59 protein-coding genes (1 of these 59 only partly in view) are annotated in these 57671 nt (G+C 44.9%); 21 read left to right on the top strand and 38 right to left on the bottom strand.

Annotated features, from left to right (window positions below; translation table 11 throughout):
* Positions 1-322 precede the first annotated feature (322 nt).
* The 3 genes from AC1MEO_RS19755 to AC1MEO_RS19745 all read right to left on the bottom strand — a co-directional run bounded on the left by AC1MEO_RS19755 (position 323) and on the right by AC1MEO_RS19745 (position 3294).
* Complete coding sequence (locus AC1MEO_RS19755; protein ID WP_394120700.1) at positions 323-985, bottom strand: class I SAM-dependent methyltransferase; 663 nt, start codon at positions 983-985, stop codon at positions 323-325.
* Between the two features lie 28 nt (positions 986-1013).
* Positions 1014-2465, bottom strand: coding sequence for a UDP-N-acetylmuramoyl-L-alanyl-D-glutamate--2,6-diaminopimelate ligase (locus tag AC1MEO_RS19750; RefSeq protein ID WP_298830014.1), 1452 nt, complete (start codon positions 2463-2465; stop codon positions 1014-1016).
* Positions 2466-2685: 220 nt separating this feature from the next.
* Positions 2686-3294: a YdhK family protein gene (locus AC1MEO_RS19745; protein WP_149456944.1), complete on the bottom strand. Its 609-nt coding sequence runs from the start codon at positions 3292-3294 to the stop codon at positions 2686-2688.
* A 215-nt stretch (positions 3295-3509) separates the two neighbouring features.
* On the opposite strand from AC1MEO_RS19745, the gene AC1MEO_RS19740 reads away from it, so the two are divergent.
* The 3 genes from AC1MEO_RS19740 (at position 3510) to AC1MEO_RS19730 (ending at position 6580) form a co-directional block, all read left to right on the top strand.
* Entirely contained in the window at positions 3510-4418 is a 909-nt protein-coding gene (locus AC1MEO_RS19740; protein ID WP_298830016.1) for a F510_1955 family glycosylhydrolase, read from the top strand.
* A 106-nt stretch (positions 4419-4524) separates the two neighbouring features.
* On the top strand, positions 4525-5913 hold the full coding sequence (locus AC1MEO_RS19735) for a sensor histidine kinase (RefSeq protein ID WP_394120695.1): 1389 nt from the start codon (positions 4525-4527) through the stop codon (positions 5911-5913).
* The gene (locus AC1MEO_RS19730; protein WP_298830179.1) at positions 5906-6580 is read left to right on the top strand and encodes a response regulator transcription factor; all 675 of its coding nucleotides are present in this window, start codon (positions 5906-5908) and stop codon (positions 6578-6580) included. Before AC1MEO_RS19735 ends, AC1MEO_RS19730 begins: the two co-directional genes overlap by 8 nt.
* 64 nt (positions 6581-6644) lie before the next feature.
* Here AC1MEO_RS19730 and AC1MEO_RS19725 read toward each other — a convergent pair whose 3' ends face one another.
* Positions 6645-6977, bottom strand: a complete 333-nt coding sequence (locus AC1MEO_RS19725; RefSeq protein ID WP_149457027.1) for a four-helix bundle copper-binding protein — start codon at positions 6975-6977, stop codon at positions 6645-6647.
* A 535-nt stretch (positions 6978-7512) separates the two neighbouring features.
* On the opposite strand from AC1MEO_RS19725, the gene AC1MEO_RS19720 reads away from it, so the two are divergent.
* The 4 genes from AC1MEO_RS19720 to spoIIP all read left to right on the top strand — a co-directional run bounded on the left by AC1MEO_RS19720 (position 7513) and on the right by spoIIP (position 13224).
* Positions 7513-9606, top strand: a complete 2094-nt coding sequence (locus AC1MEO_RS19720; RefSeq protein ID WP_298830029.1) for a heavy metal translocating P-type ATPase — start codon at positions 7513-7515, stop codon at positions 9604-9606.
* Positions 9607-9681: 75 nt separating this feature from the next.
* Entirely contained in the window at positions 9682-10014 is a 333-nt protein-coding gene (locus AC1MEO_RS19715; protein ID WP_298830031.1) for a hypothetical protein, read from the top strand.
* 615 nt (positions 10015-10629) lie between these two features.
* Positions 10630-12069 (top strand): murein hydrolase activator EnvC family protein, encoded by a 1440-nt coding sequence (locus AC1MEO_RS19710; RefSeq protein WP_298830033.1) that lies wholly within the window; start codon positions 10630-10632, stop codon positions 12067-12069.
* A 123-nt stretch (positions 12070-12192) separates the two neighbouring features.
* Positions 12193-13224, top strand: a complete 1032-nt coding sequence (spoIIP, locus tag AC1MEO_RS19705) for a stage II sporulation protein P (protein ID WP_480336242.1) — start codon at positions 12193-12195, stop codon at positions 13222-13224.
* Between the two features lie 144 nt (positions 13225-13368).
* Here spoIIP and AC1MEO_RS19700 read toward each other — a convergent pair whose 3' ends face one another.
* On the bottom strand, positions 13369-13959 hold the full coding sequence (locus tag AC1MEO_RS19700; RefSeq protein ID WP_480336240.1) for a YdhK family protein: 591 nt from the start codon (positions 13957-13959) through the stop codon (positions 13369-13371).
* Between the two features lie 240 nt (positions 13960-14199).
* Here AC1MEO_RS19700 and AC1MEO_RS19695 point away from each other — a divergent pair, with 240 nt between their 5' ends.
* From AC1MEO_RS19695 to AC1MEO_RS19685, 3 genes are read left to right on the top strand one after another with little or no spacing between them, the layout of a single operon-like run.
* On the top strand, positions 14200-15108 hold the full coding sequence (locus tag AC1MEO_RS19695) for a F510_1955 family glycosylhydrolase (protein WP_480336238.1): 909 nt from the start codon (positions 14200-14202) through the stop codon (positions 15106-15108).
* 42 nt (positions 15109-15150) lie between these two features.
* Positions 15151-16560: a sensor histidine kinase gene (locus AC1MEO_RS19690; RefSeq protein ID WP_480336236.1), complete on the top strand. Its 1410-nt coding sequence runs from the start codon at positions 15151-15153 to the stop codon at positions 16558-16560.
* Complete coding sequence (locus AC1MEO_RS19685) at positions 16532-17212, top strand: response regulator transcription factor (RefSeq protein ID WP_203341268.1); 681 nt, start codon at positions 16532-16534, stop codon at positions 17210-17212. Before AC1MEO_RS19690 ends, AC1MEO_RS19685 begins: the two co-directional genes overlap by 29 nt.
* Before the next feature lie 56 nt (positions 17213-17268).
* On the opposite strand, the gene AC1MEO_RS19680 is transcribed toward AC1MEO_RS19685, so the two are convergent.
* Positions 17269-17601 (bottom strand): four-helix bundle copper-binding protein, encoded by a 333-nt coding sequence (locus tag AC1MEO_RS19680; RefSeq protein WP_203341267.1) that lies wholly within the window; start codon positions 17599-17601, stop codon positions 17269-17271.
* A gap of 342 nt (positions 17602-17943) precedes the next feature.
* Between AC1MEO_RS19680 and copZ the strand changes: the two genes are divergently transcribed.
* The 6 genes from copZ to AC1MEO_RS19650 all read left to right on the top strand — a co-directional run bounded on the left by copZ (position 17944) and on the right by AC1MEO_RS19650 (position 24851).
* On the top strand, positions 17944-18147 hold the full coding sequence (gene copZ / locus AC1MEO_RS19675) for a copper chaperone CopZ (protein ID WP_094942858.1): 204 nt from the start codon (positions 17944-17946) through the stop codon (positions 18145-18147).
* 133 nt (positions 18148-18280) lie between these two features.
* On the top strand, positions 18281-20410 hold the full coding sequence (locus AC1MEO_RS19670; RefSeq protein WP_203341266.1) for a copper-translocating P-type ATPase: 2130 nt from the start codon (positions 18281-18283) through the stop codon (positions 20408-20410).
* 595 nt (positions 20411-21005) lie between these two features.
* Positions 21006-22097, top strand: coding sequence for a glycerol dehydrogenase (locus tag AC1MEO_RS19665; RefSeq protein ID WP_149456953.1), 1092 nt, complete (start codon positions 21006-21008; stop codon positions 22095-22097).
* Positions 22098-22314: 217 nt separating this feature from the next.
* Positions 22315-23058, top strand: a complete 744-nt coding sequence (locus tag AC1MEO_RS19660) for a Fic family protein (protein WP_480336234.1) — start codon at positions 22315-22317, stop codon at positions 23056-23058.
* A 117-nt stretch (positions 23059-23175) separates the two neighbouring features.
* Entirely contained in the window at positions 23176-24303 is a 1128-nt protein-coding gene (gene xerS, locus AC1MEO_RS19655) for a tyrosine recombinase XerS (protein ID WP_480336233.1), read from the top strand.
* 452 nt (positions 24304-24755) lie between these two features.
* Positions 24756-24851 carry an IS3 family transposase gene (locus tag AC1MEO_RS19650; RefSeq protein WP_480336252.1) on the top strand — a complete coding sequence of 32 codons (96 nt, stop codon included), beginning with the start codon at positions 24756-24758 and terminating at the stop codon, positions 24849-24851.
* A 227-nt stretch (positions 24852-25078) separates the two neighbouring features.
* On the opposite strand, the gene AC1MEO_RS19645 is transcribed toward AC1MEO_RS19650, so the two are convergent.
* On the bottom strand, positions 25079-25783 hold the full coding sequence (locus AC1MEO_RS19645; protein WP_203341272.1) for a Crp/Fnr family transcriptional regulator: 705 nt from the start codon (positions 25781-25783) through the stop codon (positions 25079-25081).
* A 14-nt stretch (positions 25784-25797) separates the two neighbouring features.
* Positions 25798-26019 carry a heavy-metal-associated domain-containing protein gene (locus tag AC1MEO_RS19640; RefSeq protein WP_203341273.1) on the bottom strand — a complete coding sequence of 74 codons (222 nt, stop codon included), beginning with the start codon at positions 26017-26019 and terminating at the stop codon, positions 25798-25800.
* 460 nt (positions 26020-26479) lie between these two features.
* Between AC1MEO_RS19640 and AC1MEO_RS19635 the strand changes: the two genes are divergently transcribed.
* From AC1MEO_RS19635 to AC1MEO_RS19625, 3 genes are read left to right on the top strand one after another with little or no spacing between them, the layout of a single operon-like run.
* A complete protein-coding gene (locus AC1MEO_RS19635; RefSeq protein ID WP_112233091.1) occupies positions 26480-26623 on the top strand; it encodes a cytochrome c oxidase subunit 2A in 144 nt (47 codons plus the stop codon).
* 42 nt (positions 26624-26665) lie between these two features.
* Entirely contained in the window at positions 26666-27133 is a 468-nt protein-coding gene (locus AC1MEO_RS19630; protein ID WP_112233092.1) for a cytochrome c oxidase subunit II, read from the top strand.
* Positions 27134-27153: 20 nt separating this feature from the next.
* Positions 27154-28851: a cbb3-type cytochrome c oxidase subunit I gene (locus AC1MEO_RS19625; RefSeq protein WP_112233093.1), complete on the top strand. Its 1698-nt coding sequence runs from the start codon at positions 27154-27156 to the stop codon at positions 28849-28851.
* 86 nt (positions 28852-28937) lie between these two features.
* On the opposite strand, the gene AC1MEO_RS19620 is transcribed toward AC1MEO_RS19625, so the two are convergent.
* From AC1MEO_RS19620 to AC1MEO_RS19610, 3 genes are all read right to left on the bottom strand, one after another.
* Complete coding sequence (locus tag AC1MEO_RS19620; protein WP_480336232.1) at positions 28938-30422, bottom strand: DASS family sodium-coupled anion symporter; 1485 nt, start codon at positions 30420-30422, stop codon at positions 28938-28940.
* A 200-nt stretch (positions 30423-30622) separates the two neighbouring features.
* The gene (locus AC1MEO_RS19615) at positions 30623-31123 is read right to left on the bottom strand and encodes a Dps family protein (protein WP_225218478.1); all 501 of its coding nucleotides are present in this window, start codon (positions 31121-31123) and stop codon (positions 30623-30625) included.
* A 115-nt stretch (positions 31124-31238) separates the two neighbouring features.
* Positions 31239-33137, bottom strand: coding sequence for a heavy metal translocating P-type ATPase (locus tag AC1MEO_RS19610; RefSeq protein ID WP_191715295.1), 1899 nt, complete (start codon positions 33135-33137; stop codon positions 31239-31241).
* 249 nt (positions 33138-33386) lie between these two features.
* Here AC1MEO_RS19610 and AC1MEO_RS19605 point away from each other — a divergent pair, with 249 nt between their 5' ends.
* A complete protein-coding gene (locus AC1MEO_RS19605; RefSeq protein ID WP_191715296.1) occupies positions 33387-33596 on the top strand; it encodes a heavy-metal-associated domain-containing protein in 210 nt (69 codons plus the stop codon).
* 312 nt (positions 33597-33908) lie between these two features.
* Here AC1MEO_RS19605 and AC1MEO_RS19600 read toward each other — a convergent pair whose 3' ends face one another.
* From AC1MEO_RS19600 to AC1MEO_RS19485, 24 genes are all read right to left on the bottom strand, one after another.
* A complete protein-coding gene (locus tag AC1MEO_RS19600; protein WP_203341276.1) occupies positions 33909-34271 on the bottom strand; it encodes a YolD-like family protein in 363 nt (120 codons plus the stop codon).
* 312 nt (positions 34272-34583) lie between these two features.
* Positions 34584-34925 carry a hypothetical protein gene (locus tag AC1MEO_RS19595; protein ID WP_480336230.1) on the bottom strand — a complete coding sequence of 114 codons (342 nt, stop codon included), beginning with the start codon at positions 34923-34925 and terminating at the stop codon, positions 34584-34586.
* A gap of 251 nt (positions 34926-35176) precedes the next feature.
* Complete coding sequence (locus AC1MEO_RS19590) at positions 35177-35899, bottom strand: hypothetical protein (protein WP_480336228.1); 723 nt, start codon at positions 35897-35899, stop codon at positions 35177-35179.
* Positions 35900-35907: 8 nt separating this feature from the next.
* Entirely contained in the window at positions 35908-37335 is a 1428-nt protein-coding gene (locus tag AC1MEO_RS19585) for an ArdC-like ssDNA-binding domain-containing protein (protein WP_480336226.1), read from the bottom strand.
* Positions 37336-37343: 8 nt separating this feature from the next.
* Positions 37344-38291, bottom strand: a complete 948-nt coding sequence (locus tag AC1MEO_RS19580) for a DUF3991 domain-containing protein (protein ID WP_480336225.1) — start codon at positions 38289-38291, stop codon at positions 37344-37346.
* Between the two features lie 33 nt (positions 38292-38324).
* Complete coding sequence (locus AC1MEO_RS19575) at positions 38325-38606, bottom strand: hypothetical protein (RefSeq protein ID WP_480336224.1); 282 nt, start codon at positions 38604-38606, stop codon at positions 38325-38327.
* Between the two features lie 18 nt (positions 38607-38624).
* The gene (locus AC1MEO_RS19570; RefSeq protein ID WP_480336223.1) at positions 38625-39080 is read right to left on the bottom strand and encodes a hypothetical protein; all 456 of its coding nucleotides are present in this window, start codon (positions 39078-39080) and stop codon (positions 38625-38627) included.
* Positions 39081-39095: 15 nt separating this feature from the next.
* The gene (mobP2, locus tag AC1MEO_RS19565; protein WP_480336222.1) at positions 39096-40238 is read right to left on the bottom strand and encodes a MobP2 family relaxase; all 1143 of its coding nucleotides are present in this window, start codon (positions 40236-40238) and stop codon (positions 39096-39098) included.
* Positions 40228-40482, bottom strand: coding sequence for a hypothetical protein (locus tag AC1MEO_RS19560; protein ID WP_191715305.1), 255 nt, complete (start codon positions 40480-40482; stop codon positions 40228-40230). Before AC1MEO_RS19560 ends, mobP2 begins: the two co-directional genes overlap by 11 nt.
* A gap of 219 nt (positions 40483-40701) precedes the next feature.
* On the bottom strand, positions 40702-41547 hold the full coding sequence (locus AC1MEO_RS19555; RefSeq protein ID WP_480336220.1) for a hypothetical protein: 846 nt from the start codon (positions 41545-41547) through the stop codon (positions 40702-40704).
* Positions 41548-42189 carry a hypothetical protein gene (locus tag AC1MEO_RS19550; RefSeq protein ID WP_480336218.1) on the bottom strand — a complete coding sequence of 214 codons (642 nt, stop codon included), beginning with the start codon at positions 42187-42189 and terminating at the stop codon, positions 41548-41550.
* Between the two features lie 3 nt (positions 42190-42192).
* Positions 42193-43314, bottom strand: a complete 1122-nt coding sequence (locus tag AC1MEO_RS19545) for a lysozyme family protein (RefSeq protein ID WP_480336216.1) — start codon at positions 43312-43314, stop codon at positions 42193-42195.
* A gap of 1 nt (position 43315) precedes the next feature.
* Positions 43316-45274, bottom strand: a complete 1959-nt coding sequence (locus AC1MEO_RS19540) for a VirB4 family type IV secretion system protein (RefSeq protein WP_480336214.1) — start codon at positions 45272-45274, stop codon at positions 43316-43318.
* A gap of 11 nt (positions 45275-45285) precedes the next feature.
* Positions 45286-45915, bottom strand: coding sequence for a hypothetical protein (locus AC1MEO_RS19535; RefSeq protein ID WP_480336212.1), 630 nt, complete (start codon positions 45913-45915; stop codon positions 45286-45288).
* Positions 45916-45917: 2 nt separating this feature from the next.
* The gene (locus AC1MEO_RS19530; RefSeq protein ID WP_149456981.1) at positions 45918-46211 is read right to left on the bottom strand and encodes a DUF5592 family protein; all 294 of its coding nucleotides are present in this window, start codon (positions 46209-46211) and stop codon (positions 45918-45920) included.
* A gap of 55 nt (positions 46212-46266) precedes the next feature.
* Positions 46267-48612 carry a pLS20_p028 family conjugation system transmembrane protein gene (locus AC1MEO_RS19525; RefSeq protein WP_480336211.1) on the bottom strand — a complete coding sequence of 782 codons (2346 nt, stop codon included), beginning with the start codon at positions 48610-48612 and terminating at the stop codon, positions 46267-46269.
* Between the two features lie 31 nt (positions 48613-48643).
* On the bottom strand, positions 48644-49042 hold the full coding sequence (locus AC1MEO_RS19520) for a hypothetical protein (protein WP_480336209.1): 399 nt from the start codon (positions 49040-49042) through the stop codon (positions 48644-48646).
* 43 nt (positions 49043-49085) lie between these two features.
* Complete coding sequence (locus tag AC1MEO_RS19515) at positions 49086-49520, bottom strand: hypothetical protein (RefSeq protein WP_480336208.1); 435 nt, start codon at positions 49518-49520, stop codon at positions 49086-49088.
* Positions 49517-49753, bottom strand: a complete 237-nt coding sequence (locus AC1MEO_RS19510; RefSeq protein ID WP_480336206.1) for a hypothetical protein — start codon at positions 49751-49753, stop codon at positions 49517-49519. Before AC1MEO_RS19510 ends, AC1MEO_RS19515 begins: the two co-directional genes overlap by 4 nt.
* Complete coding sequence (locus tag AC1MEO_RS19505; protein ID WP_480336205.1) at positions 49750-52275, bottom strand: VirD4-like conjugal transfer protein, CD1115 family; 2526 nt, start codon at positions 52273-52275, stop codon at positions 49750-49752. Before AC1MEO_RS19505 ends, AC1MEO_RS19510 begins: the two co-directional genes overlap by 4 nt.
* A gap of 15 nt (positions 52276-52290) precedes the next feature.
* Entirely contained in the window at positions 52291-53412 is a 1122-nt protein-coding gene (locus tag AC1MEO_RS19500) for a hypothetical protein (protein WP_480336203.1), read from the bottom strand.
* A 72-nt stretch (positions 53413-53484) separates the two neighbouring features.
* A complete protein-coding gene (locus AC1MEO_RS19495; protein WP_203341297.1) occupies positions 53485-53712 on the bottom strand; it encodes a hypothetical protein in 228 nt (75 codons plus the stop codon).
* A gap of 33 nt (positions 53713-53745) precedes the next feature.
* Positions 53746-53931, bottom strand: coding sequence for a hypothetical protein (locus tag AC1MEO_RS19490; RefSeq protein WP_203341298.1), 186 nt, complete (start codon positions 53929-53931; stop codon positions 53746-53748).
* A gap of 294 nt (positions 53932-54225) precedes the next feature.
* Positions 54226-54717 (bottom strand): helix-turn-helix domain-containing protein, encoded by a 492-nt coding sequence (locus AC1MEO_RS19485; RefSeq protein ID WP_203341299.1) that lies wholly within the window; start codon positions 54715-54717, stop codon positions 54226-54228.
* A gap of 437 nt (positions 54718-55154) precedes the next feature.
* On the opposite strand from AC1MEO_RS19485, the gene AC1MEO_RS19480 reads away from it, so the two are divergent.
* Positions 55155-55379 (top strand): helix-turn-helix domain-containing protein, encoded by a 225-nt coding sequence (locus tag AC1MEO_RS19480; protein WP_203341300.1) that lies wholly within the window; start codon positions 55155-55157, stop codon positions 55377-55379.
* Positions 55380-55386: 7 nt separating this feature from the next.
* Here AC1MEO_RS19480 and AC1MEO_RS19475 read toward each other — a convergent pair whose 3' ends face one another.
* The 3 genes from AC1MEO_RS19475 to AC1MEO_RS19465 form a co-directional block, all read right to left on the bottom strand.
* The gene (locus AC1MEO_RS19475) at positions 55387-55659 is read right to left on the bottom strand and encodes a hypothetical protein (RefSeq protein ID WP_149456992.1); all 273 of its coding nucleotides are present in this window, start codon (positions 55657-55659) and stop codon (positions 55387-55389) included.
* Positions 55660-56422: 763 nt separating this feature from the next.
* Entirely contained in the window at positions 56423-56884 is a 462-nt protein-coding gene (locus AC1MEO_RS19470) for a hypothetical protein (protein WP_191715318.1), read from the bottom strand.
* On the bottom strand, positions 56877-57671 hold the 3' portion of the coding sequence (locus AC1MEO_RS19465) for a ParA family protein (protein WP_149456994.1). Its footprint extends 15 nt past the window's final position; only the last 795 of its 810 coding nucleotides appear in the window; the start codon falls outside the window, past its right edge — the gene reads right to left on this strand; it ends in the stop codon at positions 56877-56879. The genes AC1MEO_RS19470 and AC1MEO_RS19465 overlap by 8 nt, the downstream gene beginning before the upstream one ends.

Genomic DNA, 57671 nt, shown 5'->3' with positions numbered 1-57671 from the left:
TTGTTGAAGCATATATCTTTATGAAGTTCATGTAAGTAACCGGTTCTGAATGCTAATGAGTTAACGGTATTCAACACTGAAAGCTGAGAAAAGAAGAAAATTTACAGAACATAATATTGGTTTTTCAACTTCTTCAATAAAGTTTTTAGAGTTTAACAGTAATCTCATACGCAAAACGGTAAAGGAAAAACTATTAGTAAGACTAACTTTAGTATCTAATTTTTCAACTTTTATAAACTGTTTATTCAGGTAATTAGAAACTACAATTACACTACTTTACATGTTATTCAATTAAAAGAAAGTTCGCAAATATCGCAACAATTCACGGTTTAAAAGCTCTGTATGTCCTCAACGTTCCAAGAATGGTTGAAAATTGCCCTGTTTCTTCAATTGCCGCAAATTCGGTTTCTTTCAACAAATCCGGAATGATGCCTTTGACATGTGGTGAAGTGGTTTTAAATCCATCCAAGATTTGGACAGGAAGAAAGGCAGCGCGCATCATCCCATTTTGCGGTTTCTCAAAATCAAGAAGATGGAACTGGCCGCCCGATTTGAGTACCCGACGAACTTCTTCAAACGTTTCCTTCTTCTTCTCCAGTGTCAGATGGTGGATGAACAAACTGGTAAAGACATGATGAAACAGGTTAGTCGAAAAGGGGAGCTGATCCGAAAAACCTTCCTCAAAAAGGATTGAATTAGCCCGGTTTTCTTTCATTTTACTATTCGCGATGGCTAGGATTTCCGGATCGGCATCGACACCAATCACTTGTATACCCGGTTGGGATTGCTGAAGTAAAAGGGCAAGCGTCCCAGTGCCGCAAGCCAAATCCATTACTTGTTCACCAGGTTGAAGGGAAGCTTGGTTGACCAGCTTCATTTTCATCTTTTTTTCTTGCATGCCCCATTCAATTAACGGATCATAGAAGCGAGTCAGCCAATGATATTTGAGTGCCGGTATATAGGCTTTCTTTTGGGGGATCTTCATGGAAGTCGCCTCCTCTTTTTAGGTGGGTTTATTCGAATTCGATTACCAAATCAACCGTTTCTCGGTCAGTGGTTGTCGGCAATTGGTAGGATTGCTGATATTTCTCATGTCCTTTGCCGGTGATCACAATCCAATCACCTTCTCTGCTTTCATCGATCGCTTTCTGAATGGCGAGTGTACGGTCTGGAATGATGTTTCCTTTAAGATTGCCGTAGCCCTCATTTAATTGATTTAAGGCTTTCACCATAGTGCTTTGAGAAACCGTATTCAGGTCATCCAACGTCAAAATGTACTGGTCACTCAATTCAGCGGCTAAAGACACCATGGCGCTTCGCTTGCTGGGGTCTCGATCACCTCGAAAGCCGAAAATATGGATGATTCTTTGGGCGCCCTGCAGTTTCGCAGTCTTCAAGCAGTAAGAAATGGCATCCGGGGTATGGGCATAGTCCACAACAACAATCGAGCCATTGGCTAGTCTGGTGATTTCAAATCGGCCTTCCACCCCCTGAAAAAGCGGAATGGAATTCAAGAGCTTTTCTTTAGGAATACCCAACAGTCTTGAAGTTCCATATGCCATTATAGTATTGTACATATTGTGTATTCCATCTATCGCGGAGTTTATTTGATACGTTTCGTTCTGTTCTTTCACAATAATAGAATTGGTCAGTGAATTGAATTGGACAACGCTTAAACTGTAATCAGCGGATTTGCCTATCACATACACCGATTTCCCATCCCTTCGCAGGATCTCCAAGAGCTTTCGCCCCCACGCATTGTCCCCATTCACCACTGCGGTTCCACGTTCTTTCAACTGATTGAACATCAATACCTTCGTCTGGAAGTACTCCTCCATGGAACCGTGATAATCCAAGTGTTCATGATGAAGATTAGTAAACAGGCCGTAATCAAATTCAATCCCTTCCAAACGGTATTGGGCTAATCCGTGAGAAGAAACTTCCATAATAATGACATCATCCTCACTGATAGATAACAGTTGATGCAGAGCTAGTGAATTTGGCGTGGTGTTGGCAGTTTTTATTTTTTTTCCATTGATTATGTTTTGGATGGTTCCGATAACGGAACAAGATATCCCGTTGCTTTCTAAAAAGTGCTGCAGCATATAGCTTGTGGTCGTTTTCCCGTTGGTTCCTGTAATGCCAATCATCACTTTCTGGTTAGATGGGTGGCCATAGAAGTTCCTCGCCATCCTGCCAAGGGTTTTGCGGCTATTTGCAACTTGGAGATAAGGGACGGATAAACCGGTGATAGCCTGTTCCCCGATGACAATTACAGCCCCTTTTTCAACTGCCTGTTCAATATACAGATGGCCATCACTTTCAAAACCTTCAATGGCGATAAATGCAAACCCTTCTTCCACTACCTTGGAGTTGTCGGCAATACCTTGGATGTCTAATTCTAAAGTTCTGGAATCTAATCGGGTGACCAGATCGAGTTCATGCAAAAGTTGACTTGTTTTCATTGATTGGGTAACCTCTCTCAAACAATTTAAATTCGATTCATTCTATATGATGGATGTTGAGAAAATGTGCAGAATTCGAACCGATAAGCTTAACAAGAAAAACTTAATTTTCTTGTAACAAAACTGAAACTCATCGAGTTTCAGTGGAAATAAAAACCTACTTCCTCATTTCAATAAAAAACCCGAGATCTTGTAGACAAGATCTCAGGCTTTATCGATTTTATTTACCTGACAATTCACTTTCGGTTACCCATTTGTGATTGGTAACCGGTTCCCCGCCAGTCGTAGGTGTGAAATCGACCATATAGACGGTTGTGTCCTCGATTGAATCAATGGTAGCCGTTGCGCCGTCCATGCCCTCCATGTGATCAGCGGCTATTGTTGCTTCATCGCCCGGTTTCAAGGTTAGGTCTCCCGGATTTTCAAGTTCCTCGTGAATCACCCATTTGTGGTTTTCAACTGGTTCCCCGCCGGTAGTCGGCGTATAGGTCAAAGCATAAGCCGTTGTATCATAAGCGCCGACAATCGTGGCTTCGGCCCCTTTCATTCCTTCCATATGATCCGTTTCAATGATGGCCTGACTTCCGACTTCATAAGTTGGATTTTCTGCCTCTGCTAGATCCTCAGGAACTTCACCTGAGCTGGAGTGGTTCATCCCTCCCATATCCATATCTTCATCAGAATCCATATTCATGTCTTCACTAGAATCCATTTCCATTTGTTCGTCGTTTTCAGCCGGATTCATTCCTTCGTCGTTACTATTGCAAGCAGCTAGCGTAAATGCAGCTAAGAGCGACATCGTTCCCATCATAAACTTCTTTTTTATCATCGTTTATCCCTCTTTCTTTTATAATCTCTTTTTACTTTACCCAATAAGTATGCAAATCCAGTGCAGGAATGATGACATTTAGTTGTATAAAGAGTTAAATAGCTAAAAAGGTTAGAAGAATCTGCACAGAAAGTCGAAACTTTTTAGGTAAACTTAAAGATAATCGATTGGAATAGGATAAAATAAATTGAGCAAGAAAGTGGAGGAAATAAAAAATGATTAAAAAGAAATTTGCGTTGATTACGGTAATGGCTGGATTCTTTATAACGGGATGCACCAATAGTGGCGATGAAGCGTTTGAAGTTCCGTTTGAGGGTGAATTGAGCCATGTTCATGGAATAGGCTACGCTGGAAATGATAATGGGCTGTATTTTGCCTCTCACAGCGGCCTAAAGATTTATCGGGAAGGTGATTGGTTTGAAACATCGGATAATTTCCATGATTACATGGGATTTAATGCAGTAGACGAAGGGTTTTATACTTCGGGACATCCAAGTGCTGATTCTGATTTGCCCAATCCACTTGGAATTCAGCGCAGTTTGGATGGAGGAAGATCCTTGGAGCGTATCGCGTTTGAAGGAGAAACCGATTATCATGCCATGGCCGTCGGATATAATAGCCATGACATTTTTCTGTTGAATCCAGCGAAAAATTCCCAATTGGAAACGGGTTTCCATAAAAGCACGGACGAAGGAAAAACTTGGGAGGCAGTGAATGCTGCAGGATTGGAGGGTGAAGTTTCTGCGTTGGCTCTTCATCCAACCGATTCCAGCTTAGTTGCCGCAGCTACTTCTACTGGGATCTATGTATCGGAAGATGGAGGAGAAAACTTTGAACTCGTGACTCAGGAAAGCGAGCGGGGGACAGCTGTTTTCTTCGATGAAGATTCGCTGTTTTTTGCAAGCTATGGTACTGGCCCGTCATTGATGAAATATACGGTGGAAACTCAAGAAGAAGAGATGCTGAATTTACCGGATCTCAAAGAAGACGGAATAGCCTTTATCTTCCGAAATCCAAATGACACCAAAGAACTTGCGTTTTATACCTTGCAAGGACAAGCCTTTTTATCAGAAGATGATACAAAGACCTGGCTTCCATTGCTTGAAGACGGAAATGTCCAATAAATACGGGGATATAGGCGAATGGAATAACCTAGTGAATCTTGTAGATTCAACTGTTTTTTAGTGGTTTGCAAATCGATTAACCAGTTTGGTCATAAAGGAGGTTGCGATGTTTAATAGACTGTCATTAAAAATTGGTTTGCTGTTTTTTGTCTTTATTGTCATCATTGAATCGATTTTGTTTCTGACTTTGTATTTCACCTTTGTGAACGACCGGGTGGATGAAGTGATGGACAATTTATTAGCCAGAGGAAATACCCATAGTGAAGTTTTGGAAGACAGTTTCGAACAAACCACATTGAACCATGTCGGTATGATGGAATCAGCATCTGATTTCATTGTGATTATTACGGATGTAGAAGGAAACCGGCTAGTGAATTCTGACTTGATTGAATCTGAAATGACCGAAGTGCTCAACCATACGGACTTTGATGAAATTCCGACAGATGGAAGAATCGTGGAAGAGCAATGGAAGGAGAAAAAGTACATTGCCACGGACAGTCCGATTACCATCAACGGAGAACACCAAGGACATGTCTTTATGTTTGCGGAAACGAGCCATATTAAACAAATCGTCGATCATTTAACAGAGCAGTTCTTAGTAATAGGGCTGGTTGCCATTTTTCTGACAATTGTTACCATTTTGGTGTTGTCCCGATTGATTACACTGCCGTTGATCCGCATGAAGGAAGCGACCGAGCAACTGAGTAAAGGAAACAACCACGTCAAACTCAATATGGAACGGAAGGACGAATTGGGCGAGTTGGCGAATGCGATTACCACTTTATCAGATGATCTGGATCGTTTAAAAACGGCGCGGAATGAGTTTTTAGCCAGTATCTCGCATGAACTGCGGACACCGCTTACCTATATCAAAGGGTATGCTGATATTGTGAGCCGATCAACCACTTCCCCGCAAGAACAAAAGGAATATATCGGTATTATCCGGGAAGAGACGACACACTTAACCGGGTTAATCCAGCAATTGTTTGAATTAGCTAAGATGGATCACAACCAGTTCTTGATAAAAAAAGAGAACTTTTCACTGGCCATGCTCTTTAACAGTGTCAGTGGCCTGGTTCGGCCGGCCTTTGATGAAAAAAACATTTCGTTGTCGGTCAGTTGCGATCAGGAAATTATCGCTGTTGTCGATCCGGAACGTTTCCAGCAAGTGTTGTTAAATGTATTGGATAACGCCAAAAAACATTCTGGAGAAGGGACCAAGGTGACTCTCCAGGGTATGCAAAATGAAGAAACAATTAGCATCAGCGTGATTGATGAAGGAGAAGGCATACCGGAAGAAGATCTGCCTTTCGTGTTCGAACGGCTGTACCGGGTGGAAAAATCAAGGTCCAGACAAAGCGGTGGAAGTGGTCTTGGATTAGCGATTGCCAAAGAAATCGTTGAATCACACGGGGGACATATTTCCATTGAAAGTGAACGAGGGAAAGGGACGACGGTCCTGATTGAATTGGAGAGGGGGAATTCTCATTTATAAAGTGCTGTTAGTGGACGATGAACAACGGATGCTGGATTTAGTTGCGTTGTACCTGAGACCACATAATTATCATTGTAAAAAAGCGCTCGGAGCATACGAAGCTCTCTCCTATTTGAAAGAAGAGGAAGTTGACATCATCTTATTGGATGTCATGATGCCCGAAATGGATGGATGGTCGCTTTGCCGAGAAATCAGGAATTTTTCAGATGTGCCAATTATTATGCTGACAGCGCGAGAGCAGCAAGAGGATGTTATCAAAGGGTTAAAACTGGGGGCGGATGACTACATTACCAAACCTTTTGATGAGGAAGAGCTACTCGCGCGCATGGAAGCTCTATTGCGGAGAAGAACCCCGGTGAAGTTCATTGAAGTAAACGGATTGCTTTGGGAAGGAGATCGGTTCGAACTTTCGTTCAAGAAGGAGCCAATCAAGTTAACCCCGAAAGAATTCGCCATGATGGGGCTCTTAATGGGAAATCCGAACAAGGTCTTTGCGAGGGAACAATTGATTGATTTAATCTGGGGATTTGATTCAAAAACAGAGGGAAGAACCATCGATTCACATGTTCGAAATGTACGAGAAAAAATTCGGCAAGCCGGGTTTCCGATTGACGAGCATTTTCTTACGGTCTGGGGTATTGGATACAAGTGGATCAATATGCCATAACTAGTTGTAACAAAACAAAGCCCCCGTACAAAAGATTCTTTTGTACGAGGGCTTTGTTAAAATCTTACGCTATATTTCTGCACGCTTCGGCACATCTGTGGCAAGCTTCCGCGCAGCGTTTGCAGTGTTCGTGATGATCTGCATGTTTATCGCATTCGTTGCCGCAAGCTTCACATATTTCTGCGCATACTTGTGCCAATTGTGAAACAAACGGCGAGTTTCTGGTGATTGCATGTTCTAAAAATGCGCAGATATCGGCGCATTCCCGGTCTAATCGAATACACTGAGCCATCATCTTGACATCTTCTTCCTGCAGACAAGCGTCAAAACAGTGATTACATTCCGCTGCACAATCGTGCAAGGCCTGAATGAGTTCTTGGTGTTGTTCGTGTGCCATTCCTAAAACCTCCATTTTTGTATTTGTGCTTCCCAGTTAAAGTTCCCGTTGTTTTTATAATTAAACGAAAATTTAGAAACTCCATACAAACTGCACAAGTTGAATTCCGTTGAGGCAGATGAGTTGGTAGATGGAATAGTTAACTCTCTAAATTTCTTTTTAATTGTAGGTTTTCCAATTGCAGCAATCGGCCTTCTTGCTCCATGGGTAGCAGGAGCTGCAATGGCGTTCAGTTCAGTATCCGTTGTTTTGAATGCCTTGCGCCTACAACGAACGAATTTACTAAAATAAGATAACCCAAACCCTGGTTCTAATGAAATTAACTGGAGTTTGGGCTATTTTTCTGTAGTTTCTCCACAGTTTCTCGAAAAAGATTGTATAAACTGAAAATCAAAGAATTGCCACAGCTGGTTTAGAGTCGTTAGCTGTAACTACCTCGAAATATCCATGCCAAGCCGGTAATTTGGCTATCAATATAGAGAAGATAAGGTTGGTTTAGAAGGATATTGATCATACGATATGAGGAGAGATATTAATGAAGAAAAATCAAAATCAACACAGTTCTCATGAACATTTAGATTCAACTGAACAGGATCATCATCATTCAGAACATCATCACGACGAACCCACGATCCAGGAAGAGAATGCGGATGGGAAATCTGGGGGCCATGACCATCACGGACATCACGGACATGGCGATATGGTGGAAGATTTCAAAAAACGGTTCTTTATTTCATTGATTCTGACGCTTCCGATTCTGGCATTATCCCCGATGATCCAGCATTTCATGGGAGTTGATTGGCGCTTTGGCAATGATATGTACCTGTTATTTGGCCTATCGACTATCGTTTTCTTTTATGGGGGATGGCCGTTTCTAACCGGTGGCATCAGCGAGTTGAAAGACAGAAACCCTGGCATGATGACCTTAATTGCTCTGGCCATTACGATTGCTTATGGTTACAGCACCATGGTGGTCTTCGGTTGGGATGGCAATCAGCTGTTCTGGGAACTGGCCACGCTGGTCGTCATCATGTTGCTCGGACATTGGATTGAAATGCGTTCGATCATGGGGGCTTCCAATGCACTTGAACAGCTGATTCAGTTGATGCCAAACGAAGCACATAAATTGGACGACAATAACCAAGTCCAGGATGTGCCGTTATCCGAAATCAAAAATAAAGATCGGTTGCTGGTTAAACCGGGTGAAAAGATTCCGGTAGATGGCTTAATTGTGGAAGGGAAATCCACAGTGGATGAATCCATGCTAACCGGAGAATCCATGCCCATCGACAAAACAGAAGGCGATGATGTCATCGGCGGTTCGGTGAACAAGGAAGGTTCCCTGACTGTGGAAGTGGAGAAAACCGGGCAAGAGTCCTACTTATCGCAAGTGATCAAGATGGTCAAAGAAGCGCAGGAATCCAAATCCAGAACACAGGACTTGACGAATCGTGCAGCCAAATGGCTGTTTTATCTGGCGATAGTGGCAGGTCTTGCAACATTCTCTGCATGGCTGCTGCTCGGTTACTCCTTGGATATTGCGGTTGAACGCATGGTGACGGTCATGGTCATTACATGTCCTCATGCATTGGGATTAGCGGCGCCGCTTGTCGTAGCAGTTTCGACTTCCATATCGGCAAAAAAAGGCTTATTGATCCGAAATCGGACCGGCTTCGAAGATGCCCGTAACTTGAATGCCGTCGTTTTTGATAAAACAGGAACGTTAACAAAAGGAGAATTCGGCGTCACAAATATTGTGCCAAACGGCGAGTACACAAAAGAAGACGTTTTAAGGTTTGCTGCTGCTATCGAACAGAATTCGGAGCACCCAATTGCGACTGGCATTGTGAATTCAGCAAAAGAAAAAGGAATCGAATTAGGAAGAGTCAGTGATTTTGAATCGATTACTGGAAAAGGCATTCAAGGGCAAGTAGATGGTCAGAAAGTTAACGTTGTCAGCCCCGGTTATATGAACAGCAACAAGCTAAGCTACAATCAGCAACAGTTCACTGAACTATCAGAAGAAGGAAAAACGGTCGTGTTTGTATTAGTGGAAGATAAACTTGCCGGAATGGTTGCCCTTGCCGATATGGTCCGTGAAACGGCCAAAGAAGCCGTTGCGACATTGAAGGAACAGGGCATTCATTCTATTATGCTGACAGGCGACAACAAGAAAGTGGCAGATTGGGTAGCAAGACAAGTGGGCATCGACGAAGTCTATGCAGAAGTATTGCCGGATGACAAAGCCAATCAAATCAAGAAAATCAAAGAAAAAGGCTGGAAAGTGGCGATGACCGGAGATGGTGTAAATGATGCACCGGCACTTGCAACAGCCGATCTCGGAATCGCTATCGGGGCTGGGACTGATGTCGCCATGGAAACGGCAGATGTGATTCTTGTTCGAAGCAATCCGAACGATGTGGTTGCATTGATGGATTTATCGAAAAAGACCTATCGGAAAATGGTGCAAAATTTATGGTGGGCCACTGGATACAATATTTTCGCGATTCCGCTGGCTGCGGGTGTCCTAGCTCCCTGGGGAATTGTGGTCAGTCCTGCGATTGGCGCCGTATTCATGAGTTTAAGCACCATCATTGTCGCCATCAATGCAAAACTTTTAAAAGCATAAAATTATTGTATGTAGGAAAGTTAGAATTTGACGGAAGTTGCATTCAAGAGACTATTTAACTTAAGGAGGGGTGAAATGAAAATTCAAATCATATGTGAGAACTGTAGCACAATTGCGGAATTTCTCCCTCGCCGCAAAGATGAAAAAGTGGGTATCCGAACAGTAAATCAGAAATTTCTCGTAGGCGTGAGCTGGAAGAACGAAGTTATTGAGAACTTTCAAGAAGATTTCATCGACAAATTGGGCAAGGCCACTTCAAACGAGGAACGAAAAGAAATCTTAGAGACCGGGATAGCAAGGAATACGTTTGCTGAAACCGTCGATTTTGAATTGAGTTTCACCTGCAGAGGATGCGGGGATCGGATTACCTTAAATGACTTTCAATTAATCGATCTTATTGGATTTTAAATGAAGTATAAGAATCGATTAAAAACACCATACAGATGAGTTATCAAGTTTTATCAAAAGTTCTTTCAGAGTCATACATTAAAGAGCATCTTCAGCTATGTATTAGCTGAAGATGCTCTTTTTCAATAAGTGGAAGCATGGACTGTATGATGCTCGCAAGCACCATTTCTGACAACGTACAGATAGCTGTGTTAAAGCAAATAACAGACGAATATAATATATGGTTATGACAATTATCAAGACAAGTGGAAGGTGCTTTTAAGAAACAGTCATAGTGGAGGTGGCTATTCTTAACCAATACAAAGTACGTACATTTACCTATTTAACTCAGTCTCGATAATTTCTCCATAAGTTTCCCTTATTATAAGAAGAGTTTTGAGACGCTATTATTTCTTGCAAATTAGATTGCAATTTTTTTAGAAAGCTAAATTGATCTATTGAAAATTGAAGCAACTTTTGAGCTGAAGTGTGATAACAAATAAATAGCAACGAGAACCTTTAAGAAAAAACTGATGAGTTACCATATATAGAGTGATGATTGTTGCCGATTAGGATAAATCTTGATTTCTAATGGGCAATAACTAAATAATGAACATCCGGAAGGGGAATATGAAGGTGAACTTGAAATCGAAATGGATGGTGACCGGTGTTTCAACTGTGTTAGCCCTCACCATGTACTTGCCAACAACGAATGCAGATACGTTAAGCGAACTTGAAAAAAAGCAGCAGGAAACGGAACAGAAAAAAAGTGAATTAGATTCTGGAATTAACGAAAAATCAAATGCAATCAGCGAAAATCAAACGAAGTTAACCGGAATTATGACGAAAATCACGGAACTGGATAATAAAATCAAAGAAACTGAATTCAAAATTACTGCAGTTCAAGAAGAAATCGATCAAACGAAAAGTGAAATTGATGAGTTGAAAAAATCAATTGAAGAACTCGAGGAGAAAATTGACGAGCGAACAGAGTTGCTTAAGGAGCGTGCCCGTGCCATTCAAATGAGTGGCGGATCGGTGGATTACATAGATGTCTTGCTTGGTGCTAATAGCTTTATTGATTTTATCGACCGGTTCTCTGCCGTGAATACATTAATTGAAGCAGATCGAGAAATTATGCTGCAACAAGCGCAAGACAAAGAACTTTTAGCTGAACAGAAAGCCGAAGTGGAAACGAAGCTCACCGCACAAAGAGAACGCCAAACGGAGCTTCAAGAGCTTCAAAATTCACTTGCCTCTCAAAAAAGCGAGCAAAATGGGCTAGTGAAAGAGCTGACAGCGGAACAGAACCGATTAGCGAGTGCAAAATCCGAATTGGAAAATCGATTTGAAGAAGAAATAGAAATCAGTGTGGATTTGGAGAAACAAATCGTGGCTGAGCAAGCCCGTCTCGCTGAATTGGCAAGGATAGCGGAAGAAGAACGACAACGGAAATTAGCCGCCGAAGAAGAACGACAGCTTCAAGCGGCGGCTGAAGCCGAAAAACAGCGCCAAGCAACCGCTAAAAAGGAAGCGGAGGAAGAACGTGCGGCGGCAGACCGCAAAGCGACAATTGCATCAAAAAATACTGACGACGCGAATGCTTCAAGTATAATAAGACCTGTCGAAAAGCCGGAATCTAGTTATACAGCCCCTGTAGCTACAACAAGCTCTCCCTTTATCAGACCGGCAGCAGGCCGGCATACATCCGGATTTGGCGGTCGGGACATCGGGGATGGGGCTGAAACGCATTTAGGGTACGACATTGCTAATGTAACGAACACACCTATCGTGGCAGCAGCAGAAGGTTTTGTATCCTATGCCGGTGTAATGGGGGGATATGGAAATGTCGTGATTGTTACTCATTCAATTAATGGACAGACTCACGCGACAGTTTACGCACATATGAATTCCATCAACGTCTCGGTCGGCCAGTCTGTTTCACAAGGGCAGCAAGTCGGAGGCATGGGGAATACGGGACGTTCTACAGGAACCCATCTGCATTTTGAAGTTCACGTAGGGCCTTGGAACGGTGCACGTTCGAATGCTGTAAATCCAGCCCAGTATATTAGGTGACCCTGTAAACAATCGGCATTTTCTACTATGCCGATTGTTTTTTCTTCTATACAATCTTAATGGAAGCGAGGTCCAATCATATTGCCAAGAACTCAAGCAAACACTAAAAAAAGCAAGAAGAAGATGTCTGCATTAACAGGTTTATACTATTTGGCACTTTTTCTCTCTACTTCTCTCCTGGTCATTGCTTTGGCGTTGATATACTTCAATATAGAAGGAAATGACCGTGAAAATTTTGAGTCGGATGATCTAAAATCTCAAGCAACATCCGATTTGACTTCATCAAATTTTAACTTTCAACTCCTTAAGCCGGCAGATGGAACCACTGGTTCTTCAAACGGCATTCTCAATTCGGAAGAGGGTACCACATTACATGCGGAGCAACTAACAAGAGATGAATTTCAACCTGCCATGAAAGATCTGTTTAAAGACAGGGATCTTTCTCCAGAGAATGTCGAAGATATATTTGGAAATATAAGTTCCTCAGATAAACTAAACACAGGGCACTCGACTTTCGGTAGAGAGGTCATTTACTTTTATCACTCGCACAGCAGAGAAGCTTTTTTACCTTATTTAAAAAAGACAGATCAACCAGAAGATGCCTATCATTCAAAAGCCAACATTACGTTGGTTGGCGAGATGTTGGGAAAATCCTTGGAACGAAGAGGCTTAGGGACAACAGTCAATTCTACTGACATCGTTCAAGAATTGGATTCAAAAGGACTAGACTATGGCAGTTCTTATGCTGTTTCGGGAGAACACGTGAAGACAGCTCAAAAAGAAAACAGTGAATTGGAGATTTTCTTGGATATACACAGGGATTCATTGCGCAAAGATTCTACCACTATCGAACTGAATGAAGAAGGTTATGCGCGGCTGTTATTTGTAGTTGGAACAGGCCACAAGGAATTCGAAAAGAATTTAGCATTCACGGAAGATTTACATCAACAGCTTGAAATTGAATATCCGGGATTGTCCAAAGGAATACTTGAAAAAGACAGCAGTCAAGGGAACGGCGTCTACAATCAGAATCTGTCTCCCAACTCAGTCATTGTTGAAATTGGGGGAGTCGATAATACGGTAGAAGAACTTCACCGTACAGTAGAAGCATTGGCCGCAGTGTTAAGCGATTATTATTGGCATGAAAAAAAGTAAATCGGATCTTGAGTTAACATATGATAATTTATCGGAAGAAGACTGTTGAGAAGAGAAATTTATTTCTAGAAAAAAGGAAGGCCAAAAGCGAAATGTTTTCGCTACTTGGTCTTCCTTTTTGAAGAGGTGATAACTTCACTCGGTTTATTTCGCTGTTAATTCCTCTTCAGTCACCCATTTGTGATTAGTGACCGGTTCACCGCCGGTCGTAGGGGTGAAATCGACCATATAGACGGTTGTGTCCTCGGCTGAATCAATCGTAGCCGTTGCGCCATCCATTCCCTCCATATGATCGGCGGCCAGCGTTGCTTCATCGCCCGGTTTCAACGGTTGGTCTTCCGGATTTTCAAGTTCTTCGTGGATGACCCATTTGTGGTTTTCTACCGGTTCACCGCCAGTGGTCGGTGTATAGGTCAAGGCATAGGCAGTCGTGTCATAGGCTCCGACAATCGTGGCTTCGGCACCTTTCATCCCTTCCATATGATCCGTTTCAATAATTGCCTGGCTTCCCACTTCATACGTCGGATTTTCAGCTTCTTTCAAATCTGCCGGCACTTCGCCTGAACCTGAATGGTCCATGTTCATGTGTCCGGAATCCTCGCTCATATTTTCTTCAGCTGCGTTGTTGTCCATATCCATCGGTTCTTCACTCGTCTCGCTACCCGGATTGCAGGCGCTTAATGTGACGGCTGCCACAAGTGACAGCATTCCCATCATCCATTTGTTTTTCGGCATGGCGTTCTCCTTCTTTCCGCGTTTGTCTGTAGTTACTCTACCCCTTAACTTTGCATATTGTGTGCAGGAATCATGACATTTTTTTGGGGGAAATTCGAAAGATCAACTTATGGCAAGTTTATGAATGGCACGAGAAGTTCTCCTTTCTATAGAAGAAACTGCACAGAAAATCGAGACTTGTTCGCTAAACTGGTGGAGGAACCTAGTTTATAAAAAAACAAGTGAGTTGGAGGAACAACCATGAAGAAACAAAGGAAGACGATTGGAGGACTGCTGTCCTTGCTTTTATTGGCAGGATGCAGCGGAGAAGCACAGGACTCTTTCGAAGTCCCATTTGAAGGGGAAATGGACCATGTCCACGGAATGGGCTATGCCGGGAATGAAGATAGGCTGTATTTCGCGTCCCATACTGGATTGAAAATCTACCGGGAAGGCGAATGGTTCGAAACAACGGATAACTTCCATGATTATATGGGCTTTAATGCGACAGATGAAGGCTTTGTGACATCAGGCCATCCGAGCGCAGACTCGGAATTGCCCAATCCACTGGGGATTCAGCGCAGCGTGGACGGCGGGAAAACGATTGAAGAAATTGCGTTTCAGGGGGAAACAGATTTCCATGCGATGGCCGTTGGCTACACTAGCCAGGATCTCTTCCTCATCAATCCGGCGTCTAATTCCCTGTTGGAAGCAGGTGTCTACAGCAACTCGGCTGAAGGCGAATCATGGCAACCGGTCCAAGCTGATGGTTTGGAAGGGGAAGTGGCCGCACTTGCCCTTCATCCGGCTGACTCAAACCTAGTCGCAGCCGCCACTTCGACAGGCATCTACTTCTCCAAGGATGCCGGAGAAACGTTCCAATCTCTTACGCCTGAAGGAGAACGAGGGACAGCGGTGCATTTTACCGAAGAAGTGCTGTATTTCGGCAGCTACGGGACAGCTGCAGCGTTGATGCAGTATACTGTTGAAAACGAAGAGCTGGAACCATTGAACATGCCGGATCTTCCGGACGACGCCATCGCCTTTATTGCTGAAAATCCGAAAGATGACCAGGAACTGGCCATCTATACGTTGCAGGGCCATGCTTACCTGTCGGAAGACGGCACACAGAATTGGAAAGCCTTGCTGCAAAACGGAAAGATCCAATAAAAAGGCCGAACAATTTGATTGCTCTATAGGAAGAGGGACGCCATGTTGAATAAACTCGCTTTGAAAATCGGCTTGTTGTTTTTTGTCTTTATCCTCGTCATCGAGACGGTCCTATTCCTGACGTTATACGTGAACTACGTGGATGAACGGGTGGAGGAAGTGATGACGAATCTGCTCGCACGGGGGAATACCCACAGTGAAGTGCTGGAAGACAGCTTTGAATCCACCACATTGAATCACGTGGCCATGATGGAATCGGCATCCGATTTCATCGTCATCATCACAGATGCGGATGGGAATGAGTTGACCCATTCCGACACGATTGAACCTGAAATGAGGGACGTGCTGCAACACACCGATTTTGGCCAGGTTCCACAAGATGGGAAAATCGTGGAGGACCGGTGGGATGATAAGCAGTTTATTGCGACCGACAGCCCCATTACTATTGCAGGCGAACATCGGGGACATGTGTTCATGTTTGCCGAAACCAACCACATCCAACAAATGGTCGAACACTTGCGGAATCAATTTTTGTTTGTTGGCTTGATTGCGGCTGTTCTCACTATCGCCGCCATCTTCGTGTTGTCGCGCTTGATTACGAGACCCCTCATCCGAATGAAGGAAGCCACCGAACAATTAAGCCAAGGAAACCACACGGTCAGGCTCAATCTTGACCGGAACGATGAACTGGGGGAATTGGCGAACGCCATTACCACATTGTCGACGGATCTGGACCGTTTGAAGAAGGCGCGCAATGAATTCCTGGCCAGCATTTCACATGAATTGCGTACACCGCTGACTTACATCAAGGGTTATGCGGACATTGCAGGACGTCCGGATACCTCCGATGACGAAAAAAGGGAGTATATCGGTATCATCCGGGAGGAAACAGCCCATTTGACGGAGTTGATCCAGCAATTATTCGAACTGGCCCAGCTCGATCACAACCAGTTCTCCATCCGGAAAGAAACGGTTTCCCTCAATCGGCTGTTTCACTCGGTTGCTGGGTTGGTCCGCCCAGCCTTCGATGAGAAGCACATCTCCTTAATAGTCCAGTGCCCCCCGGATGTGACGGCTTTCCTGGATCCCGAACGTTTTCAGCAGGTATTATTGAACGTACTCGATAATGCCCGAAAATATTCACCGGAAGGATCGCTGGTAACGCTTTTGGGAACACAGGAGAATGGTACGGTATTCATTAGTGTCAGCGATGAGGGGGAAGGGATCCCGGAAGCTGATCTTCCTTTTGTTTTCGACCGTCTGTATCGGGTCGATAAATCCCGTTCCCGGCAGTACGGCGGCAGCGGGCTCGGCCTTACCATCGCCAAGGAAATTGTCGAATCGCACGGTGGTCAGATGACGATCCAAAGTGAGCATGGCAAAGGAACAACAGTCCAGATGGAGTTGAAGAGAGGGGATTCGCTTGCAGAAAGTATTGTTGGTAGACGATGAAAAACGGATGCTGGATTTGGTCGCGCTGTATTTGAAGCCCCATCAGTATCTTTGCACAAAAGCATTAGGACCATTCGAAGCCTTAAGCTACTTGGAAAAAGAGTCTTATGATCTGATATTGCTCGATGTCATGATGCCGGAAATGGACGGCTGGGAGCTGTGCCGGGAAATCCGGAAGTTCTCGGACGTGCCGATCATCATGCTGACAGCACGCGAACAGCAAGAAGATATTATCAAAGGCTTGAAACTCGGTGCGGATGATTACGTCACCAAGCCGTTCAATGAAGAGGAATTGCTGGCCCGGATGGAGGCCTTGCTGCGCAGAAGAACACCGAAAAAAACCATTGAAATCGATGGCTTGTTTTGGGACGAAGACCGGTTCGAACTCATCTACCAAAAACACAGCATCAAACTGACACCGAAAGAGTTCCTGATGCTCGGACAGCTGATGAAGAATCCGGATAAGGTCTTCAGCCGGGACCAGCTGATTCAAGTGATCTGGGGATTCGATTCGGAGACGGAAGGACGGACCATTGATTCGCACGTGCGGAATGTCCGGGAAAAGATCCGTCAGGCTGGATTTCCCATTGATGACCATTTCCTCACCGTTTGGGGAATTGGCTACAAATGGATCAATGAAGCCGAGGTGTAGTGGTCAAAAGAAAAAAGCCTAACGGAATGCTAGTTCCGTCAGGCCTTTTCATCTGCTTAAGCGATGCTTCTGCAAGCTTTTGCACATCTGCGGCAAGCTTCCGCACAGCGTTTGCAATGGTCGTGATGGTCGGCGTGTTTCTCGCATTCATCCGCGCATGCTTCACAAATAGTTGCGCAAACGGCTGCCAGTTCGGAAACGAACGGCGAGTTGCGGGTAATGGCATGTTCCAGAAATGCGCAAATGTCTGCGCATTCACGGTCTAATCGAATGCACTGTGCCATCATCTTCACATCGTCTTCCTGCAGACAAGCGTCAAAACAATGGTTACATTCCGCTGCACAATCGTGCAATGCCTGAATCAATTCCTGATGTTGTTCATGAGCCATGTCAAAACCTCCATTTTTTATTTTTGCTTCATTTACTGGCTTTCCCTCTGTATTCCAGACTAAACGGAAATACCGAAACTCCATAGAAACTGCACAAATTCATTGTGAAACAGCAAACTCCTTCCGAAAAAAACAAAAAGTATATCTGGTGATAGCCCATTGTCGGCCGTTTATAGAAAAGTAATCGAATATCAAATCAATAGGGTGGTTTTTTCTTTTTGGTCACAGTAAATTCCTTGGGCGTCCAGAAAACAAAGACAAAGTAAAAATGAAACTGAAAACTTGATATACCCTCATGGGGTATGTTAAGTTTATGGAAATACTACTCCAGGAGGAATAAGAATGATTGAAACATTAAAAGTACAAGGCATGTCCTGCAGCCACTGTGTAAACTCGGTTGAAACCGGCGTCGGTGAACTCGAAGGGGTTTCATCTGTGGCAGTTGATCTTAAAAAAGGTGAAGTGGCAGTGGATTATGACGCTGGCAAGACATCATTAAACGAAATTCAGGAAGCGATTGAAGAACAAGGATATGCCGTCGTATAAGAGTGCTTTCACAGCACTCTTTACTTTTAAAAGAAATATACCCCGCGGTAGTATATTGGGGGCTTTGTGGCTGTTAAGAATGTCATAAGGGTAATTGGAATAAAGAAGCACTATTTTGAAGGAGGCGTACTGAATGGCTAAAAGTGAAAAAGACCATCACCACCATCACGACGAACAAGCAGATCACAGTAAAATGGACCATTCCAAACATGTTGGGCATGTCTATCATGAAGCTCAAGTAAAAGAGGGCATTCAAGACCACAGCAATCCATCCCAGAATCACAATCATCATGTCGATTCGGATCACAGCGGGCATGATCACGGACACCATCATCATGGGAATTTCAAAGAAATTTTTCTGAAGTCGCTGCCCTTGGGCATTGTCATTCTATTATTGTCGCCGATGATGGACGTTCGGCTCCCCTTCCAATTCACTTTTCCATACTCGGATATTATTGTCGCGGTACTTGCGACCATATTGCTGGTTTATGGCGGAAAACCCTTCTATCAAGGGGCAATCGCTGAATTCAAGGAAAAAGCGCCGGGCATGATGGCCCTTATTTCTTTAGGAATATCCGTTTCCTATCTGTATAGTATTTACGCAGTGCTGGCTCGTTACGTGACCGGTGAACACATCATGGATTTCTTCTTTGAATTTGCGTCCTTGCTCTTGATCATGCTGCTTGGCCACTGGATTGAAATGAAAGCGGTCGGAGAAGCCGGGGATGCGCAACAATCACTCGCTGAATTAGTGCCGAAAGATGCGCATGTGGTACTGGAAGACGAGTCGATCGAGACGCGTCCCGTAAATGAGCTGAAAGTCGGAGATCTTGTACGGGTTCAGGCCGGAGAAAACGTCCCTGCCGATGGCATCATCAAAAGAGGCACCTCCCGGATCAATGAAGCTTTGCTGACGGGGGAATCTAAACCCATTGAAAAAGGAGCCGGAGACAAAGTAATCGGCGGTTCCACGAACGGTGCAGGCATCTTGTATCTTGAAGTACAGGAAACCGGCGACCAATCGTTCATTTCCCAAGTACAAGCCCTGATAAGCCAGGCGCAGGATCAACCTTCAAGAGCTGAAAACCTGGCTCAAAAAGTAGCCGGCTGGCTGTTTTATATCGCCATTGCGGCGGCTTTCATCGCTTTTGTCGTTTGGCTGTACATTGCTGACATTCAAACTGCTGTTCTTTTTACGGTTACGACATTAGTCATTGCATGTCCACACGCTCTCGGCCTTGCCATTCCGCTGGTTATTGCACGAAGCACCAGTTTAGGTGCAAGCCGCGGGCTGTTGGTAAAAGACCGCGAAGCATTGGAGCTGGCAACTAAGGCTGATGTAATGATACTGGATAAAACGGGTACGTTGACTACTGGCGAATTTAAAGTTTTGAACATGGAAACACTGGATGGTCAACATACCGAAGCCGAAATCGCGGCGTTAATGGCAGGGATTGAAGGTGGATCCAGCCACCCAATCGCCCAGTCAATAGTCCAATACGCTGAGAAACAAGGGATTCAGCCTGTCCACTTTGATTCGATTGATGTTGTGTCGGGTGCGGGTATAGAAGGAAACGCCAATGGCCGCAAATACGAATTGATCAGCCAAAAGGCATTTGGAAGAGATGTAGCGGTGGATGTTCCCAAAGGGGCAACATTAAGTATACTGGTTGAGGACGGGAATCCGATCGGTACGGTCGCATTAGGCGATGAATTGAAAGAAACGAGCAGAACGCTGATACAGGCATTGAAGCATTACAATATAAAACCGATCATGGCTACAGGCGACAATGAAACGGCTGCCCAAGGAGTAGCAGAGGAACTGGGCATTGAATACAGAGCCAATCAATCGCCGCAAGATAAATATGATTTAGTGGAATCATTGAAAAATAATGGACAAACGGTCATCATGGTCGGCGACGGCGTAAACGATGCACCATCCCTTGCAATAGCAGACGTGGGTATTGCAGTCGGTGCGGGAACTCAAGTCGCGATCGATTCCGCTGATGTGATTTTGACTCAGTCGGATCCAGGAGATATTGAATCCTTTATTGAATTGGCCAACAAAACAACCGGTAAAATGAAACAAAACCTCGTGTGGGGAGCCGGGTATAACTTTATTGCCATTCCCATAGCAGCGGGTGTTCTAGCCTCTATTGGGATTACCTTGGCTCCTGCAGCAGGAGCAGTTCTGATGTCCGTGTCCACGGTTATCGTGGCTATCAATGCGATGACATTAAAACTAAGAAATAGAGCTGTTTAAAACAGTGGTTAATTGTCGTACACGAAAAGTGCTGCCTCCCAAAAGTTGGATTTTTTTAACCTTGGGGCACAGTTTCGTATTAGGTTAAAGTCAAACGGAAGTTTGAAGACTTTGGATAATTAACTATAGTTTCACAGTTAACATATGAGGAATTATCGGAAGAAGGACAGGATTATACCCTCCTTTTTCTTTTCTTTTGCTTGATAAAGTATCATTTTTTATGGTTATTAATCAGAGTATGGCAAGTTGTTTATATACACAAGCCGGGAATTAACTAGAACCGAAAGATATTTTCACAAGTTCTAAAAAGACTGCTACAGTGCTATTCTATTTTAAATTACCTTTTTAAATTTTGGTAAACAAGAGAATTCTTTTCGATAGATTTTGTGAGTCAAAATGTAAAAATGGCATAACGATTCTATATCTTATAAAAGCATCTATTAAAATAGCAAAAGCCGGCTTCGTTGACAACCAGTCGTGGAAAGCGTTAAGTTTAGCTGGAAGATACTTGGAATTTAAACATTGCAGGAAAAGAATCCAATACATCACTATTCAAAGTAAAAACGATTTTTTCATGAGAAGGGAGCAATTCATAATGCAAAAGAAAATTTTTATTTCCCCCAAAAAATATATTCAAGGTGCTGGTGTTCTAAGTCAGCTTGGCGAAGAAGTTGCTAAAATCGGGGAAACGCCGTTTATTTTATCCGACAGCACGGTTTGGGGAATCACAGGAAACACAGTTGAAGAAAGTTTCAAAGCTTCGAATACTTCATATATTTATGAAGAGTTTACGGGAGAAGCTTCTAATACGGAAATTGATCGTCTTTCTAAAGTAGGGAAAGATAAAAAAGCTGACGTTGTGATCGGGTTAGGCGGAGGAAAAACTATAGACACCGCGAAAGCCGTTGGGGATGCCCTGGGAATTGCTGTCGTGGTTGCTCCTACAACTGCATCTACAGATGCTCCGACAAGCGCGCTTTCCGTGATTTATTCCGACGATGGGGTATTTGAGGGCTATAAGTTCTATACCAAAAATCCGGATTTAGTTTTGGTCGATTCAAAAGTGATCGTCAATGCACCAGTGTTTCTCTTGGCTTCGGGCATGGGAGATGCTATGGCCACATTTGTTGAAACCCGAGCTTCATTGAAACGAAATTCAAATACCATGGCGGGTGGAAAGGCTACTCTTGCTGGACAGGCAATTGCTGAAAAAGCTGAAGAAGTACTTTTCGATCAAGGTATTGCTGCATACAAAGCTGCAAAACAAGGGCTGGTCACTCCGCAAGTTGAAGCGATTATCGAAGCAAACACCTTATTATCAGGATTAGGATTCGAAAATGGCGGATTGGCTTCAGCGCACGCTATCCATAATGGCTTTACTGCACTTGAAGGAGAAATTCACAAGTTGACTCATGGCCAAAAGGTAGCCTACGGTGTCTTGACTCAGTTAGTATTGGAAGGTTACGCAGAATCTGACATTCTGCGTTATGCCGACTTCTTTAAAGAAATTGAGTTGCCGACAACTCTGAAAGACCTTCATTTAGAAAATGCGTCATACGAAGACTTACTTAAAATTGGAGAACTGGCCACCGTGGCAGGAGAAACATCGCATAACATGAACCCGGAACTTACACCGGAACAAATTGCAGATGCCATTTTAGCGGTAAATGCAATTACAACTGCTTGAATTTGGTTGAGATAAAGTAAATTTAGATTGAAGCATACCTAAGAAGGAGATAACTCATCAGCATGGGTTATCTTCCTTTCTTCCATTTTATATGTTCGCAAAATACTAATTTAACGAACATATAGAGTGGGCATATGATAAAATAGAGATATTAAAAGAATTCCCATTCATAATACTGAAATTAAACTTGAATCCCATGAGAAGCAGGTGCTGGTAAATGAACAGCTTTAATCACGTTGACAAATTAAAAGAACAATTAGATCAACATAGACCTCTCCCGGCTGCGGCTGTGAAGAACCTGCGCGATGTGTATCGTGTGGAATGGACCTACAATTCGAATGCCATCGAAGGCAATACCCTATCCTTGATTGAAACCAAAGTGGTCATGGAAGATGGCTTAACGATTGGCGGCAAGCGTCTGCAAGAGCATTTTGAAGTCATCAACCATGCCGAGGCGATTAGCTTCATCGAGGACCAGGTCAATCAAACCGAACCGTTGGATGAGCGTACGTTAAAAACGATTCATCACTTGATTTTAAAGAACATCGACGATGAAAATGCGGGTAGGTATCGCTCGATCAACGTGAGGATCTCCGGTAGCCAGCATGAACCGCCGCATTTCCTGCAGGTAGCGAATGAAATGCAGGAGCTTTTCACTTGGTATGAGCAAGCGAAAGACCAGCTGCATCCGGTAGAGCTGGCTGCACTATTCCACTTTAAATTCGTTTATATTCACCCGTTCGCAGATGGTAATGGCAGAACTGCGCGATTATTGATGAACTTGATCCTGATGGGTCACGGCTTCCCTCCTGCTATCGTCAAAGCTGAAAACGCACAGCGCTTAACGTATTACGAAGTGCTGGAAACAGCCAGTGTACAAGGCGACACGCTGCCTTTCATCGAGTTGATTGCCCAATGCGTAGAAGAAAGTTTGACGAAGTATTTAAAAGCGATTCTTTAGCAGTTGTTTCTTTAACTTCGTCATTTTCTAGAAAAAGCACTTACTACCTCTATATGTTCGCTTAAATTACATTTTGCGAACAATTAAAGTGAAAATGTAAAAAGGAGGCTAACTTAGATGGCTTTAACACCCGAAGAACTCCAAATCCTCCAGCGGATCGAAAATCAGCTGAAAGATATGCCCTTCTACGTCGTTGAGTATGTCCGCTCCAAAAAGCGAGCCGGCCTCTCGGCAGATACGTTGCTGCAGTACCTCTACCGCTATCAGCACTTTTTCCAGTGGCTGCTCCGGGAAGGCTTGGCAGAGTCTGCGGATACCGCTTCTATTCCCTATTCTGTATTGGCAGAAATGAAAAAGCAGGACGTGGAACACTACATTGAATTCCTGAAAGAAGAATCGCTCACCCATGAGAACAACACCGTGAAAAAGCGTGGCAACGCCGTCGTGATGCTCTCCGTCAATGCATTGAAATCGCTTTTCAACTACCTGACAAAAGAGACAGAAAGCGAGAACGGCGAATCGTACTTCTACCGGAACGTCATGAGCAAGATTGTGCTGCACACAAAAAAAGAGACGGCCAGCCGCCGCGCACAAAAAATCAGCTCCGTCATTTTGAATGAACATGAAATTCATGATTTCCTCCAGTTTATTGATCAGGAGTATGAAACCACGTTAACGAGTGGACTAGCACGCCAACGTTTTAACCGAGACAAGGAGCGGGATTTGGCAATTCTTTCTCTTTTCCTTGGAAGCGGCATCCGTCTTGGAGAAATGGCCCGGATTCTCGTCAAGAAAGTTAATCTTAAAAAACAATTGATCGACATCAAGCGGAAAGGAGCGAAAGAAGATACCGTCCGGGTGATGGACCAAGCAATTCAACACGTAAAAGACTACATAGAGATCCGGGAAGTTCGGTATACCGGATCGAAAGAAGTGCCTTTTTTGTTTGTCACACTTTATGGAGGGACAGTACGTCCTCTCTCCCGCCGTGCCATTGAGAACCTGGTGACTAAGTATACGGCTGCCTTTGCCCAGGGCGAAGGTATGAGCCCGCACAAGCTCCGGCATAGTTTTGCAGCGGACTTTATTCGCAATGGCGGGAATATTGTCCTTCTGCGAGATCAGCTGGGACACAGCAACATTGAAACCACTTCTCTATATACCAATCTTTCCAATAAGGATAACGAGCAGGTATTAACGCGGATGGAGACCAATCGTTTAAAGCGTGCAGATACAGATAAATAAGGGTGTTGAAAAGGTCAGATGGCTTTGTAAGCTACCTGTCCTTTTCCATATGCACTTTACTACTGAAACAAGTTTTAATTTTAATCTGAATCTATTAAAATTCCTTAAATAGGTATTTTGCGAACATATATTAATGAAGATAGAAAGATATCTTTTTAAAAGAAAGGTATCTTCCTACTTCTATCTAAACATTTTTTCTTCTAATAATCTGATGACAAGGAATAATATTTAATCCCAAATAAATAACAATCATTAAATTTCATTTTAGTTCTCGTTCTGAAAGTATGCTTTTCAATCAAAAAGAATAAGAAGCTTTCATTAAAGCTAGTGCTGCGCGCTAAGTATAATAAGAAATTTAAACCAAATTTTATAAATGAGAATTTATTTGACCCATTGAACTATCCTATATCAGCCTAGAAATACGAGATCCCTAACCATCCGCAAATCGAACAATATTATCTACCTACAACAACGAACGCATCAAACAAAAATTGGCCGGCATGAGTCCGGTGAAATACCGAGCTCATACCAGCCAATTAGCTGCATAAACTAAAACTCTAACTTTAAGGGGTCACTACCGCCTGACTAGCACCGCTTTTCCCTTTAGTATTTTTCTATTATAATTTCTATTACTTTCTATAATCTCTCATATGTAAACCGAACTCTTGGCAGGGCTTTCCTTATTTTCATTTACACAACATATTTTACGCTCTCTTACTTAATTTTGAAATCCTTTCACATTACACATAATTACCATCAAATATCGTACCGATTGCTAGATGAGCAGCAAAGCATCCAGATCCAGTATACGGATTCGGCGCTGGTCTTCCTGTTCAATCCATCCCTCGTCTTCAAACTTGGCAAGTTTCCGGCTGATGGTTTCGGGAGTCGTACCGAGAAAAGAAGCAAGATCTTTTCTGGACATCGGCAAACGGTACTCCGTCGATTTGTTTTCTTCCACCTGCTGAGCCAGATAAAGCCCAATCCGTGTTTCCACGTCTTCTGTCGCAAAGCTGGTCATCTGGCTTTCAGCCTGGCCAAGCCGATTGGAAAATTCACTTAGGATTTTCCATGAAATATTCGGATATCGCTGCAGAAATTCCTGAAGATTGTCGCGCTGGATGCTACAAATGTCGGTCTTTTCCATCGCTTCCGCATAATCATCATGAATCGATTCCTTAAACAAAGCGAGTTCCCCGGTGAAATCGCCCGGCTCCAGAATCCGGATCAATTGCTCTTTGCCGTTTTCCGACAGACGGTAAACTTTCACTTTTCCTTGATGGACTATATACAAGGAATCCGAGGCATCGCCAACACTGTGCAGCAGCTCCCCTTTCTTTAAGGAGATGGAACGCGTCGTTTTGGCGACTTCCTCCATTTCTTCGTCTTGAAGATGATTAAAGATCGGAACTATGGAAACACATAATTGATGTGCTCCCTTGTTTCCTTCTGTATGCTGGCATGCTTCCTGATACTTCATACTTTCCCTCCTAGTTAGGCAACTTTCCTTGAATATACAGAATACCCCAGTTTCACAATAAGTTCTTCGATTTGTTGATCTGAAATTTGTAATTCATCAAACTCAACTCTTACTTTTCCGGAATGGAACAGTACTATGCCATCCTTTACACCAGCCTGTTTCCCCAAAGTATTCTCAATTTTTTTGATGCAGGACGGACAACTGAATGGCTCCATTTGAAATACCGCTTTTCTCATATTGCTCTCCTCCTTATATTCATCTTCATTATAAGGGGTGCCTGTTTCTTTAACCTTGATGGCCGTCAAGGATGATAGTAGTTTAAAGAAATTAACCCTTAAAAGGATTAAAAAATAAAATTTAGTGAATAATACAAAAGAGGATATAGTCTAATTAGACTAAAAACTTATACGATATGCAAGCATACCCAAATCATCTATTCGTAAAAGTGAATGAGAAATGTTCCATATTGGTTTTGCATTGACAGGCATCAAGGAATCCAATTTTTTATTCGCGTATACTGTCTTAACAGATTTATTTTCAATATTCCTGCAATTCCATTCTATTGGTATTTTGCGGCATTATCCAATTTTGAGTTTTACTCGAAAAATTTAAGTTGGTTTCATTCCTTAATGAAGCAACTTGAATAGAACTGAAGCTGCTCTCTGCTTCATCCGGAAAAGAAAGGAGGAAATCAAAATGAAGGAAGCTTCCAAAAAGAAAGACCGCGAAGACGCTCAGGAAACTTCATTGCGAGGCACTTTTACTTCCGTTCTGATCATCGCGGTATTCATGCTTGTGTCCTGGTTCAGCGTTTTCTTTTTATTCCTGGAGCGCAACTGAAACGGGGCAACTATTATAGAAATTTGAGAGGAGATTCGACGTATGCATATCCATCGTTATGAAAAACTCTGGCTGATTATCGGTTCACTCATTTTAGCCGTTTTCCTCGGGATTTTAGCATTTCAAACTTTTTTCCTGGAAATGGGGCCGCCGAGCCATGCGGAAATGATCGATCCGCAAACGGTCCGCGAGTCTGAGATTTTTGCGGACACTGAGCTGAAGGAAATCGGCGATAACGAATACGAAATTGCCATTATCGCGGAAATGTTTGCGTTCCAGCCGGGTGATTTGGAAATTCCGGCAGGCGCGACAGTCCATTTCACTTTGGCATCACCTGACGTCACCCACGGCTTTAAAATTACAGACACGAACGTCAATGTCATGGTCGTTCCCGGCCATATTTCGAAAGTCAGCCATACATTCGACGAGCCAGGGGAATACCTGATCCTATGCAATGAATATTGCGGCCTCGGGCACGAGTTCATGGCGAACACCATCACCGTCAAATAAAGAAGAAAGAAGGGGAAGAAATGGCTCACATCAATGAAACACCGATTCTGCATAAAGGGACGGCCGTTAACGAAGATGCCGCTGCCGGCATTACGGGACGGGATATCCGACTATCGGCCGCGAATTTATTCATCGCATTTATTGCATTATTAATCGGCGGATTTGCCGGTCTATTGCAGGGCCTGGTCCGCAGCGGTTTTTTTGAACTCCCTTCGTGGATCAGTTATTATGCACTGCTGACTGCCCACGGCGTCATGTTCATCCTGGTATTAAGTTCTTTTTTCAGCATCGGCTACCTGTATGCCGGAACTTCACGGGTGCTTGGCGGACTGGCCAATAAAACCATCGCTTTCGGATGGGCAGGCTTTGCTCTCATGACAACCGGCACGCTGATCGCTGCGTTTCTTATTGTTACCGGAAACGCCAATGTGCTTTATACGTTTTACACTCCGATGCAGGCGCATCCCTGGTTTTATATCGGGCTTGCGCTTATTGTCGTCGGCATCCTGTTAAATTGCATCGGCATGTTCATCACCTATCAGAGCTGGCGCAAACGAAATCCCGGAAAACTAACGCCGCTTTTCGCCTTTTTCGCAAATGCCGTTTTCGTCCTTTGGGTTTTCGCTTCCCTGTTCATCGCTGTTTTTGTCATAGCGATGGTCATTCCGTGGGCATTCGGATGGGTTGCAACCATTGATCCGATGATGGGCCGCACCTTATTTTGGGCTTTCGGCCATACGCTCGTGAATATTTGGATGCTGACATCCATTTCAGCCTGGTATGTGGCGATGCCAAAAATCATCGGCGGAAAAGTATTCAGTGATTCACTGGCGCGTGTCGCTGTGGTCATTCTTGTGGTGGCCAATGTACCCGGCGGCTTCCACCACCAGATCCTTGATCCGGGCTTGTCCGTCAATGTGAAATTTCTGCACGTGATTCAAACATTCATGATCATTTTCCCTTCCCTCATGACCGCCTTTGCGATGCTCGCCACTATGGAACGGACCGGAAGAGCAAAAGGCGTTACGAGTTTGCTCGGCTGGTGGAAAACGCTGCCTTGGTCTGATGCCCGTTTCTTCGCATTGATTGTCGCCATGTTTGCCTATATCCCAGCGGGACTCGGCGGAATTATCAACGCCAGCAACCAAATTAACCAGGTTGTCCATAATTCCATCTGGGTCACCGGCCATTTGCATTTAACCGTTGGCACTACGGTCATCCTGACATTTTTTGGGATTTCCTATTGGCTGATCCCTTATTTATCCGGCAGAAAAATGACGCCGACAATCAACCGGCTGGCCGTTGCCCAAACGGTCATTTGGGCGAGCGGCATGCTGCTCATGTCGGGTGCCATGCACATTAACGGGCTGCTCGGAAGCCCCCGCCGGACGGCCAATACGTCCTACAATGGCCACAGCGCCGCTGCGGACTGGGCGATGTACGAAATGTTGATGGCGATGGGCGGAGTGATCCTGGTCGTCGGCATCATTCTGCTGGTTTATATCTGGGCACAGCTCGCCTTTTTCGCGCCAAAAGGAAAGACAGACTTTCCGATCGGAGAAGATTACAGCCCTTCAGATGCATCACCGCTGTTCATGGACCGCTGGTCGATTTGGGTGGCACTGGCGACAGTATCAGTGGCCATTGCTTATATCATCCCGCTGATCGACTTTGCTTCGGGCCATAATCCGGGATCGCCGCCGTTCTTGATGCCTTAGCTCAGCAGAAAAGTTACAGATATAGATAAAAGAGGATGTTCCCAAGTCAGTTCTTCAGCAGACTCGGGGCATCCTCTTTTTCTTTCTTACAATAATCCGATCCATTTCCAGTAGGTCGCGCTGAAAAGCAATATCAGCAAGTAACCGATGATGGTCAGCGGCACACCTGATTTCAAAAAGTCCTTCACTGTGAAAGCCCCTGTTCCGTAGGCCAGCATGTTTTGCGGCGCACTGACCGGAAGCAGGAATCCAAACGAAATGACGAATTGCTGGATTAAGACAAAACCGATTTCATTGCCATCGAGCTGCAGAGTCGTGGCCAAAGCGATAAAGATAGGGATCAACGCAGATGACAAGCTCGTTGCACTCGCAAAACCAAGGTGAATGAGAATATTAAATAAAGAAAGCAAGGCGATCGTCGCAAGAAGCGGCATATTTTCCAATCCCATCGCCCCAAATACTTTATCGGACAACCATTGGGCCGCTTCCGTACTCAACAAAGTGGAGCCGAGCGCAATTCCGACAGCGAAAACGATAATCGTACCCCATGGAATCATTTTTTCTACCGTCTTCCAGTCAAAGACACCCACTTTTGGAGCCAGTAAAATAGCGATTGCTACGATGGTGACCGTTGTTGTATCAAAGGGATGCAAGATTTCTTCTGTCGACCACAAAAGCAATAATGCCAAAGATACGACAATCAACCGGATTTCAGCCGGCTTAAGAGGCCCCAATTCATTCAAGTCTTTCTGAATCAACTCGGTGCCGCCTTCCACTACTTTCGTCTCTGGCTTGATCAGTTTAATCATGACAAAATACAGCACAACCGACATGATGATGGACCATGGCGCCGCATAAAGGAACCAGGCGCTCCATGACACAGTCTCTCCAAACTCATTTTCCATGAAACCAAGCGCTACCAGGTTCTGTGCAGCACCTGTTTTGATGCCGACATTCCAGATGGATACCGATTGGACCGCAGTGATGACCAATAGCGCTGCGAGTCGGCTGTTGACAGGCAATCCGAATGCCGCGACCATACCAAGCAGAATCGGTACGACTGCGCCGGCACGGGCTGTGGCACTCGGCACAAAGAATGCAAGTACAATTGAAACAATGATGGCACCAAAAACGATAGCGCCCGTTTTTGTACCGACTTTCGATAAAATCCACAACGCCAAGCGCTTATGCAAATTCGTCGCTTGCATGGCAGCTGCCAAGAACAAGGCTGCAGCGACAAGCGCCACTGCCGAATTACTGAAACCCGCCAATGCCAGACTGAGTGCATCTCCCGTACCGAGTAGCTCCCCTGGATTTTCGGGATTTGGGGAAAGACCCAACAACAGAGCCATAAGCCCGATAATCATGGCGGCACTGACTGGATACGAAACCGCTTCTGTCATCCATAAAACGACCGCAAATGCTAAAATGGCAAGTGTTCTTTGCCCCACCACTGATAAATCTCCCGGCGTTGGCAATAAAACAATGATAATTAAAATGGCAAAAGCCAAAAAAATATAGACCGGTCTTAAATTGCGTTTCGGTTTTTCTTCCGCTGTTTTTTCCACCATGAAAACCACCCTTTCTTGAAGTATATTCACAACCGTTGCTTACCCTGTCGAGATCAGAGTGAAACGGTGATGACTCTTGTTCAGAGCTTCAGATAAATACATTAAAAAAACCATCGTACAATAGAAACGAATGTGTCTCTATCGTATGATGGTTTACTGATTTAGAGAGACTATATTTCTGCAACGCGTTTTATTTTCTCCTACTCTTCATCTTCCCCTTCTAAAGCATCGTTGCCCAGATAAGCCTGCAGCATCCAAATGTTTTTATCGAGGCTGGCTTTGTATCCGGTCAGCATATCCACCGTTACATCGTCTTTCTCTTTCGCCGCAAGATGGATGGCTTTGACTGTTACATCCCGAATGACCCGGTAATCATCCACTAATATGCCAAGCATATCTTGGGAAGAAAGCGGCTCAATATAAGGTGTTTCACTAATAAATGCATGTTCCAGATATTCACCGAGAGTCGAATACGGTTTCTCGCCAATGGCAATCAAGCGTTCTCCGAAAGCATCATAGTATTCGTTGGCTTCGTCATAAAGTTCATTGAATTTCTCATGCAGCGGAAAGAATTCTGGTCCTTTCAAGTACCAATGGAATTGGTGAAGTTTCACGAATAAGACATTTTGATTGGCGATTAAATGATTGACCATAAAAGCTGCAGTTGCATGATGGTGTTCGTGGTTAGTATGTTCAGTCATGATAAGATTCCTCCTAAATGTTTTGGTTTTAACTCCGGATTTTACGCAATAGCTGTAGAAAGGAAAGGGAGAAAGTAGCGGATTCCTCCCTTCTCTTCATTTTCACCTATATTTTTTACACTTGAACGGGTTCCAATTCTTTTTCCCGCTGCTGCATCTGTTTCCGGTTGAAGCCCATCAGTCTCATGGCGTTCAAGATGACAATCAGGACACTAGCTTCGTGGATGAACATGCCGGACGCCAGATGAACGGAGCCCATTAATACACCGGCGAGCAAGACAGCGACAATGCCGACTGCGAAGAACGTGTTTTGCTTCATGTTGCGGATGGTCGCTTTGGACAGGGAGTAAGCGTGTGAGAATTGCATTAGCTTATCGGCCATCAGGACGACATCCGCCGTTTCCATTGAAATGTCCGTGCCGCCTTCACCCATCGCGAGTCCGATATCGGCTGTGGCAATTGCCGGCGCATCGTTGACGCCGTCCCCTGCCATTGCCACGACATGTCCCTGCTGTTTCAGTTGTTTCACAAACGCTACTTTGTCTTCCGGCAACAGTTCGGCATGGAATTCGTCTAGCCCTAATTCGGTAGCCACGAGTTCAGCGGTGTGCTGGTTGTCGCCCGTCAGCATAACGATTTTCTTGATACCATTTTTTCTCATCTGAGCAAGTGCAGGCGCTGCGTCTTCACGAATCTGGTCGGCAATCGAGAAGATGCCAGCGACTTCTCCGTCCACCGCCGCGAAGATCGCTGTGTTTCCCGCTTTCTCGCGATTTACCGCATACGCTTCCACTTCCGCCGGAATGGCGATATTTTCTGCGTTCATGAGCTTGCGGTTCCCGATGGTCAAAATTCGACCTTCCACTGTAGCCGTCAGGCCGTTGCCTTTGATCACATTGACGGCTTCCGGTTCCTGGTCGAGAGCCATGTCACGACTCTTCGCTTCTTTGACGATTGTTTGACCAAGATGATGTTCAGACACCGTTTCCGCCTGCGCCACCAATCGAAGCAGATCCTGTTCTTCGTGCGAATTGAAGACCTCGATATTCGTCACTTCCGGTTTCCCTTTCGTCAACGTACCGGTTTTATCAAAGACCAGTGTATCGACTTTTGAGAAGCGGTCCATCACTTCGCCGCCTTTAACCAGCACGCCGTTTTTCGCGCCATTGCCGATGCCCGCAACACTTGATACCGGTGCACCGATGATTAACGCGCCAGGACAAGCGATGACAAGGAAGGTGATCGAGAGATGAAGGTCTCTTGTCAGGACATAGACCAGAACAGAAAGAACGACAACCGCAGGGGTATAGATATTCGCAAATTTATTCAGAAATTTTTCTGTTTTTGATTTTGATTCCTGCGCTTCTTCCACCAGTTCAATGATTTTCGCGAATGTTGTGTCATCTCCAACCTTTTCAGCAATTATTTCAAGATAACCCGTGTCCATGATAGTACTGCTGAATACGCTGTCTCCTGTTTTTTTGGAAGCAGGAACGGATTCCCCTGTGATAGCCGCTTCGTTCAGTGAAGCTTGTCCAGTGACAATCTTACCGTCCACCGGCACTTTTCCGCCCGTCCGGATGATGACACGATCCCCTTCGACGACTTCTTCCACCGGCACGGTCACACTGACGCCATCACGGATGATGGTCGCTTCCTGCGGTGCCATATCCACCAGGCTTTTTAGAGAAGAACGTGTTTTTTCCAGTGTGCGGGCTTCCAGATAATCCCCGAACAAGAACAGGAACGTTACGACTGCTGATTCCACGTATTCCCCGATAAAAAGCGCACCGATGACGGCGATTGTTACCAGCATTTCAATACTGAACGCTTTCATCATTAACGCCTGGAACGCTTTGACCGCGATCGGAATCCCGGCAATGACCGTCGCGGTGATCAATGTGAACTGCCGCAGGTCATGGTGACCCGTGAAGTTCAAGACCAGCGCCAGGACCAGTAAGAAACCGGCTAGAAAAGTGATGCTTTTTTTGTGTTTATGAATGAACCCAATCATTTTGTTCCACTCCTCTTTCTTTCGACTGTTATTTTCTTTACACCCTTATCTTAAGTGGTTTCGAGACAGAATAACTTGACCTTCATCAAGCCCTGAAGCTTTTTTGCATTTTCTTTTTCTGTTTGTTTTCTTTCTTCCATTTCTATAACTACCGCGAAGCTTACTCCGTTCAAAAAATTGATGGCCGTCAAGGAACTGGATGGATGGGCGTCCTATACTTAAGGTAGAAAAAACAAAGGAGAGATTGACATGACCACAGTAAAATTCCAATTGGAACCGCTCACTTGCCCTTCCTGCATCAAAAAAATTGAAGGAAAAGTAGGGAAAATAGATGGTGTCAAGGAAGTGAAAGTGCTGTTCAACTCCAGTAAAGTGAAAGCTGTCTACGACGCGGACAAAGTAGCGCCGGAAGAATTGAGAACAGTCATTGAGAAATTGGGTTATCCGGTAGTTGCTTAACGACGGCTGCCGACAGCTGCAGATTTGATGGCGAAATAAAAAAATACGAGCTCCTTTGGCAAAGGAAGCTCGTATTTTTGTATTTGGCAAAGATATAAAAATGTATTTGCTGAATATTACATATTTATTAAACCTTAGGGCAATTTGCTATTAAAATCCGTTCGTAAAAGTACACTTTTACGAACTGAAAGGGCCCAAGTCCATTGAATTATCTTGTTCTTCATCTACTCTGAGTGCAGCATTTCTTCATTTCTGCCTATTTGGAACAAAACTGAACTTGGCTCCTTTCGCTCCACACGAATAAGCGCCGTTTCAATCAAGCAACCAGACGCTCACCAACTCATCCATCGGCAATCGGTGTATACCAGAAGGATCTTGGTAGATGATGGAACGGCTACGCCCATCCAACTCTTGGATAATACCGAGATGGTAATGAAACTTTTTTTCTTTCCACGATTTCAATTTCACCTGGCATTTTCGTTGAGTGGCCAATACAAGCTCTTCCTGTAATAGCTGAAGGTCAGTTTCATTTAATTCCGGTTCTGCATCGTGTTGGTCCTCTTCGTACCAAGCACGGATCATTTCAACGTGTTCTGTCAACATCATTCCTTGCCACTTGATCACTCCCCGATCTTTGATTGTGCCTTGTACTTTCAAGTGTTTGTTCACTTTCATGTTGACCACCTCCTAATTATAATAAGAACATATGTTCTTATTATACCGCTAAAGTCCATTGAATAATCCATTGAAGAAAATAAAAAAGCCCCTCATCCGAAGAAAGATGAGGGGCTCAACTGATTAAGTTCTTTCATTTTTCGATTAAAATTGATTCTATCGTTTTTGTGTATCAGTCTCTTCTAGTTTAAACGGTCTCTTCTTTTTAGAAATTAGGCATTGAACTACCGAAGAAAAAGCCGGTCCACTGACTTTCTTTTTTTAAAAAACTCGTTTGACATTCGGGTGTTCCTATCAGCTCCTAGCAGAGCATCAATAACTATATTTCCCTTTTTTCGCTGGTTTTTTTCGGATATGTTTCGTCTTTTGTAAGTAATTGGTTCGGAGCAGCTTGTGCAACGGATCCTGTGGTTTGCTTTGAATGGTGTAGGACACAAAAGCGGCATCAATCAGCGGTAGATTTCGCGCTTCTCGCTCTTCATTTAATTGCAAAGCAACTTTTTGAATACTACCCGTATAGGCATACAATTTAATGATTTCCTTCTTTAGCGTGTTTGCATGATACACTTCGGCAAGTGACACATAGTCCTGTAAATATTCAATCTCCTCTTTCGCGCGGCTGACGGTTGGTAGATGCTTCATGTCGTTCCCCATTCTCCCAAAATCGGTTTTTTCTTAGTATAGCGGAAGCCTTTCAAAAGAAGTAGTTGAGAACTGAATTTTCTTGCTATTTATCGATGAAATAAGGAAAGAATAATGAGCTATCACCTCTTTTCTAATTTCTTTCTATTGATTTCCAATCGTTTCGATTCGTAAGGTATTTTTCGTTGACGGCTGCCCAACTGACTTTTTTTAATCATGCTAAATTCATCGATGGACAAACTTCTCTTGGCAGACTCATCAGCTCATCTGGAATGCTCGATTTCTTCTTTGCCTGGCGCCTTGGCCTTGTGCTGCATTTCTTTCGCTATCTCCGGTGAATTAACATCAACCTCGGCGCCCAAGGTTTTAGCAGCCCCTTTTATTAAAGCGAGTTCCTCGGCATCAAACTGATTTTCCTTTAGGAGGTTTTGAATCGGCTCCTTTAGCGTGTCTCCAAGGTCATAGCGGATGTCATCTCCTCTAACGAGTTTCCCGAAATCAAGAACGTCTTCTTTCGTCAACGTGTTTTGTTCCTTCATGATGATCAAATCCCCAATTTCTTCTTTAACAATTAAGTCATGCAGATCCATTTTCAAGTCCGTCGTGGGAATATCATATTCATATTTAGCGGTAGGATTGAACGTGTAAATTCTAATATCTGGACGGATTTCATCGTCCTTTTCGATTGTAATAAAATCGCCCAATGAATTCAGTTTAGCGGAATGATAATAGGCATCCTCAATATCCATTCCTTCATCCGTCATGCGAATCAATTCCTCTGGTGAAGCGCTATAAATATCAACATCAACCAATTCGTGGTTTGATGCGAGTCCATATGCCCACATTGTCAGTTCGTGTTCTTTTCCGGTTACACTGTTGGTCATCACGAATTTCCCGACATCGTCAACATCTTTCCTCCCGTCAATCATCTCTCCAGAAGTAATTTTAAGTGAATGGCTTCGTTCGATTGCTTTTTCTTGTGTCATGTTTTTCCTCACCTTTCGATTTCGAATGTTGTTTTGGGAAGCTTTTTGCTCTTGTCTGCTGCAGGAGTCTCTTCTTTATGAATCGCCGTCCTCAAGCGGGCGGCGAATGACTGGATGTAGGCATCATCTTGCTTCAACAATTCGTCGTGGTAGCCGGTTTCCAATGTTGCGAATGTCTCCTTGTCCACCAGCTGTTCCTTCTCCAATTGATGGAGCGGGTGAATGTACTCGCCCTTTTCGTATTGAGAACTGATGACGAGCGTAAGGCCGGTGTCTTGGGGAATGGCTACCGTATAGGCTGTGCGCTCTTGGTCGTATTGATCAAAGTCGAGGTTATTCACTTCTCCGAATGGCTTAAACTGGCTGCTGACGCCGTGGATGAACATCGCCGGTTCGTCGTTGGCCAATTCGTTTCCGGCAGAAGCTTCATGCGCTTTTAACGCCTGGTCCGTAAGGTTGTGCGACAGGTCATCCGCTTTGCTTTGCTGCATCTCCATTTCTTTTACCTGGTCAAAATGCGAATCGATTTCACCAATAAACTCGCTGGCTGTGCTTTGGACTTCCTTCAGCAGCCGCTCCTTCTCCTTCAATTCAGCCCCCTGTGTCCAGTTGGCCAAATAGGAAAGCGTGAAGTCTTCTGTATCGATGCCGTACCGATTGGCGACCACATAGGAAACCATTTCCGCCTGGAATTCCTTTTCATTCGTCGTCAGCTCCTTAGACCGTTCCGGCGTGTGCATCTTGGCGTGTGCCAGTTCATGGATCAGGACCGAAACGTTTTCAAATTCCGTATTCCGCGGATTCAACGCAATGATTTTTTCACTCGGAGCCGCAGCTCCTTTGGCCGTCCCAAGTTCGAATGGCGCCTCGTCGACAATGGTGAAATCCAATTTACCGGCGACTTTGTTCAACGCGGCCATCATTTCCCTGCTGCTTTCCAACGTGCCATCCCGGTGGTACTTCCCGAAGATTTCGGAGACGGACAGATTCAATTCACGCGCATTCGTCTGCGTGTATTCAAACACATGGCCAATCTTGAAGAACGTTTTCTTGGTTGTATCCAGCTGTTTTTTATCAATCAATTCACGGTCCTGTTTACTGGCGGAAGAGACCGGCACGTCAATGCCGTTCTTCTTATAAAACTGGACCGGCGTCGGGACCAGAATCTTGATGCCCTTCTCGCCCTTCTGGACAGCCGCTCCTTTGCTTTTCCAAAAATTAAAGGAGCCCACTGCCTCGGCTCCCATGAATTGCTTATCAATCAATACCATATTGCGCTGTGAGTAGTTGTGGAAGTTGGCCATGAACGCCAGGTGCTCCCGCATCGCCTTTTCAGAAACAAAGTACGATTCAATCTGCTGATCCATGCCGGTTGTCAGCTCTTCGATTTCCTTCATCTTCTCTTCCGGAGTTTTCTTTTTCCCTTTGAACGCCATTCAATCCCTCACCTTTCCATTTCCATTGCTTTCTTCGGCTCCTTTTGTTTTACCGGAGTCTTCGCTTCCACCAAATCAATATTCCAGTCTTTGTTCTTCGGCTTGTCGATTTCAAAGCTTGTTAGGTAATTGGACCAGCGCTCCACGAATTGTTCGCCGGCTGCATCGTTGTCGACTGCAAAGATGACCTGCTCCACTGCCGTTCCGCGTTCCTTGCAGTCCTTAATCAAGTCCCGAATGCCGGCGGTTGCGGATTGGTCTTTGAGCCCGGACATGGACAGCAGACGGATGTTTTCGGGCCGTTTCAACTCGAAATAACTGAGTGCGTCAATCGGGCTTTCGAACAGCGCAATTTTGTTCGGCGTGCCGATGTCCAGCCGGAATCCGCCGTCTTCTTTGCTGTTTGCCAGAATCTGTTTGAAAGAGCCGCGCTTGTTTGCCATCTTCACGGTGCCTTGCCGATCTCCTCCGACGATCTTGCCGGCAGAATCTTTCCATTTAAAAATTCCGTTCTTTAATTTGTCCTCGGCCAGCAAATCGTTCCGAATCAAAGCAGCGACGATTTTCGGTTCCAGTTTCCGTTCCTCGATCAAATACCTCGAAATGTTTTCCTGTTTCGCGACTTCTTGATGGAACGGGTATGCGAATTCTTTTGATGTGTGCCGCTCGGGTTCTCTAGAAAAAGTCTTGGAAGGATTTTGCGCGTTCACATCCCGGACCGCTTCCTGAAATGTCATATCGTGATATTCACGGGCAAAGCTGATGGCGCCATAGCCGCCTTTGCTTCGGCTGTTCCAGTACCAATGCCCGCTGTCCTTGATGACAAGGGAATCGTGTTCCGGATGCCGGTAGTAATGTCCCTGCCGCTCCAAGGTCTCGCCTTTCGCGTGCAAATAATCCAGTACATGAACGTCATTGGCTTTTCGAACTTCTTCTCTGTCCACTCGATCACCCACCCCAATCACTCCTTTTGATTACTAGAAAAAAGATCACTCTTCTTCGAATTCTTCAGCCGCTCCAATCAGTTCCGTTAACTCCATTTCCGGAAACTTTTCGCGCACGGCTGACTCATCCATGTTCAAAATCAGTTCGTTTGTATCGGAATCAACTGGGACCAAGAAGACATTCTCTGTTACCATATGGAACAGTACTTCGCGGTCCGTTTCCTTCAATTCAATTTCAATGTCTTCACCGTTTACCGAAACCAAAACATCTTCTTCTCCGACTTCCTTGATCAAACCCAATGTGTAATTGTGGCTAAATACGGCCATGGTCATCCGCTCCCTTTTCTATTGATTGTCTTTCCGCTGTTTCTGTTCAGTGATCCGCGACTCAATCAACTCATCGACCTGCTTCAAGAACGGAGGCGCGTTCATGTCCGTCGTCATGATGTGGTCGATGTTCTGGAGCTGCAGAAGCCCCTGGACCAGCTCGATGAGTTTCTGTGTGTTGCGATCGGTATTGTTGGTGCCTAAACGAATCTTGTTTACTTCTGTTGCAACGCCCGCTTCAATCATTTCTTGAACAGAGTTCGTTACGTTATGCGAGATGACTTGCGACATTAAATGCATATTCGCTTTTTCAGAAGTGAGTTGTTTATGCTCTCGGATAACCAATTCCAACGCCCGCGAACTGCTATCTCGCGGCAGTTCATTTTTAATGGCGTAATCCTTTAAGTACTGATGCACCTCTTCATCAATGCGGTAACGGTGTTGTCGTTTTGAATGCTCATATTGTTCGTCCATGACGTCGCCTTCCTTCTACCTTTCGTATTCCTGCTCCTGCTGCAGTTCTTCATAAGCTTTTTGGTTTTTGCTTGTTTCCAACTCATCTTTGGCATAACGATTGACCAAATAGACGGCCTTGTTGAGATCACGCTGAACAATAAACTTGCTCGGCTTCTTGCCGTTTTTTCTAGAAAACTCTTTCTGTTTCCTGTCGTATTCGCTTACTTCTTTGAGGATGGTGTTGCCCATGCGCGTATACAAATCCGTCATCTTCGTTTCGCGGTACCGCTCTGAATGGGCCGAGTTGCCATACATCCGTTTATGAATCTCCACTTCCTTCTCCAGCTGCTTGTGGAAGTCTTTGAATTCTTCTTTGAAGTTCTTTTCGATGTAGAGCGTGGTGAGCTTGTCTATCTCCGGCCGGACTGTTTGGATGGCGTTCATGTTGTAGCGCCACAACCGTTTGTCTTCCGGCAACTGCTTGTGGATCTTCTTGAACTGCCGGACCAAGTCGCGGTTCATGACCTGGTTCTTCAGACTGTTGAGTGGATCGTTTCGCTTGGAGGCAATGACTCGCTCCCGGATGAACAGGTTGAGTTTTTCGTTGTGCTTGGAGCGATCGGTGATCTTGTTGGCCACTTTCGATTTCATGGAATCAATGGAAGCCTGTTTCCGTTTGCCGCGCTCCTTAAAATCTTTGGTCTGCACGATGGCGACATGGACATGAATGTTATCCGTGTTGTAATGGATGGCGCCGGTCCAGATGGCCGAATCGATCATGCCCTCCTTCTTCAACATGTCTTGGACTGCAGAACGGGTTGCGTCTTGGATTTGTTTGTTGTCAATGTTCTTGTCTTCCAACACGCCACTTTTTTTCAGCCAGTCGTTATCGAACGAGATGACGTCCTGCCATAAGATGCTGCCGCTTTCCTGTGCCTTTTTGAATTCTTCCTTGAAGTACACCTTGTCCGAATCATTCAAGCTGTCCTTGCTGAACGTAAAGAGCCCAGTGGACTTCTCTTCGTTGCTCATGTAGTTCTGGTACTTTTCAAATTCATTTACGTTGTCATGCGTTTCTGCACGGTCCATGTAATTCAGGTATTCATTAAATGACGTTCCGCTATCATTGCCGGCAATAAATTTCGACTTGATGACAACAGCTGGTCTATTCGTCATCAGCCATCAACTCCCGAAGGACTCCGACCAATTCATCGAGACTGTCAGCCGTCTTTTCCATGAACAACGTATTGACTTGAAGTTGCTTCTCGAAACTCTCGTCCGCGTTCGAAATCATTTCCAACAACGTCGCCTTTTCGATAAATTCCTTCAGGTAAACCTGACGGGACACCTTCTTTTTCTTGGCCCAATCGTCAATCTTTTTGACGGCGTGGGGGTCCACATCGCGAATAATAAGATCCATGTCAAAACCTCCTTCGTTAAGTGCATATTGGAATACGGAAGTAGTCCAATACTGGGTGGGGGGAAGAGAAGAGCATAAGGGAAATCTGCTATCACTTTCAGTGCTAGACCAGGCGGAGCCTGGGTTTGAGGTGATATCACGAAAAACAGCTTAAGGCTTCCATATGGAAGCCCTTTAAAAAGCCATTTGCCTCCATATGGAAGCCCTTAGAATTGCTCATTAAATATTCAAATCGTATTGTTTTTGTTTCAGCCGCTCCACTTTTGCGCGGATATTTTGGATGTCGTCGGCCATCGTGGCTTTCTCTTTTTCGTAGTCTTCAATGTTCTTCTCCAGTTGGAAAACATCGTTGTTTGTTTCGACTTGTTCATCCACTGTTTGATAAAGAAGGTCCACTTGGAGCTGCTCGATCTCTTTCCGAATCTCGGAAATCACGTCGTCCATCATGCCGCGCTTGTCTTCCAGTTCCTTGATCTTCCGTTCTGCTTCTGCAATCAATTCGCCGGTGATTTCCAGTGCGTATTCCGTAAAGTTCCGATCAGGTATCGCCTCTTCATTGACGACTCGTTGATCCGTGTAGATGGTGGAAATGATGTTGTTTTGTTCTTCCTCCGCTTCATCTCCAACGAACAAATCATCGTAACTCTTTTCGCCTTTGTTGAATCGTAAGGCCATCTGATTGAAATTTTTCGGGACGTCTTGAATGTGGATGATGTAAATGCCGCTTTCGTCATAAACAATCTCCGTCGGCAGTTCGACAGCTAATCGCTCCCGACTGACTGCTGTGAAATCTAGCTTCGTCATGTAGTCTTCGATGCCATTGGTGACCAGTGTGACCTCCATCATGTTCTGTTCCGGATCGTATACCCAATTCTTAATCGTGAAATTTCCGTTCGCCTTCAAATCAAATTCGGTGTTCAAGTCGGTTTGATTGAGCGGAATGTCTTCTGCCATAAACAGCTTTGAGGTTCCGAAAAATCCGAAGCCGAGAATGAACAGAAAGGCGAGGGTGATATACAGCGTCGACATGTTGAGCTTTAAATTTTTCTTTTTCTTTTTCGCCATCTAGATCCCTCCGTATTCATTTTCCAACGGCTTGATTTCAGCTACTTTCAAGAGATTCCTTTCTACTGTGAACGATAGTTTTGCATACATTTCCTTGTCCTCTTTGTATCCGGAAGAACGGATTTCTTCGCTGTAGGTGTAATGCACAATGGCTTCGTTTTCATTCTGACCATTCGCAAAAACATTTACCTCTCTGATTTCAATCGCTATCTTCTGTTGCTCTTGATCCATTCCGTCGGCGGGATACAACGTTTCGTACAGGCTCTCGGTCATGTAATTCAGCGCTAGTTTCTTGCGAGTCGTATACGACTCGGAATCACTTTCAAACGCGTATTCAATAAAGCGTTGCGCGGTGTTGATGAGTTCTTCCGGTTCTGCGCTGGCTTCTGGTGTTGATTGGTCCACTTCTTCTGACTCAGCTGGAACGCCAGTTTCTTTCACGTCCAGTTCTTCCTGGAGGGATGCAATTTCCTCCTCTTTTTCTGCTAACTCCTTTTCGGATTGCGCTTCCGTTTCCTCTTCTTGGCCAAGGGCTCCATTGTCTGCAGAGTCCGGTGAAATGAAACCGTAGATATTAACGGCCAGGGAGATTATTAGAATAAAACAGAAGAGAATGGGCCATGAATTCGAGGTGAATTTCATCCGTTATGCCTCCTTGAATAAGAAGGGAGCGGGATCCATATACCCGCCCCACATCTGGGTTTTGATTTCAAAATGTAAATGTGAGCCGAAGGACCGACCGGTATTGCCACACATCCCGACTTGATTGCCGCCCTCGACCTTTTGGTTTACCTGGACACTGATGCGGCTTAAATGCGCGTAGGTGGTGAATGAATTGGCCGCATGCTGAACGGTGACAACGTTCCCGTAACCGCCATACGTCCCGGCATAAACGATGGTGCCGTCTTTCACCGAATGGATGGAATCAGCCTCGCTGCAGCCGAGATCAATGCCGTCATGATGCTCCGGTCCCGCACCGATGTTCCGCCAGCCATAGTTTGAGGTGACACGTATTTCATTGCTGACAGGAGCGGCCAAGTCTCCTGCAATCATTGCTGAATTTCCTGTGCTGGCAGACGGCAAATACTTCAGTACCGCTTCCACGTAACCGATATCTCCATAACACGCACTGTGCTGAATCGCTTCAGGGCGACTGCATTTATAGAGGCCGGTGTGCGCTAACTTCTGATACTGCAATTGTGAAAAGGAAATGGCCAACTCCTTTGTATAGGAGCCCCCATTGCTTAATACATAATCAATAAAGCCGCTCCCGAAGTTGTAGCTTTGCAGCGTCAGTTTGATATCTTTCTTGGCGCTTTCAAAGACGGAAACGAAATGCTTTACGCCGTAGGAAATGCTTTCATCTGGATTGGTAATGCAGCCAACAGAGCCGCATTTCGACTCGCTGGCCTGCATCGGATCGTTCCCTTTCCCTCCGGATTCCTGCATCATCAGCGCCAACAGCAACTCAGTCTGCCCTTCCATCTCGTATTTGGCCAGCTCGCTTGAAATGGCATCACGGTATTGGGCAACCTCCGGCGAAACGGACGCCGGACCGGTGCCGACACCCATGCCGTCTCCTGAAGAACCGTGATCCGGACTGGAGAACATCGAGAAGATGCCGGCCGTGAAAATCAAGACAATCACGATGGCCAGAGCGGAACCGGCGATGATCAGTTTGGCTTGCAGACCAATGGGATTGTATTTCAATAACGCTAATTTCAGCGCGGTCTTGGCCAGTTGCGCCTTTGAACGGGGCTGCGCCATTTTACGCACCCCCACCAAACATTGCCAGTTCCCGCTTCGATACATCGACAGAGAAGACAATGTTTTTGTCTCCGGAAATCGAGAGAACTACCTTCCCAGTTTCGAGATGCGGAATGACGCGCGTCTCCGAATCTGTCAGCTGGCCTTTGAATACATTCTGAATAGCCGATAAGGATTGGGCGTCCTGTTGGCCGATGAATTTGTATTGCGTCAAGTCGAACAAGGCTTTAACGTTTTCCGCATATTCGTTGTTGGAACCGTCCGGCACAAAGTCGGAAATGAGATGCGAGGCGAAGAACAGCCCACCGAAATACTTCCGCGCTTCCCGCATGAACTTGTTCAAATACAGCACCGCCGGCTGTGAAACTTCCCGTGTGTTGATGAGGTGATGGCCTTCATCAATCAGGACCAGGAACTTCGATGCGTCTTCAAAGGCGAGCTTTCCTTTGTTGTAGGCATTGAACTGCGGCGCCCCTTCTGAAATCATGCTGTCCCACAACATGTTCAGGATGCTGAAGATCTGCGCCTGATAGATTTCCGATTTCAAGTTGGTCAAATTCCGGAGTGGAAACGACACGATGCCTTCCTCATCAAAGTTCTCAATGGAAGACGTGCCGTCGAAAATGCTGCCGTAGTTGTCGACCAAGTTCGTCAGGGACAGTTCGATATTCGACAGCCGCAACTCTCGCTCCTGGGCTAAATTGTCATAGCGGATTTGTTTCTCAAAGTCTTGGTAGAGTTCCGCTCTTACCAGAGAAAGGAGGTCCGAGAACGTCGGGTATTCACTCGCTTGGAATTTAGTAATCGGAATGATTTCATCCGGATCCCTTGACCACAACTTCCGTTCGACATAGAGCTTACGAAGCAGAATTTCAAATTCGGTACTTTCGGTCGCATTGGCCTGCGGATTGATGAAGTTGTAGAAGACGCTCATTTTGGATAGGTGCTGCGTAAAGGATTGGGTTTCGTTGGTGGAGCCGTCTTCCTCATTCGTCACCGTCTTGAATACTTGGAGCGGATTGATGATGCCGTGGGATCCATCCAGCGCAATCTCTTTGCCGCCCATCTCTTCGACCAGGTTTCTGAATTCGCCGGTCACGTCCAGGATGCGGACTTTGTTGCCTTTGCTGGCTTGATCCATCACCGTTTTCTTTAGCAGCGTCGATTTCCCGGAGCCCATCTTCCCGACCATCAAGGCGTTATAGGACTTGCGGTTTTTGTCTTTGTGGAACAAGTCAAAGACCACGCTGCCGTTGGTCTCGGTGGTGCCATAATAAGTGCCATGTTCGTCCGTCAGGCTGGTGTAATGGAACGGATAGCCGCCGGCCACTGACAAAGCTTGGATCTCTTTGCCTTTCCGTTTATTGATGAACTGCAGCTGATTGTCGTAGCTGGCGAAGATGCCGGACCACAAATAATCCTGTTCATTCAGCAACACCGAACCTCTAAAGTTGAGGCTTTCCAGTTCATCCAATACCTGACGAACGCGCTGCTCCAACTCTTCGAATGTCTGAGCCTTCACATAAGCCCGGAGATGGATGCGTTTCATGATTTCGCCTTTGGTGATTTGCTTGTAGACGCCATCAAGCTCCTCGTAACTGGTTCTGGCATCGATGCGGTCGACGTTGTCTTTCGCTGTCTGGTAGCGGGTATTCTGTTCCGCCATGGATTTGTTGATGGATTCGATGATTTCTTTCTTGTCGGCTGTAGCCACGTCCAATGTGACGACTGCATGTTCGATCCGCATCAATTCCTCCAGCCAGAAGTCACTGACCAAGGATTGGTACTTATAGACATGAATGCAGGAGATGTAGCCGTCCCCTGTCTTCACGTAGCCGCTTTCGAATCTGATGCCGCCCTGTGGTTGAATCTTCGACAGCAGATAAGGATTGAAGCCCCTTTCCGCTTTTACTTCTTCGTCATTTCGAGGCTTGACTAAAGTGCTTAAGAAATTCAGCATGTTGTGTCCTCCTATACTTCGGATAGTGGTTTCGAGTTTAAATTCGCCAGCTGATACAGGATGCTCAGCTTCTTATCGAGCGGTAGTTCAACAAGCGGATTGCTGCGTGCCATTAATTTTCGGGCATGAACCTTGTTCTCCAGCATGGCTTTCTCATCACTGCTGTAGATGAACAGAAAGAATTCGCGGTCTGTGCGGTTGTTTTCTAGAAACTCCAGGTCTTTCAATTTCTTTTCCAAGTGTGGCAGATAATAAGGGTTCTGATTCCGTCTAATATCGCGCAGGACGTGCCGTTTCGGTATCTCCAAATTGACGGGTGTATTGAGCGGGACCACTTTAACGGATGGTAGATACGCCTGGAAAAAATGAGCCAGCGAATAGATATCATTGTCTTTATCTGTCTCATTCAATGAATAGATATCCTTACTGGTGATTTGAAGGATCTCCATGAATTCACCATTCCGCATTTCAAAGAATTCAGAATCAGTGATGTCGACGATGGGTGCAATGTCCGCAAACGAGGACAGAACTTTCTTTTTCGTGCTGTGCGCTTTCCGCTCTGCTGCAATATCCCGCTCATCCAGTAAGGCAGTCCGGCTTTTGGATTTCGAACGCTTCTTTGTTTCTTCAAACGTGGCCATCTTTATTCCCCCTCTTCATAATCAATTGCGCTGTATGTGTCTTTTTTTCGGACCATTGCGTACAGAATGGCCTGATTCATTCGTTTTTGTGGGTTAGTAGCAGGGCGGATGATTAAGAACAGCCCGAATAGCACAATGAAGCCTGTAAACGGCCAGACCAGCGATGAATGGACAAAAGGTAAGACAATCATCCGCAGCAGTATCAGCCCGATTATTAGAAAAAGGTCGAACAGGTATAGCGCTTTGTTGATTTTCAGCTCCGTCGTAATTTCATTCGGGATTTGGTAGATCCTCATCGATGTCAGCTCCTTTATAAAAAAGGACAGCGCAGTTTTGCGCCGTCCTCATCGATTATCTATTTCTTCTGTAATTCTTGATGCGGTCCAGTGTGTTCGACTCTTGTTGATTCAAGTTATGCATGCGCAGTCGGCGGCTCTCATTCACACTCGTTCTATCGGTCTGTTGCGTGTCCTGGTGCTGATTCTGATTGACTGTCGTTTCATTCACGATGTTCTCGCGGGAAGAACTGTCTTGGTTGATTGTGCGGCTGCTTCCGCTCCTCGATGTCGCTGAACCTCCCGAAGCAGCTGGTGCTTCAGAATTAAAGCCGCCTGCACCCGAACCACGACTCGTATTCTCGGTTACGTTTCGGGAACCCTGCGTGGTATTGCCTTGCGATTCAGTTACCACAACGTTTTCATCCATTGTTTGGTCGCTGGCCGAGCGATTGATAGTGGTGGTCGTTTGCTGCCGTCCAGAAGAACCGCTGCTGTTTTCTGTGCGACTTTGTGCAGTTGTTGAAGAAGGAGCAGAGCTGCTTGTATTCGGACTGGCTGCAGTACTTGGACCCGAACCGGAACTTCCGGCTGAGTTATCACGACCCTTTGTATGTCCGTCTGCCTGTTCATTGATGCTTTCGACCTCGTAATCCGTCCGGCCTGTTGTCCGTTGCTCCATGCGTTCATTTCGGACACTTTCGGCAGTTGATGCCGCTGACGACCCGCCATTCGAACGATCTGCATCGTTTGGTGATGGCGCAGAACCAGCCGAACTTACTTGCCTTAAACCGCCTCCAGAAGCACTGGAATCGACGCGTTCTACATCGTTTGGTCCTCCGGCTGCTCCCGCGCCTTGCGAGGGCTCCTGAGGGTCTTTTTCGCCACTAGGCAGATTCTCTTTAGCAGAATTGACGCTTCCAGGAGAGTTGTTGCCGTTTCCGGATGTTCCGTTTGTTTCTGTTTTGCCTTTCGAAAGTTCAATGCCGTCATTCGGCGATGGCGCCTGTTCGTTTTTAACGTCCTCATTTTTTTCAGCCAATCCCGCATTGGTACCTTTGTTGCCGGCCATTCCGCCAACAGCAACTCCAGCGGCTGTACCCCGAGCACCGTGTGCCCCACCTGCATCTTCACTGGCATTCGGTGATGCGGCACTTTCGGTAGCGGAACCATTCTTGGTACGTCCGCCAGTTGCCGTTCCGCTCTTGCCCTCTTCATCGTCTTCTTCTGAATCACCGGAACTCTTGGCACGACTCATGGTATTCATGACAGCGCCTCCGGCACCCGAAATCAGTTTACCGCCGGCATACGCGCCTGCTAAGACGCCCCAGCCGTTTTTCAGGCCGGCATCAATGCCGAATAACCGTTCCACGATGTTCGGTCCATCGATTACGGCAACCGAGAACGCAATTAACGCAATCAAATACGCCAAACCATCCAGTTCAGCAGCCACATAAGCGGTCCCAATCATGTAAATCTTCATGGAGAGGAAGATTAGGATGATGACGAGAAATGTATTCAGAATCGATTGCATGATTTTTTTGGTCTTTTGGCCATCGTGGATATCGGCCGGTGCCACAAGTAAGGCCAGGATGTAGTTGAACGTTAATTCAAAAGACAGCCTGGCCAGTTTGTATGCAATTGAGAAAAGCGTGAACGCCATGACAGCCAATGTCGTCAGCAATGTCAGCCAATTTACATCGTAGCGATAATACCGTTCATTCGTCCAGGGCATCAGTTTACTGTCTTCCAATTCCACCAATTCTTTTTCACTCACAGACCATGTTAATTTATGCGCGAGTATTTCTCTCCCGTCCGGTGTCAGTTCTAATTCTGTTCGCTTTTTATCCAGCTTTTCTGTAACGGAAAGATGCCCAATCATGGAAAGCGGCAGCGTATTGGATGGATCGATATCGGTTGTTTCCCATCCGCCTTTATCAAACTCCATTAAATCCGTGAGCTGCCTCGAAACAATGTTGTCCGATAAAGAACCTTTTCCTTCATCGTACAGCTCGGTCGTATTGATGGCGTTGATGGCTTCATCGGTAAATTCATTAGCTTTGCCCATTCCTTGGGACAGGGCGACGACGATGATCAGGGCGATAAACAAGTTCATGGCCATACCTTCTCGGTCGAATTTCTTCTGGAATATCAGCATATAACCGGCGTAAAGCAGGCTGAACGCTAAAAGAATGTACAAAAAAGGGCGTATCGTGTCAACGAACGCCGCAATTTCTGGATTCTGAAAGAACTGTTTGACGAGCAACACGTCGTCTGTCACGCTTTCGAGTCCATCTACTATAAAGGCAAGCCCTTTGATAAACACCCAACCCAGCCAGCGCACCATGTCGCTAATAGGAGTACCGACGCTTAAAAACTCGCTAAATTCCTCAATCTTTTCTATAATTTCCGCGTCTTTCATACAACCTCACTCCTTATCAAACCCCAGGAAATCATTTATGGAGATTTACAAAATGCTCAAGTTCTTGCGTCAACTCCATGTCTTCGTAACTTTCCACATCCAAATTCCCTTTCACCTCATTGTCCTCAACATAATAAAGCTCGTTGTACCGGTCAAAGCCATCGAACGGCAAGACGGGATTGCTTTCTTCCGCTCCTTCTTCCGATAGATACGAATTGTACATGCCGATTTCAACCTTTTCGTTCTCCGCTACCTCTTTCACATACGCCTGAAAGTCTTGGTCGTTTTCATTCACGATTAACAAAAAGCCATCTTTATCTTCTTCCATGTACTCTTTCATGTCTCCGATGTAAATCTGCTTGAAGTATTCCTTTTCACTGCAAGCGGCTAATAGAAAAACGATGCCTACAAAAGCGACGATTCTTTTCATAAAATCACTCCTAATTATTAGTTATGACAATGCTTCATTACCATTACCTTAGTTTCGCGCTGGTTTCCTCTACTCCGTAACTTAAGGAGCCGAAAGTCACTACCTCTTTGTCTGGGTAATGTTCTTTAAAGCATTGAAGAAATGCACTTCTGTCTAACTTAACATAACAAGCTGGGTTCGTTACAGGGGATAGGACCTTTCCATCACCTACATCCACGGTTAGATAATCCCCTTTGGTTTCATCGTAAAAGGTGTACTCGAATACAAATACCTGGTCAAAATAGTTGTTTTCCATCACATCAAATACAATATCGCCTTCCGTTTTGGTGTAATAGGGCGAGAAATAATCCGATAGTTGCTGCAGGGATGCGGCCTTCTTCATCGCCTCTTCCCTATTCTCTGCTTCAAAGACATGGTTGGTGCCGACCGATATTTCGAATTCATCGCTCTGGTAGAGAAACGAAACTGCGTAATTCATTTTAGGTGACCTCCTTTAGTCGGGTGTTTTGCTAGTAAATCGTGTACCGCTAGATTCAATTGGTCATCAAACTGTTCAATCAACGTGACAACTTTCTTTTCGCCATCCGGATTCTCTTCTTTATACACCGTCAGCATGCCGTCCGTTAGTTTAACGGTCAAGATGTCTCCAGCCTCGAGCCGGTCTTCGCGCGACAGCAAATAGCGGTCCAGCTGCTCTATTTTCTCGTTCATCCAGTTACACGCTCCTCTTCTTCTTTTATTTTCGTCAATGTGCTGTTTATCTTCGTTAAGATGACGGAGCAGAACTTGTCTTCAACTTGGTGATCATTGGCCAAGATGAACTCTCGGAAATCGATGATGCCCATATCCAGATATCCCTCTGGGTTTTCAGCATCCACATTTTTAAGGAAGGTGCTGTTGAAGAGCTGCTGGACCTTGTAATGATCATTCACGAACTGATTGAAGTCGATCTCTTTCTGCATCTCCGCTCTTCGTTTCTCGTGCCGAGCAGCGGCATTCTTCTGTTTGACGGAAGCGACGGCTGCCGATTTTTCAGTACCCTCCTTTTCTAGCAACTGTTTAATTAAGTTATCCGCAAAGTTATTCGTAGTAAATGAAGCCCGAAGCTGGTTCAAGTCCGTCATGGAATGCTCGCATGGGATGTCGATGTCGTTAATGGAATTATCGGTATTGTAATACGCCGACAGGTACTCCCAGCGATATTTGAGCGCGGTCTTTCCGGTCAAGAAAATCGGGTAGGACTTGATGCGCTTCCGGTCCTTGTCCTGCCGCTTGATGATGCGGATCACAATCATCTCCCCTTCTTTCAGCCCCATGACTTCGGTGGCCGTCATCAGTCTCCTCGAATCCACACTCTCTGTCTTGGACTTGCTCATGGACAATGTCTGGCCGGAGCGGGACTTCGTGAGGATCGTTTCATCGCCCAGTTTCTTAGAAATCAATTCAGCCGTCGATTCGTCTGCGGTCAATAGATACAGCGTGTTCCCGCAGTTCCCGTCGATGGTCTTCCAGTCGTCGCCATACAGGTTTTCAAGCTGCGCGTAGGCTTGGATGACCAAATTAAAACGGATGTTTCGGCCTAGGCAAACCGTGACGATATTGGCCATCCCTTCAATCGCCGGCATGTTCCCGAATTCATCCAGGATAAAGATGACTTCACGATGACACTTGCCGCCTTCCGAGTTCGAAGCGATGCGGGCTAAGTTCGTATAGACTTGCTTGACGTAAAGGGACCCGATGACATTCAATGTGGCATCGTAATCCGGCACAATCATGAAGACCGCGGTCGGCTTATCGAATTCCATGATGGCTTGTATTTCCACGTTACCGCTCCCTACTTCGTGTTCCAGAAGCCCTTCGTGAATCATCACGCCATCTTTCCGCTCCCGTTCAATCAATCCGGTGACATTCACCACAGTTTCCTCTTTGCCAACCTTTATAGTGAAGGAATCGCCAACCTGTAGCGGGTGCTTATGGAACAGCGTGAACATGCCGTCTGCGTCCGTCCGGATCGTGGCCGTTTCTTTATTAGAAAAAGTGACATGAATGCGTGTATCTGGAGTGGTCTTCCCTTTGATCCAGCGGGAAAAGCCGATTTTCGACATATCGAATGAATTTCGCGATGTCAGCTTTGCCGTTCCGTCCAATGTGAAGACGCCGAGCTTGGCATTGGCGTTGGCTAAGATGCTGGCCCGCGTTTGACCGCTGGAGAAGTTGATTGTTGCATACTGCATCTTGGCCGGATGATTCTCAGGGAACTTGGAAAAGAAATCGTCCAGGGCACTTACTTCCTCTTCGTCTTCATTCATCACTGTGCGCGTCCCTAAATCCGAGAGCATCAACGCGACGTTGTACATGTTGATTTTATCCCGCTCCAGTTTGCATTGTTCGCACAAAGCTAAGATAAGCGCGGTACATAAATCCGTTGCCGAGTTCGCCCAGAAGGGATCCTTTGCTTTCGGATCGTGGTAAAGCATGAAGGCCACAGAGCGGGCGTATTGCTGTGATAAGGAATAGTTGCCTTCCATGAACGCATCGATGGTGAGCTGCAGCAGGTTGTAGGACATGCTCTGGATGGGATTCATCAGATTCAGGACTTCGACGTGATACCCCAGCCCTTCGAGCGTATCTTTGGAAGCTGCGTACAGTTCGCCTTTTGGATCGTTCAGAATCATGCTGGCTTGCTTCTCAGCACGGCTGTAGATGTCGATGGCCGAGAAGACGAATGTTTCCCCCTTCCCGCTTCGTGTGGTACCGATGACCATGTTATTCACGGGACTGTCGTCGATGAAGATCCGCTTCTTATGCCGGGCTACCGGCACCCCGCCGCTGCCTTTGAACTTCTCCCCTTTTTCGGGGACATCTCGGTACTGTTGCTGGATTTCCTTGAACGTGGTGAAGCGGGCACTGCCTTTCTGCTCTTTCTTGATTTGGCCGAAGTTGGTGATGTATTTGAATGTAAGTACAACAGCCGGCACAAACGCGAGCAAGAACAGCACAGCATAGACAAGGCTTGCTGTTTCTAAGAAGGGGAAAGTATAAAACATTTCCGTTGTCAGATTGATCGGCTCCGGTTCAAGTAGGCTTCCGGTATTGAATGTCTTCTGGAATACTTCAACGATTGCATTCAACAAGGCATTCAGTGTAAGAAAGAAGACCGAGAATGACATCGCCAGTAGCAGCAATGGAATCCCGATCTTCTTCAGGTAATAAATAAAACTTTCATTGAACATCCATCTCTTCCTCCTTTAGAGCATCGCCAATTCGTCTTGTTTCTTCTTCAATTCATCCGTGATGCCTTTAATGGCCTTGTCGTCCTTTTTAGAAGCTTTTTTGGCATCTGCTAACTTGTCCTCAAGTGTTTTGATTTCCGCTGTCAGGACCTCGTGCAAATCGATCTTCTGCTCCAGTTCATCACTGTTGTTGTTGTGCAGCTCTGCTTTGGCTTCTTCGAGCTTCCCGAGCTTCAGCAGGCCATACGTTTTCATCTCCGAACGTTCGACCGTCATGTTGATGGAAGGGAGGTTCATCATCAATTCGTAGTCTCCTTCAAAGTAAGCCAAATCGAATCGGGCTTCGTTTGTCGGGTACAGCTGATTGAACTCACTGATTTGCTTGATTTTCTCCTCTTTGTCCAATTGGGGATTCTTCAGGATGAGCGTTTCCACATACACGGTATCCTCCATGATCTCTACAGCCTTCTCAAATTCACTTTTTTCGAGATAAAGAGCGGCCAGTATCCGTTTTTGGCTTTCGCTCAACGTATCCTGGGCTTTGAGGGATTCCAAGAACTCTTCCTCTTCTCCCAATAAGCCGTACTCATAGGTCTCAATGGTTTCTTCCTGTTGGCTGACAATGCCGCGGCCTTCCTTGAGAGCTTCCTCATACTGCGCTTTCTGCAGGAAGAATAAAGCCGTCACGAACAACAGACCGGCGCCGAAGGCAGCAGCCAGTGTGTACACCGTGACCCGCTGCCACTTCTTCAGTCGGGAGATGCGGTCTTTACCGACATTGACGAGTGTTCGGTCGATGGTTTCTTCTTTTTTGAATTCTTCCGGCGTCAACTGTTCAATCTGTTCCAGCAAAAAGAGCTTGTCGCCCTGCTTTTCCTTCTCGACGCGGATTTTCGTGGCCCGGTCTTTGATTTGGTGATACAGGTTCGGGTAATCATAGGATCCAAACTTGAACACACCTTTATAGAGGTCCAGGCCGTCTTTGCCAATTACAAAGAACTCCGCAGCTGCTTCCCGTTGTTCATTGCGGTACGTCAGCTCCACTTCGTGTGTGAGTGTCACCGCTTGGCTGAATTCAAGTTTCTCGTGATTTGGTATCGCGTCAGCCGGTGCGCCCACAAAGAATATTTTTAACATCGCGCCATTCTCCTTTATCCGATTAATAGAAAAAAGCCACTCATTCCAGAGCGGCTTTTCCTTTTTTGCTGATTAAAATTTGATGTTGCTGTCAATGCTTTCTGCAATCCCATAGGCACCCATTACCACAACTAATCCGACCGCTGCTCCGATAAAAAAGCCGATTGCTTTCGGCCGTCCGCGATCTCCGCCCAGCATCAGGAAGTACCCTCCAGCACAAAAAGCGATAGCTGCGGCGATTAAGCCCAGTCTTTGCGCCCATTCCAATATGGCGAGACCTGTGTCGATTAATCCATCCATTGAAAACCCTCCCTAGTCGTTTTCTTCTTCGTTTTATGAAGCCGATCCAGGACTGACGGCTTTCCGTTCCTTCTTCAAGAGGTTCATCAACAACGGAATGTTCTCGGAAATCACTTCCCGATGCTTTTCCTCTAACCAGTCGTCGTAATCTTTGCCGTTATAGGCCAAGAGATCCTCTGCATTCGTCTTCAGTTCTTTTTGTTCTTTCGTTGCTGCCATTCCTAAAACCGCCTTTCGAGTTGTTTGGTAGTAGCACACCATTAAGAACAGTAAGGATAGGCGAATTTATAGCCGGTTCATTCGCTAACTCTATGCAGCCTATAGCTGCAACGCACAGGGTTTTTAGCTCACCCAGAACTACAATGTGGCAACGGGACAACAGCCAGTTTTAGGAGACTCTGGCCAAACCATCTCGACGTATATCTATACCGCAAGTTGCCATTTGCGACAGACACGCACTATGAAGTTGTCCTTTTTGTTGCTTACTGTTCTTAATGGCATGCTACTGATGGCTCATTTTACTTTTTTAATACCGTTTACTTTCAACAATTCGTCGTGGGCATTCTTCCGTTTGGCCAGAAGCTGTTTGTCCGAAATCACTGAACGCGTTCGATAGTAGAGATCCGCAATGTGACGAACTTCGCCGGACTCTTTCTCCACACCAACAGCTCCTTTCAATTCATACGTCTTTCCTTCGAATGTTTTTAAGCTGGATGCCGATGCCAATTCATATAGATAAAACCGCTCTGCCATCTGATTACACCTCGCTTCCGTGTTCTTGTCTTTAAACCGGACATGCTCCCAAGGAAAGTTCTTCATGGATATTCCCAGTGACTCGACCAGTAATCTCACATTCTGAGCGGTCGGGTTTTCGTTTTTTCGCTGTTCCCACATACTGATGGTGCTTTGCGGAATCTGTTTGCCGGTCCTGTCGGATAACTCCGACTGGGAAATGCCGAGTGCCATTCGTTGTTCCTTGATCCAATCGCCAAACCATACAGGCATTTTAAATCCCCCTATCAACGGTTCTAAAAACATAGCAATTTAGTGATTTGAGTGTATCAGCATACCGATAATATTACAACGGTATACCGATAAATAAAACAGTATACCGATACTTTAGGCCGATAAAGCCCTATTTCTAGGGTTTTTTGTAAGAGCGGCGTTTTTAGTTTTTAAGTCGAATGGTGTCGAATATAGGTGGGTATTGTAGGAGGGTTTTTGCAGTTCGGGATAAGGGAACACGAAACGTGGGCATATACACACCCGACACGATGACTTATGTATCATTTTGATTTTATCTGAATTTTGTAGGAAATCTATTGCCATTGTTAGGGATTATAGTTTGAGGTAAAATATCTTGTATTAAAGATTTATAAATGATCTGGTGAGTACAAGCGGTACATGGCATAAACCAGAATGTAAATGAAAAGAGGTATTGTATGCAAATTGATGAGGCAGTGACTACTCGAATTCAGCAGCTATTGAAGGAAAGAGGATGGACTCCAAACGAGTTGATCAGACGCTCGGGCGTCAAACAATCCACCATGGCCGAAATAATGTCTGGCAGATCCAAGTATCCGCGGATCAACACGATTAAGAATATTGCTCATGGATTCGGCATGACGCTGTCCGAATTTTTCGATCACAAAATGTTCGAGGATTAAGAAGCTATCAAGTAAAGAAATACGTTACGATCAGCATGATTAGGTAAAATGCAAGGAGCAGCGTAGCAATCCCGATAGCGAACCGAAGGATTGTTTTAAAGATGTAAACCAGTCCGCTCCAAAGGCTTTCAGAAAACATGGCCAAAACTACCAACACGCCCAACGGTAAAAATAAGCCTTTGGGAAGTGTTGCTACAAATAAGATGATCCCCAGAAAAAAAAGTCCCTTCAATTTAATATCCGCATTCATGAACTTCTCTTTTACTCTCGCAATTTCCATCGCTATTCCCTCCTTCTTTTATAAAAACTTATCAACTGTTGAGTCCGGTACACTTACAACGATAGTGTTGAGTTCACGATATCTAGACAAATCACCACTATCCATTTCAATAAGTTCGTATCCTTCGAACTATTCATTATTGGCTTGTGTAGGTGTGTTCTCTACTACTGGTTCATTAACACCGCAGGGGTCATTTCTTCTTTTCCCTCCTTTTATTTGTTTCAGCTAGGTTCCTTCTTGAACATCTGTTTCAAGGGTAACAATCTCTTGCGGATTTTTTCTGATTCGGTCCAGCCCAACATAAAGATGGTCGTTAAAAGTACAATTAAATAGTTGATTTTCTTTTTCATTTTAGCACTTCAATAATAGTTTTATTTAATGGTTCTTCATTCCTTATTGACTGGCACAAAATTTTACACACGGAGCTCAAATCATTTGCAATATTTATCCTCTATCACTTCTATATGAAACTAGCAGCCAATCAGATATGATTTACAATCATTCTATATTTTCTTTTGTAAAACATGAAACCCTCAGCATTTTTAATTGTTATCAGATACTGGCATGCTTGCATATGCGTATACACGTATGCAAGCATACATCTGACTAAATCTTCTAAAATAAAATCTGTTTAATTATCTACCTAACAAAGGTAGAAAAATCTACCTCGCAAAAGTAGAAATATCCACCTAACACAAGTAGAAATATCTACTTGTGTTAGGTGGATGGTTTTTAAGGAAAGAATAATAAGAACTCAATATGATTATTCTTCATTTTCATTAAAGAATTCTGTCATATACTCAAATTGCTTTTGTTGTCTGTCAGTCAATTCATTTTTTGTGTAATATTCTACAAGTTCTGAAATGATAGCATAGGTTTTATTTTCGTCCATGAATTTTCCAAGGACTCCAATTTGAGTATGAAGATCATGAGGAACTTTAATAGATTTGACATTATTATTTTTACCCACTACCGACTTAGTTTTGCGAGCAGGTTTTGTCTTTAGTTCAGAAACTGGAATTGCAGTTTTTTTCTCTACTGGAGGAATTGAGACAGCCTTTTCTTTATTGATAGGCTCATTACTTGTAAGTTGTAGTGGATTTGATTGCTCATTATTAAACTTAAAATCGTTTTGGCTACTTATTACTACAGGTTTTGGTCTCTCAAGAGTATTAGTTTTTGTTTTTTTCTTAATTAAAGGTCCTTTCTTTGAGTTTTCAGACATGGGTATTTTCCTCCTCAAATCTTGCAAGTTTTTCCTCGATTTCATCCACTACATCTAAAAAGGTTTGATGTGCTTTACGATCATGATGATCCTCGTTTTTAATTCCGGTTACATCCCAAGCCTTTAAGCGTTCTAAATGCTTTATAACATTTTTGAAGACATTATCCTCTCCAAAAAGTTCAGTGGCACGTTCAACTGTACTTTGATCAACTCGGCCCCCTGCTCTAAGAAGAACTGGCAATACACCAAGAACTTGTATATCTGCTTCATATTCGTCTGCCATAAATTGCAGATACGATACATAAGTTTCGGCACCTTCCAAAGATAGTTCTTGGGCTTGCAATATAATAAGGACATAATCAGAAGCCATCATGGCATTGTCAGAGTAATCACTGATAGTCGGTGGTACATCAATGAAAATATAGTCATAATCTGCTTTTAATGGTTCTAGTAGTGTTTTTAATAAAGTAATTTGATCTAAATCATTTTGATAGTTTTGATATAAAAATTTTGAAAAGTTTTTGAAAGAAACAGCTGCAGGAATCAAATCGAGATTTTCTGTAACTTTGACAACCACATCTCGGAGATTACCATTCTTGAAGCCATCAAATATAGTTTGATTAATCTCTTCAATTCCTGCTGATCGAGCAATCAAGGTACTCGCATTTCCCTGGGGGTCCATATCAACAAGCAATACCTTTTTATTATGTACTTTTGCATACTCCCAGCTCGTCATTACCGAGACTTTGGTTTTTCCTACTCCACCTTTAAAATTGCCTACAACTAT

Source organism: Planococcus sp. BI3, assembly GCF_056680115.1.
The sequence above is the reverse complement of the archived record's forward strand: the minus strand, read 5'-3'. Positions and strand labels throughout refer to the sequence as shown.

Excerpts from the sequence above, each read along its gene's own strand:
- AC1MEO_RS19755 (WP_394120700.1), bottom strand. The coding sequence starts at position 985 with ATGAAGATCCCCCAAAAGAAAGCCTATATACCGGCACTCAAATATCAT.
- AC1MEO_RS19750 (WP_298830014.1), bottom strand. The coding sequence starts at position 2,465 with ATGAAAACAAGTCAACTTTTGCATGAACTCGATCTGGTCACCCGATTA.
- AC1MEO_RS19745 (WP_149456944.1), bottom strand. The coding sequence starts at position 3,294 with ATGATAAAAAAGAAGTTTATGATGGGAACGATGTCGCTCTTAGCTGCA.
- AC1MEO_RS19740 (WP_298830016.1), top strand. The coding sequence starts at position 3,510 with ATGATTAAAAAGAAATTTGCGTTGATTACGGTAATGGCTGGATTCTTT.
- AC1MEO_RS19735 (WP_394120695.1), top strand. The coding sequence starts at position 4,525 with ATGTTTAATAGACTGTCATTAAAAATTGGTTTGCTGTTTTTTGTCTTT.
- AC1MEO_RS19725 (WP_149457027.1), bottom strand. The coding sequence starts at position 6,977 with ATGGCACACGAACAACACCAAGAACTCATTCAGGCCTTGCACGATTGT.
- AC1MEO_RS19720 (WP_298830029.1), top strand. The coding sequence starts at position 7,513 with ATGAAGAAAAATCAAAATCAACACAGTTCTCATGAACATTTAGATTCA.
- AC1MEO_RS19715 (WP_298830031.1), top strand. The coding sequence starts at position 9,682 with ATGAAAATTCAAATCATATGTGAGAACTGTAGCACAATTGCGGAATTT.
- spoIIP (WP_480336242.1), top strand. The coding sequence starts at position 12,193 with ATGTCTGCATTAACAGGTTTATACTATTTGGCACTTTTTCTCTCTACT.
- AC1MEO_RS19700 (WP_480336240.1), bottom strand. The coding sequence starts at position 13,959 with ATGCCGAAAAACAAATGGATGATGGGAATGCTGTCACTTGTGGCAGCC.
- AC1MEO_RS19695 (WP_480336238.1), top strand. The coding sequence starts at position 14,200 with ATGAAGAAACAAAGGAAGACGATTGGAGGACTGCTGTCCTTGCTTTTA.
- AC1MEO_RS19690 (WP_480336236.1), top strand. The coding sequence starts at position 15,151 with ATGTTGAATAAACTCGCTTTGAAAATCGGCTTGTTGTTTTTTGTCTTT.
- AC1MEO_RS19680 (WP_203341267.1), bottom strand. The coding sequence starts at position 17,601 with ATGGCTCATGAACAACATCAGGAATTGATTCAGGCATTGCACGATTGT.
- copZ (WP_094942858.1), top strand. The coding sequence starts at position 17,944 with ATGATTGAAACATTAAAAGTACAAGGCATGTCCTGCAGCCACTGTGTA.
- AC1MEO_RS19670 (WP_203341266.1), top strand. The coding sequence starts at position 18,281 with ATGGCTAAAAGTGAAAAAGACCATCACCACCATCACGACGAACAAGCA.
- AC1MEO_RS19665 (WP_149456953.1), top strand. The coding sequence starts at position 21,006 with ATGCAAAAGAAAATTTTTATTTCCCCCAAAAAATATATTCAAGGTGCT.
- AC1MEO_RS19660 (WP_480336234.1), top strand. The coding sequence starts at position 22,315 with ATGAACAGCTTTAATCACGTTGACAAATTAAAAGAACAATTAGATCAA.
- xerS (WP_480336233.1), top strand. The coding sequence starts at position 23,176 with ATGGCTTTAACACCCGAAGAACTCCAAATCCTCCAGCGGATCGAAAAT.
- AC1MEO_RS19645 (WP_203341272.1), bottom strand. The coding sequence starts at position 25,783 with ATGAAGTATCAGGAAGCATGCCAGCATACAGAAGGAAACAAGGGAGCA.
- AC1MEO_RS19640 (WP_203341273.1), bottom strand. The coding sequence starts at position 26,019 with ATGAGAAAAGCGGTATTTCAAATGGAGCCATTCAGTTGTCCGTCCTGC.
- AC1MEO_RS19635 (WP_112233091.1), top strand. The coding sequence starts at position 26,480 with ATGAAGGAAGCTTCCAAAAAGAAAGACCGCGAAGACGCTCAGGAAACT.
- AC1MEO_RS19630 (WP_112233092.1), top strand. The coding sequence starts at position 26,666 with ATGCATATCCATCGTTATGAAAAACTCTGGCTGATTATCGGTTCACTC.
- AC1MEO_RS19625 (WP_112233093.1), top strand. The coding sequence starts at position 27,154 with ATGGCTCACATCAATGAAACACCGATTCTGCATAAAGGGACGGCCGTT.
- AC1MEO_RS19620 (WP_480336232.1), bottom strand. The coding sequence starts at position 30,422 with ATGGTGGAAAAAACAGCGGAAGAAAAACCGAAACGCAATTTAAGACCG.
- AC1MEO_RS19615 (WP_225218478.1), bottom strand. The coding sequence starts at position 31,123 with ATGACTGAACATACTAACCACGAACACCATCATGCAACTGCAGCTTTT.
- AC1MEO_RS19610 (WP_191715295.1), bottom strand. The coding sequence starts at position 33,137 with ATGATTGGGTTCATTCATAAACACAAAAAAAGCATCACTTTTCTAGCC.
- AC1MEO_RS19605 (WP_191715296.1), top strand. The coding sequence starts at position 33,387 with ATGACCACAGTAAAATTCCAATTGGAACCGCTCACTTGCCCTTCCTGC.
- AC1MEO_RS19600 (WP_203341276.1), bottom strand. The coding sequence starts at position 34,271 with ATGAAAGTGAACAAACACTTGAAAGTACAAGGCACAATCAAAGATCGG.
- AC1MEO_RS19595 (WP_480336230.1), bottom strand. The coding sequence starts at position 34,925 with ATGGGGAACGACATGAAGCATCTACCAACCGTCAGCCGCGCGAAAGAG.
- AC1MEO_RS19590 (WP_480336228.1), bottom strand. The coding sequence starts at position 35,899 with ATGACACAAGAAAAAGCAATCGAACGAAGCCATTCACTTAAAATTACT.
- AC1MEO_RS19585 (WP_480336226.1), bottom strand. The coding sequence starts at position 37,335 with ATGGCGTTCAAAGGGAAAAAGAAAACTCCGGAAGAGAAGATGAAGGAA.
- AC1MEO_RS19575 (WP_480336224.1), bottom strand. The coding sequence starts at position 38,606 with ATGGCCGTATTTAGCCACAATTACACATTGGGTTTGATCAAGGAAGTC.
- AC1MEO_RS19570 (WP_480336223.1), bottom strand. The coding sequence starts at position 39,080 with ATGGACGAACAATATGAGCATTCAAAACGACAACACCGTTACCGCATT.
- mobP2 (WP_480336222.1), bottom strand. The coding sequence starts at position 40,238 with ATGACGAATAGACCAGCTGTTGTCATCAAGTCGAAATTTATTGCCGGC.
- AC1MEO_RS19560 (WP_191715305.1), bottom strand. The coding sequence starts at position 40,482 with ATGGATCTTATTATTCGCGATGTGGACCCCCACGCCGTCAAAAAGATT.
- AC1MEO_RS19555 (WP_480336220.1), bottom strand. The coding sequence starts at position 41,547 with ATGGCGAAAAAGAAAAAGAAAAATTTAAAGCTCAACATGTCGACGCTG.
- AC1MEO_RS19550 (WP_480336218.1), bottom strand. The coding sequence starts at position 42,189 with ATGAAATTCACCTCGAATTCATGGCCCATTCTCTTCTGTTTTATTCTA.
- AC1MEO_RS19545 (WP_480336216.1), bottom strand. The coding sequence starts at position 43,314 with ATGGCGCAGCCCCGTTCAAAGGCGCAACTGGCCAAGACCGCGCTGAAA.
- AC1MEO_RS19540 (WP_480336214.1), bottom strand. The coding sequence starts at position 45,274 with ATGCTGAATTTCTTAAGCACTTTAGTCAAGCCTCGAAATGACGAAGAA.
- AC1MEO_RS19535 (WP_480336212.1), bottom strand. The coding sequence starts at position 45,915 with ATGGCCACGTTTGAAGAAACAAAGAAGCGTTCGAAATCCAAAAGCCGG.
- AC1MEO_RS19530 (WP_149456981.1), bottom strand. The coding sequence starts at position 46,211 with ATGAGGATCTACCAAATCCCGAATGAAATTACGACGGAGCTGAAAATC.
- AC1MEO_RS19525 (WP_480336211.1), bottom strand. The coding sequence starts at position 48,612 with ATGAAAGACGCGGAAATTATAGAAAAGATTGAGGAATTTAGCGAGTTT.
- AC1MEO_RS19520 (WP_480336209.1), bottom strand. The coding sequence starts at position 49,042 with ATGAAAAGAATCGTCGCTTTTGTAGGCATCGTTTTTCTATTAGCCGCT.
- AC1MEO_RS19515 (WP_480336208.1), bottom strand. The coding sequence starts at position 49,520 with ATGAATTACGCAGTTTCGTTTCTCTACCAGAGCGATGAATTCGAAATA.
- AC1MEO_RS19510 (WP_480336206.1), bottom strand. The coding sequence starts at position 49,753 with ATGAACGAGAAAATAGAGCAGCTGGACCGCTATTTGCTGTCGCGCGAA.
- AC1MEO_RS19505 (WP_480336205.1), bottom strand. The coding sequence starts at position 52,275 with ATGTTCAATGAAAGTTTTATTTATTACCTGAAGAAGATCGGGATTCCA.
- AC1MEO_RS19500 (WP_480336203.1), bottom strand. The coding sequence starts at position 53,412 with ATGTTAAAAATATTCTTTGTGGGCGCACCGGCTGACGCGATACCAAAT.
- AC1MEO_RS19495 (WP_203341297.1), bottom strand. The coding sequence starts at position 53,712 with ATGGATGGATTAATCGACACAGGTCTCGCCATATTGGAATGGGCGCAA.
- AC1MEO_RS19490 (WP_203341298.1), bottom strand. The coding sequence starts at position 53,931 with ATGGCAGCAACGAAAGAACAAAAAGAACTGAAGACGAATGCAGAGGAT.
- AC1MEO_RS19485 (WP_203341299.1), bottom strand. The coding sequence starts at position 54,717 with ATGCCTGTATGGTTTGGCGATTGGATCAAGGAACAACGAATGGCACTC.
- AC1MEO_RS19480 (WP_203341300.1), top strand. The coding sequence starts at position 55,155 with ATGCAAATTGATGAGGCAGTGACTACTCGAATTCAGCAGCTATTGAAG.
- AC1MEO_RS19475 (WP_149456992.1), bottom strand. The coding sequence starts at position 55,659 with ATGGAAATTGCGAGAGTAAAAGAGAAGTTCATGAATGCGGATATTAAA.
- AC1MEO_RS19470 (WP_191715318.1), bottom strand. The coding sequence starts at position 56,884 with ATGTCTGAAAACTCAAAGAAAGGACCTTTAATTAAGAAAAAAACAAAA.